The sequence below is a fragment of the Variovorax sp. Root473 genome (genome assembly GCF_001426505.1).
Classification (GTDB): Bacteria; Pseudomonadota; Gammaproteobacteria; order Burkholderiales; family Burkholderiaceae_C; genus Variovorax.
This window is the reverse complement of sequence record NZ_LMEV01000016.1, coordinates 290,714-345,950: the sequence shown is the minus strand read 5'-3', so window position 1 is coordinate 345,950 and position 55,237 is coordinate 290,714. Positions and strand designations below refer to the sequence as shown.

Below are 55,237 nucleotides of genomic sequence, written 5' to 3'. Positions count from 1 at the left end.
TATTCGGCGGCCACGGCTACGTGCGCGAGTGGGGCGTGGAGCAGGTGGTGCGCGATGCGCGCGTGACCATGATCTACGAGGGCACCAACGAGATCCAGGCCATCGACCTGCTGGTGCGCAAGGTGCTGCCCGACGGCGGCGCGGCGCTGTCGGCCGTGCTGCTCGAATTGCGCGACACGCTCGACGCCTCCCGCGAGGTCGATGCCGACGTGCAGCGGCGGCTGGCGCAGCTGCGCTACCTCGGCACCACGGTGGCAATGGCGGCACACGCCAACCCCGTGCTGCCGTACGAGGTGGCCGACGACTTCCTGCGCGTGGTGATGCTCACGCTGATGGCGTGGGCCTGGGCCCGCATCGAGGTCGCCGCACCTGCCAATGCGGACCGCGTTCGCGCCGCGGCGGCCTTCCGGCGCTGGGTGCTGCCTGAATTCGAGATGCGGCTGGGCATCGTCAAGCGGGCTTGCGAGGGTGTCGCACTGGCGCATTCCGCACAAGAGGCGTCACGCTAGTTGTTCGGGAAAGCAACGCGCGGTTACGCTCGCCGCATGCCTCCTTCTCCCGCGAAAAAAACGTCCGCCAGGACCGACACCGCCGTCGCGCCGTCCACCCGGTCGGAGCGGCTCGACGCCCGCGTGCTCGAAGGGCTGGTCGGCTACAACGCCCGCCGCGCCTGGCTCATCGTGAGCACCGTGTTCGCCGACCGCATGGCGCCCTACGGCCTCAAGCAGATCGACTTCTCGGTGCTCTCCTTGCTGGCGCACAACCCGGGTGCCACGTCGCGGCAGCTGTGCAACACGCTGGACATCCTGCCGCCCAACCTCGTGAGCCTGGTGGCCGCGCTGGACAGCCGCGGCCTCATCGAGCGCCGGCCGCATCCGCACGACGGCCGTGCCGTCGGCCTGCACCTCACGCCGACCGGCGAGACACTCATTCGCGAGGCCGAGCTGGCCGTGGTGCAACTCGAGACCGAAGCCAGCAGTCGCCTCAGCGCGCGCGAGCGCGAGACGCTCATCAAGCTGCTGCAGAAGATCTATCTCTGAGAACTGAGCGCGGCCCTCACAGGCCGCGTTCCACCATGTCGATCAGCCGCTGCCCGAGCGCGTGCGTGGCCGGCGCGTCGACCCCGCGCAGCGGGCCATCGATGATGAGCAGCGCCAGCCCGTGCACCGCCGACCAGGCGAGGTATTCGGCGCCGGGACGCCGCGCGGGATCGAGCAGGCCCGCGTCCACCAGCCGGTCGACGGCCGCACCCAGCAGCTCGAACGGGTTCATGCCGCTGGCGCCCGCCCCGTCCGGGCCGACGTCGCCCTGCGCGTCTTCCGACACCACGAAGGCTGTGCGAAAGAGCCCCGGCTGCGCCTGCGCAAAGCGCAGGTAGGCGGTGCCGATGGCGCGCAACTGGGCGCGCGCGAAGTCGGCGGGCGGCTGGTCGCAGGGCAGCACGGCGAGCTCGCCTTCCATCGCCTGAGCCGCCTCCGACAGCGCCGCGGCGCGCACCGCCAGCAGCAGGTCGTGCCGGCTGGCGAAGTGGCGGTAGGCCGCATTCGGCACCACGCCCACGCGCCGCGTGGCCTCGCGCAGCACCACGGCACTGGGGCCGCCGTCCCGCGCCAGTTCGATGCCGGCATCCAGCAGCGCACGGCGCAGGTCGCCGTGGCGGTAGGTGCTGCGCGCGGGCGGCAGGCTTTCGGGAACGTTGTTGAGCTTCATCGCGACTCCATGTGGACACTGTCCATTATCTCTGCTATTCTTTGTGGACGGTGTACACAAAGTAATTCCATTGTTTTCGCCCAGACCCGTTGTGCCCGTAACCCACCCAAAAGGAAACGCCATGAAAGTCCAGTCTTACCTGTCCTTCGAAGGTCGTTGCGACGAAGCCATTGCCTTCTACAAAAAGGCGCTCGGCGCCGAAGTCGTGCAGCTGATGCGTTACAGCGAAGCGCCTGCAGACGGCACTGGAGGCAATGCGGACGCCGGGTGCGCCGGCGGCATGCCCAGCCCTGACAAAGTGATGCATTCGGTCTTGCGCATCGGCCAGACCGAACTCATGCTGTCCGATGGCCGCTGCTCGGGCCACGCGGAGTTCAAGGGAATCATGCTGTCGCTGTCGGCCGGCAACGACGCCGACGTCCGCAAGTGGTTCGACGCCCTGGCCGACGGCGGCCAGGTGATGCAGCCGCTGACGCCGACCTTCTTCACGACCAGCTTCGGCATGCTCAGCGACCGCTTCGGCGTGGGCTGGCTGCTGGTGGCAGATCCGGCCGTCGCGTGACGCGCGAGCCTGCTTTTTTGTTGACTCACCCTCTCAGATCCAAGGAACTCTCATGTCCCCCATCAACGCTTACCTCACGTTCGACGGCAATGCCGCCGAGGCCATGCGCTTCTACGAGAAGACGCTGCGCGGCACGATGCAGATGATGATGACCGTCGGCGAAGCGCCCGGCACCGAGCAGATGCCGGCCGATGCCAAGAATCGGATCATGCATGCGTCGCTCGCCTATGGCGACGGCCTGCTCATGGCTTCCGACAGCATGCCCGGCCAGCCCTACGAAGGCATGAAGGGCTTCGGCGTGGCGCTCACGCTCGACACCGTGGCCGAGGCGCGGCGCATCTTCGACGCCTTCGCCGACGGCGGCTCGATCGGCATGCCCTTCGAGAAGACCTTCTGGGTCGAAGGCTTCGGCATGGTGACCGACCGCTTCGGCACACCCTGGCTCATCAACGGCGGCAAGGCGCTGGTCTGAGCGGAGCCGCCCTTTTCTCACTTTCCTTTCTTCGCAGGAAGCACCTTCCATGACCGAAACCCTCGACAACCGAAAGCGCTGGCTCGCCCTGATGGTGCTGTGCCTGGGCGTGCTGATGATCGTGCTGGACACCACGATCGTGAACGTGGCGTTGCCTTCGATCCGCACCGACCTCGGCTTTTCCGAGACGTCATTGGTCTGGGTGGTGAACGCCTACATGCTGACCTTCGGCGGCTTCCTGCTGCTGGGCGGTCGGCTGGGTGACCTGTATGGCCACCGCCGCGTGTTCCTCGCGGGCCTGGTGCTGTTCACGCTGGCCTCGCTGGCCTGCGGGATCTCGACCTCGCAGGGCCTGCTGGTGGCGGCGCGCGCGGTGCAGGGCCTGGGCGGCGCGGTGGTGTCGGCCGTGTCGCTCTCGCTCATCATGAACCTGTTCACCGAGCCGGCCGACCGCGCCAAGGCGATGGGCGTGTACGGCTTCGTGTGCGCGGGCGGCGGCAGCATCGGCGTGCTGCTGGGCGGCCTGCTCACGAGCACGCTGAGCTGGCACTGGATCTTCCTGGTCAACCTGCCGATCGGCGTGGCGGTGTATGCGCTGTGCGTGGCGCTGCTGCCCAACGCACGCGGCCATGCGCACGGCGAGAAGCTCGACGTGGCCGGTGCCATCACCGTCACCGCGTCGCTGATGCTCGCCGTGTACGGCGTGGTCAACGGCAACGAAGCGGGCTGGGGCTCCACGCAGACCATCGCCCTGCTCGGCGCGGCCGTGGTGCTGCTGGCCACCTTCATCGCCATCGAGGCGCGCGTGAAGCATCCGCTGATGCCGCTGGGCCTGTTCAGGCTGCGCAGCGTGTCGGTGGCCAACGTGGTGGGCGTGCTGTGGGCCGCGGCCATGTTCGCGTGGTTCTTCATCTCGGCGCTGTACATGCAGCTGGTGCTGCAGTACACGCCGATGCAGATCGGGCTGGCCTTCCTGCCAGCCAACGTGATCATGGCGGTGTTCTCGCTGGGCNAAGCCGCTGGCGGCGGGCTTGTGGCTCGCGGCCATCGGGCTGGCGCTGTTCGCGCGCGCGCCGGTCAATAGCGGCTTCGTGCTCGACGTGCTGCCCGGCATGGTGCTGCTGGGCCTGGGCGCGGGCATGGCCTTCAACCCGGTGCTGCTGGCGGCCATGAGCGAGGTCGACCCGTCCGACTCGGGCCTGGCCTCGGGCGTGGTCAACACCGCCTTCATGATGGGCGGCGCCCTGGGCCTGGCCGTGCTGGCCAGCGCCGCGGCGGCACGCACCACTGCCATGGCCACCGCAGGCGCGCAGATGCCGCTGGCGCTCAACGGTGGCTACAACCTGGCATTCCTTGTCGGCGCCGTGTTCGCGGCGGCGGCGGGTCTGATCGGGGTCCTGCTGCTTCGCCCGGCCGCGCCGGGACACACCCAGAACAACAACAGCGAAGCAGCGTCGGCCCCGGGCGCGGCGGGCGAGACGGCGTCGTCGTGACGACGGCGCCATGCAGCCCCCGCTTTTCTTTCTGCAACGGTTCTACACACTCTTCAGGAGAACAGACATGGCTCGTTATGTGGACGGATTCATCGTCGCCATTCCCACCAAGAACGTCGAGGCCTATCGCAAGCTGGCGCGCAAGGCCGGCAAGGTCTGGATGGAGTACGGCGCGCTCGAGTACGTGGAGTGCATCGCCGACGACGTGAAGCCCGGCAAGCTCACCTCGTTCCCGCAAAGCGTGAAGCTCAAGGCCGACGAGACCGTGGCCTTCTCGTGGATCGTCTACAAATCGCGCAAGCACCGCGACACGATCAATGCCAAGGTGATGGCCGACCCGCGCATCGCCGCAATGGACCCGAAGACCATGCCGTTCGACGGCAAGCGGATGATCTTCGGCGGGTTCAAGAGCATCGTCGAACTCTGAACGTGCTCAGGCCAGGAAGCCGTCGTAGACGAGTTTCAGGCCTGTCAGCAGCATGCCCAGGTACACGAAGCGATAGAACCACGTCGCATCGATGCGGCGTGCAATGCGGATGCCGATCCACACGCCCAGCGGTGCGATCGGCATCAGCACGAGCGAGGTGGCCAGTGTGCGAAAGTCCAGCAGGCCGAGCCACGCGTAGGGAATCCACTTGCTGAGATTCACCACGAAGAAGAAGTAGGCCATCGTCGCCGTGAACACCACGGGCTTGAGCTTCAACGGAATCACGTAGGCATTGATCGGCGGGCCGCCCGCATGCGCGATGAAGCTGGTGAAGCCCGACACCGCCGTCAACACGGCGCCCACCGCGCGCGACGGCAGCGGGTCGTTGGGCTTGGGCGGAAACACCAGGCGCTGCGCCAAAAACACCAGCGTGAACACGCCCACGATGCCCGCCACCGTGTGGGCCGAGAGCACGCGAAACAGCAGCGTGCCGATCACCGTGCCGACCAGCCCGAACGGAATCAGGAACTTCAGCAGCGAACGGTCGAAGTCGCGCCGGAACGCGGCCAGGCCGAGCAGGTCCATGAGCAGCAGCAGCGGCATCAGGATCGCCGCCGCCTGCGGCACGGTGACGGCCAGCGCCATCATTGGCACGGCCAGCGACCCGAAACCGGCGCCGAAGCCGCTCTTGCTGATGCCGAGCAGCAGCACGGCGGGAACGGCGACCGCGTAGAACGACGGGTCGGTGATGAGGGGAAAAACCATGGGGAGCCAGCAGCGCAGAAAAAAGCCCGCCAGAGGCAGACGGGCCGGGGCGGAGCGTAGCAGGAAGCCGCAGTGCATGCCCGCTGCAGGCCGGGCTTCGCTTTCCAAGGGCGACCCGCATCAACCTGGAAAAAGTGTGCGTAAACGCACCGACACCCGCCGGACGGCTCGCCACACTGGCCCGGCACCGCCGCAGTCCGTGGCGGCTGTCCTCTCTTTTTCCCCTCAAGGATCCGCCATGAACACCCGGGCTGCCCCTCTCGCCTCTGCCGCTTCGGCGTCTTCCTCTTCGTCGTTCCTTGCCACGCCCGCCGCTCGCGACGACGCCGGCAAGCTGGTGCTGCGCGTGTCGGTCGGCGTGCTGATGCTGCTGCACGGCATCTTCAAGCTCTCGGCCGGCGTCGGCTTCATCGGCGGCATGCTGGCCAAGGCCGGGCTGCCAGGCGGGCTGGCCTACCTCGTGTTCGTGGGCGAGATCGTTGCGCCGCTGCTGATGATCGCGGGCGTCTGGACGCGCGCCGCCGCCGCGGTGGTCGTCATCAACATGCTCGTGGCCCTCGGCCTCGTGCACATGGCCGACCTGTTCGCGCTGACCAAGCAGGGCGGTTGGGCGCTGGAGCTGCAGGGCCTGTACCTGTTCGGCGCGCTGAGCGTGGCGCTGATGGGTGCCGGTCGCCTCAGCGTCGCCGGCCCGAACGGCCGCTGGAACTGATCGGACCGGAGCGGGTCAGTCCCCGCGCACCTGCGACACCATCTGCGCCAACCGCTCGGCGTCGGCCACGACCAGCGCCTTGCCGTCCTTGCGCAGCACGCCGCCGCGCACCAGCGTGTTGAGTTCGCGGGTCACCTGCTCGCGGTTGGTGCTGATCTGGCTGGCCAGCGCCGCGTGCTTGGGTGCGGGCTCCAGCCGGGCCTCGTTGCCGTCGATGCCCGCCTCGCGCGCCAAGCGCAGCAGCTCGGCGTGCAGGCGGTTCTGCACGCCCAGCGTGCTCAGGTCGATCACCCGTTCCGACAGCTGCCGCACCAGCGCGGCCAGGCGCTGCATCACGCGCTCGGCCACCAGCGGCTCTTCGCGCAGCAGCGCGAGGAAGGCGGCGCGGTCCAGGCTGGCGACCACGCAGGGTTCAAGCGTGATCACGTCGGCCGAGCGCGGCCCGCCATCGAGCGCCGCGATGTCGCCGAAATGCGCGCCGGCGTCCGAATCGCGGAAGGTCACCTGCCGGCCGTTGGCCGCGTAGGTCGTCACCCGCACGCGGCCTGACACCAGCAGGAACACCTCGCCCTGCAGGTCGGCGCGCAGCATCAGCGGCTTGCCGGCCGCCACGCTGTGCCACAGGCACTGGCGCGCCAGCTGGTCGAAGCGGTCGTCGGACAGGCCTTCGAGCAGCGCGATGCGGCGCAGCGCAAGGCTGGAGCGGGGGGTGGGTTCGGGGAGGGCCATGCCGGTGGTCATTGAGGCGCGCGCATTATGCTCGGGTGCCGCTTCGAACCCGTTCATGGACAGACGTTCCCCACCGCCCACTTTTTCACTGAGAACGCCGACACGGCGCAACCTCCGCTGGGCAAGCGGGCTGGTGCTGATGGCCTACATCACGGCGCACCTGCTGAACCATTCACTGGGCATCGTCTCCTTCGCCGCGGCCGAGACCGTGCTGCGCGGCGTGCAGAAGTTCTGGCACAGCCTGCCCGGCACGCTGCTGCTGTACGGCGCCGCCGCCACCCACCTCGTGCTCGCTGTGGCCGCGCTGTGGGAGCGCCGCACGCTGCGCATGCCGCCGCTCGAAGCCCTGCGCGTGCTGCTGGGCTTTGCGCTGCCGCTGCTGCTGGCCACCCACCTCACCGCGATGCGCGGCGCCTGGCTGGCCTACGGCATCGAGGGCTCGTACGTGCGCGTGGTCTGGGGCCTGTGGGACATGGCCGGCGCGGGCGCGCAGCTGGGCATGATGCTCGCCGCCTGGGTCCACGGCTGCCTCGGCCTGCACTTCGCGCTGCGCGTGCGCCCGCTCTACCGACGCCTGTTCGCGCCCCTGCTCGCCATCGCCGTGCTTTTGCCGGTGACCGCCGCGATGGGCTTCGTCTCGATGGGGCGCGAGTTCCAGTGGACCGGCGTGCCGCCCGTCACGCTGCCGACGCCCGACCAGGGCCGCGCGCTCAACACCGCCGAGACCAACCTCAAGCGCTACTACGCCTTGGCGCTGCTGGCCCTGCTCGCGGCCTACGCAGCGCGCAGCCGTTTGTCCCGACGCCCCAACGGCGCCACCGTCGCGCTGCGCTACCCCGACCGCACCGTGCACGTGCCGCCCGGCTGGAGCGTGCTCGAAGCCAGCCGCTCGCACGGCATCGCGCACGTGTCGATCTGCGGCGGGCGCGCGCGCTGCTCCACGTGCCGCGTGCGCGTGAGCGGTGCGCCCGAACACATCGGCACGCCGGGCCGCGACGAGCAGCGCACGCTCGAACGCGTGCGCGCCCCGCACGACGTGCGGCTGGCCTGCCAGCTGCGCCCGCGCGGCAGCATCGAGGTGACGCCGCTGTTCGCACCGCTGCCGCGCGAGGGCCGGCCCGCGCCGGTCGGCCGCTTTGGGCACGAACGCGACGTGGCGATTTTGTTTGTCGACCTGCGGCGCTGGTCGGGCCTGTCGGAGCGGCAGTGGCCCTTCGACCTCGCCTACGTGCTCGACCGCTACTTCGCCATCTTGGGCGCCGCCGTGCGCGAGAGTGGCGGCGTGCCCAACCAGTTCATCGGCGACAGCGTGATGGCCATCTTCGGCCTCGAATGCGACCTGCCCACCGCCTGCCGGCAGGCCCTGCGCGCCACCCGACTCATCGGCGAGCGCATGGACGCGTGGAACGTCGACTTCCTGGCCCAGTTCGGCCAGCACCTGGACTTCGGCATGGGCCTGCACGCCGGGCGCGCGGCCGTGGGCGAGGTCGGCTACCTCGAAACCACCACCTTCACCGCCATCGGCGAGGTGGTCAACACCGCGAGCCGCCTGCAGGACCATTCGAAGACCGCTTCGGCGCGGCTCGTGGTCTCGCAGTTCGCAGCGCAGCAGGCCGACGCCGAAGACACGCTCGGGCCGGTCGACACGCTGGACGTGCGCGGGCGCTCCGAGCCGCTGGCCGTGATGTATTCGCGCGCTGCAAAAACACCCTGAGCGTCAGCTGCCGGATTCGGTGCGCAAACGCACAGCGCCTTCCGCGATGCGGTTTCACACTGCAGCTTGTGGCAACGACGACTGTCCGCCGCCCACAGACTCAAAGGGAAAACGCATCATGAACAGCAAGCAACTCCTCGCCATTTCCGCCGCCGCTTTCGCCCTGCTGGGCACCGCCGGTGCAGCCCACGCCGAAACCTACGAAGGCGTGCACGCCATCACCTCGGCCGCCAGCCGCGCCGACGTGCGCACCGAAGCCGTCGCCGCCGCGCGCAATGGCAACGAATACTCCGACGCCGCCGCCGAAGGCACCGTGGCCGTGACCTCCACCGTCGACCGTCAGGCGGTTCACAGCCAAGCCGTGGCAACTGCCCACGCTCCGGGCCAGAACCTGAAGCGCGAAGCCTTCGTCGGCAGCGTGATTCCCGCGCAAGCCCGCGAACTCACGCGCCAGGCCGGCCTGTAATCCATCACGACGCCACCTGCACCCGCGCCGCGCGCGGGCCCGCAGCGTCGGTGATCGTGAAGCGCACCGGCAGGAAGCGCTCGATCACCTCGCAGTTCGTGCGCGTGTGGGGCGTCACTTCGCTGCAGGTGAACGCGGCTGACCGCCCCGGTTGCCGGAACACCGCCAGCGCCAGCAGCAGCGCGAGCTGGTCGGCCAGGTGCGGGCCCACGGCCGCGTCCTCGTGCTTCTGGAACGCGCGCACCTCCTTCACGAGGCCGTGCGCCACCTGTTCCGCGCTCAACGTCTTTTCGCCGAAGGCCGTGAACACCTCGGTGAGGTGCGCGTAGGCCAGCGTCACCAGCAGCGCATTGCCCGGACCCTCGTTCTGGCGCGTCGGCACCGTGCGCAGCTGCTCGGCTTGCGCCGACCAGCCCATCGCCGCGCCCACCGTTTCGAGTTCGCGCGTCGCCACATGGCGCGGCAGGCCGGGCGCCAGACACTCCGCATGGCCTTCGCGCAGCTCGCCACGCGACAGCAGGTCGAAGGCCTGCAGCCGCGCACATTCCGCCGCCGGCACGATCGTCGCGTCGACCTCGCCACCGCCGGCCGGATAGAAACCGCAGCGACGCAGCACGAGCTGCAGATCGCCGCCAAGGCGACGCACCAGCGGCGCGAACGCACGCTCCAGGAAATGGAACGGCGGCGCCATCGGGTTGTGCGTGCCCCCGCTCAGCCGCAGCCGGCTCACCTGGCCCGCAGGTTGCAGCAGCAGCGGGGGCAGCACGGTCTGCAGCACCAGCATGCAGCTGCCCGCGCCGGCGATCGCGAAACGGTAGTCGCCCGCGCGCACCGGCCCCGGCGCGAAGCGCAGCGACTGCGAGCCCAGCTCCGCACCCTCGACCTGCGCGCCGCTGATCTGCGCCGCCGCGTGCACGCACGCCAGGTGCTGGCGCATCAGGCCCGGCTTGGCGCGGCCCGCGCGGATCTTCGCGATGGCCAGCGGCCGGCCCGTGACCATCGACAGCGCGAGGCCGGTGCGCAGAATCTGTCCGCCGCCTTCGCCTTGGGAGCCGTCGAGTTCGACGACACTTGGTTCTCGTTGTTCTTGTTGTGCTTCCGTCATCGGGACACGTCTTTCTTTACTGTTCAGTCGTTTGTCGTTGTTCTCGTTCGCGACGTTCCAAGCCGGCACGCGCGACACCGCACCGCCGTGCTGTGGATGCTGCCAAGCGCCACCTCGTACCACCACTTCTGCTGCTTGGCCGTCCACACCTCTTGCGCACCGCAATCGCGGCAGGTGAAGGCCTTGTCAACGTAGAAGGTGGGCAGCGGGCCGTAGGTGTTGTTGTGCGCGGCGAGCAAGGCCGTGTCAGCGGCGACCATGCCTTCGGCGCGCGGCAGGCGTGCATCGACTTGCTGCCGCTGCAAGGCCACGGCGCGCGCGGCGCGTTCGAGGCGATGCGCCTTGATCTCGGCGCGGCGTTGCTTGTTGCTTTTCATGGCCTTTCCTTCCTCTCTGACGGTCGGCCGAAGCACACCGCAACGGCCGATGCCTAACCTTTCACACACACCACCTGCTTGAGCGTGTAAACCACCTCCACCAGGTCCTTCTGCGCCGCCATCACCGCGTCGATGTCCTTGTAGGCCATCGGAATTTCGTCGATCACGTCGGCGTCCTTGCGGCATTCGACGCCTTCGGTCGCGGCGATCTGGTCGGCGATGGTGAAGAGCTTCTTGGCCTTGGTACGGCTCATCTTTCGACCGGCGCCGTGGCTGCAGCTCATGAAGCTCTCGGGGTTGCCCTTGCCGCGCACGATGTAGCTCTTGGCGCCCATGCTGCCGGGGATGATCCCCAGCTCGCCGGCCTTCGCACTCACCGCGCCCTTGCGGGTCACGAGCACGTCTTCGCCGAAGTGCGTCTCGCGGCTCACGTAGTTGTGGTGGCAGTTCACCGCTTCCACGTGCGCCTCGAACGGCTTGGCGATGACCTTGCGCGCCGCCGCGACCACGCGCTGCATCATCACCTCGCGGTTCGCACGCGCGAACTTCTGGGCCCAGCCCACCGCGCGCACGTAGTCACCGAAGTACTGGGCGCCTTCTTCGAAGTACGCCAGGTCTTGATCAGGCAGGTTGCGCTGGTGCAGCTGCGCGTCCTTCTTCGCGAGTTCGATGAAGTGCGTGCCGATGGCATTGCCCACGCCACGCGAACCCGAGTGCAGCATGAACCACACGGCGCCCGCTTCGTCCAGGCACACCTCGATGAAGTGGTTGCCCGTACCGAGCGTTCCCAGGTGCTTGTGGTTGTTCGTGTTCTTGATGCGCGGGTAGTCCTCGCAGATCAGGTCGAACTCATCCACCAGCTGGGCCCAGGCGGCGTCGGTTTCGTCGGGCGGCGTTTCCCACGAACCCTTGTCGCGGCCCATGCGCTTGGGGTTGCTTCCGTGCGGCACGGCCTTCTCGATCGCCGAGCGCAGCGGGCCCAGGTTGTCGGGCAGGTCGCGCGCGTTGAGCGTGGTCTTGCAGGCCATCATTCCGCAGCCGATGTCCACGCCGACGGCGGCGGGGATGATGGCCTTGAAGGTCGGGATCACCGAACCCACGGTCGCGCCGATGCCGTAGTGCACGTCGGGCATGGCCGCGATGTGCTTGAACACGATGGGCAGGCGCGCGGCGTTCTCGAGCTGCTTCTGCGCTTCGTCTTCCACGGGCACGCCGTTCGTCCACATCTTCACGGGGACGCCGTTGGGGACTTCATGCAGTTTGTAGTTGGTCTTTTGTTCCATTTTTCTTTCCTTCTGTTTTCCTCTCTGCGAGTTTCTTGCTTTCAGCGCTCAGGAACCGTTCGGCCGCAGCGTCACGAGTCCGTTGAGCACCTGGTCCAGGCCGCCGACCACCGAGATCTTGTCGATGCGCTCGGCCACGCGCTCCAGCGTCTCGAGTTCCTTCATGCGCAAGGCGACGGGGTTGCCCTCCATCACCTTCGCGGTGTTCAGCAGCGAGCGCGTGGCCGCGGTTTCCTCGCGACGGCGGATCACGTTGGCCTGGGCCGACTTCTCGGCCTCCACCACCTGCGCGAGGATGGTCTTCATCTCGCCCGGCAGGATGATGTCCTTCACGCCCACGCTCTCCAGCGCCACGCCCGAACCCTCGAGCCGCTCTCGCACCTGCGCCAGCACCGTCTGGTCGATGGCCGACTTGTTCTCCAGCAGTGCGTCGAGCGTCTGCTCGCCCACCGCCGCGCGCAGGCCGAACTGCAGCTCGCGGTACACATGCTCGGCCGGCTTGGGCATCTGCGCCAGGGCCTGGCGCACATCGGCGAAACGCCACACCGCCGACAGGTTCAGCCGCAGCCCCACCTTGTCGCGGGTCAGTATTTCCTGGCCGCTCACTTCGGCAATCTGCGAGCGCAGGTCCACGCTCGTCACGGCCACCTGCCGGTTGAAGCGCCAGAAGCCGTGGTTGCCCGGCGGCAGCAGCGCCTGCATCTGGCCTTCAAGCGTGAGCACGCCGGCATGGAACTCGGGTACCTGCACCAGCAGCACGCCTTCGAGCCCCTGCACCGCACGCGGACGCAGCGCCACGCTCTGCAGCTTGGCCAGCAACTCGGCCGGCAGGCGTGCATCGGCGGCCACATCGATCACGTCGATGCGCTGCTCGCGCAGGCCGCGCCAGTAGAGCTTGCGGGTGGCGGGAGGCAGGATCTGCACCAGCACGCCGTCTTCATGCCGCAGGCCGACCTCGGTCTCGCCCAGCGACACCTGCACGAACTCGCGCTGCACCAGTTCCGGCTCGCGCGCCAGGAAGTAGTCGGCCAGCTCGTGGTCGAAGGCCGGCTCGGCCAGCGAGAAGCGCTCGAGCTGCACGGTGTCGAAGCCGGTGAACACGCGGTGCTTGCCAGCGGCGTACAGCCCGTCGAAATCGCCATTGCGCAGCAGCAGCACGCGTTCGTTCTTCTTCACGGTGAATTGGGTGAATCCCAGCATTTTTTCTTCCTCTCTTTTCTTCTTCGTTGCGGTTGTCGTTCGTCTACGTTTCGTGTCGGGCCCCACGAAGGGCAGGCGGCGGGCACCGTGGTTTGCGAGGTCAGCAACACAGCGCTCGACGGGTCGGTGCGGTGGCTGCGCCATCGCCTCCTTCTGCGTCGATGGCTGCATGCGGTTCCTTGCAGAACGCGCGATGCGCAAGCCGCCTGCACTGACACGGTGTCGCTCGGCCGGGCCCTGCCCTGCGCCTTGCTCCGGTGTGCCGGGGCGGTGGGGCTTTCGCCCCCATCAAAGCGGCGGTGCGAACACCGCCGAAGGTTGTTTGCGGGAATCGAACCCGCCACGCCGCGTGGTTAGCACGGTGCTCCACCATGAGCAGACTGGAACAAGTCCAGTGACCAACGCAGCTCACCAGCGGCATACCGCGGACCCAAGAGCAGGTCTGGCCTGCGGTACCGGGCCGCTGTGATGCGGCACCTGGGAGCGGATGAACTGCATCCGGACCCTTTCTCTATTGCAGCGAGCGTGCCAACTTCGAATCTGTCGGGCACAAAACTTGGCATCGGCGACGCAAGTTATTGAATAAAAAGGGAAATTTCTTCTTCTCTGCGTGTGACACGGTCCCCACACCTTGCTAGCATTCGGATAATTTCTAGAAATTCAGCTAGTCTTTTATCCATGAAACCCATCGTCGTCATCGGTTTCCTCGGCACCCAGCTCGACGCCGGGCAGGGCGCGGGCCGCTGGAACAAGTGGCGGCCCACGGTCTCGCTCGCGCAGCACGACGACATGGTCGTGGCACGCATCGAGCTGCTGCACACGCGCAAGCACACGGCGCTGGCCGAGGTGGTGAAGGCCGACATCGCCGCCGTGTCGCCCGAGACCACCGTCAACCTCGTGCCCTTCGACCTCGAAGACCCGTGGGACTTCGGCGAGGTCTACACGCGCCTGTACGACTGGGCGCGCGCCTACCCCTTCCAGCCCGAGCGCGAGCAGTACTGGACGCACATCACCACCGGCACGCACGTGGCGCAGATCTGCATGTTCCTGCTGTCGGAATCGCGCGTGGTGCCGGGCGTGCTGGCCCAGACCTCGCCGCCGCGCAAGCAGCGCCAGGGCGACGCCGGCAAGGTCGCGCTGATCGACCTCGACCTGTCGCGCTACGACCCGATCGCGCGCCGCTTCGATGCCGACCAGCGCGACGCGGTCGCGTTCTTGAAGAGCGGCATCGCCACGCGCAACGCGCGCTTCAACGCGCTCATCGACGAGATCGAGCGCGTGGCCGTGCGCTCGCGCGCGCCGATCCTGCTGGTGGGGCCGACGGGCGCGGGCAAGTCGTTCCTGGCGCGCCGCATGTTCGAGCTGAAGCAGGCGCGCCACCAGGTGACGGGGTCGTTCGTCGAAGTGAACTGCGCCACGCTGCGCGGCGACGGTGCAGCTTCCACGCTGTTCGGGCACAGGAAGGGCGCATTCACCGGCGCGGCGAGCGACCGCGCGGGGCTGCTGCGCACCGCGCACCAGGGCGCGCTGTTCCTCGACGAGATCGGCGAGCTGGGCCTGGACGAACAGGCCATGCTGCTCAAGGCCATCGAGGAAAAGCGCTTCTTCCCCGTGGGCGCCGACAAGGAAGTGGAAAGCGACTTCCAGCTGATCGCCGGCACCCACCGCGACCTGCGCCGCGACGTGGCGCAGGGGCGCTTTCGCGAAGACCTGTTCGCGCGCATCAACCTCTGGACCTACGACCTGCCCGGCCTCGCGCAGCGGCCCGAGGACATCGAGCCCAACCTCGACCACCTGCTGGCCCTGCACGCGGCCGAGAACCACCGCGTGGTGCGCTTCAACGCCGAGGCGCGCACGGCCTACCTGCGCTTTGCGCAGAGCCCCGAGGCGATCTGGCGCGGCAACTTCCGCGATCTGTCGGCGAGCGTGACGCGGCTCGCGACGCTGGCCGACGGCGGGCGCATCGCGGTCGCGCTGGTCGAGGCGGAGATCGCGCGGCTGCGCTGGCTGTGGAAGCACGAGGGCACGGGCGCTTCAGTGGCGGCGGACGATGAGGTCGACCTGGAAGCCCTGCTCGGCGAAGAAAAATTCGCCGCGCTCGACCTGTTCGACCGCCTGCAGCTCGAAGCGGTGGTGCGTGTGTGCCGGCCGGCGCGCAGCTTGTCGGAGGCGGGGCGCCAGCTGTTCCAGGCCTCGCGGACGCAGCGCAGCGTGGTGAACGATGCGGACCGGCTGCGCAAGTACCTGGCCAAGATGGGGCTGGACTGGGCACGCGTTTCAGCCGATGCGCGCCCCTGAGGGTGTGGGCTATCCTCCGCCCGATGCCCCTCTCCGCCTTCGTTGTAAAGGTCCCGGCGGCCGAGTCGATCGCCGCAGACCTTCGCCGCCGTTTCGATCCCAGCGTAGCGCTCGGCGTGCCCGCCCACATCACGCTGCTCGTGCCTTTCATGGACCCCGCGCTGATCACCAGCGAGGTGCTCGCCCGCGCGCGGCGGGTATTGCAACGCACGGCGCCGTTCTCGTTCGTGCTCGGCAAGGTCGGACGCTTTCCCGAGACTGCGTACCTGGCGCCGGAACCCGCCGCGCCGTTCATCGCGATGACGCGTGCGCTGGCGAAGGAGTTTCCCGAGTTCCCGCCCTATGACGGCGCGCATGACGACATCGTTGCGCATCTGTCGGTGGCGCATGGCAACGCGCTGCATGCGCAGGAGGCGGCCATCGAACTGCAGGCGCGGCTGCTTGCGTCGGGGCCGGTGCAGGCGCGCTGCACGGAGATCGCGCTCATCGAGAACACATCGGGGCAATGGATGGACATGCATGTCTTCCCCCTCACCGACCCCGCGACGAGTCTTCGCTCATGACCGAGATCTACATCAGCACCGACGTCGAAACCGACGGCCCCATCCCCGGTCCGCATTCGATGCTCAGCTTCGGCTCGGCCGCCTACACGGCCGACAAGCAGCTGGTGGCCACCTTCAGCGCCAACCTGCACACGCTGCCCGGCGCCAAGGCCGACCCCAAGACGGCCGCCTGGTGGCAGACCCAGCCCGAGGCCTGGGCCGCGTGCCGCACCGACCTGCAGGACCCGGCGCATGCGATGAAGCACTACGTCGCGTGGCTCAAGGGCCTGAAGGCGCGGCCGGTGTTCGTGGCGTACCCGGCGGGCTTCGACTTCCTGTTCGTCTACTGGTACCTGATGCGCTTCGCGGGCGAGAGCCCGTTCAGCCATTCGGCGCTCGACATGAAGAGCTTCGCGATGGCCCTGCTGAAGATCGGCTACCGCGACAGCACCAAGCGCGCGATGCCGCGCCGCTGGTTCGACGCCGGGCTGCCGCACACCCATGTGGCGCTGGACGACGCCATCGAGCAAGGCGCGCTCTTCTGCAACATGCTCGCCGAAAGCCGGCAGGCCCTCACCACCTTCTTCGACAGCGCGCCGTCGCTGCCCTCCCGCCCATGAAACATTTCGACGAAGCCGCCACCGGCGCACCCCTGGGTTTCGAGCGGCTCGTGCCCGCGCTGCGCGCGGCCTTCGCGTCCGAGGCGCAGGTGCCGCCGCGTCACGTGCACAGCATCGAGACGGGCGGCGACGCGGCCACGCGCGGCACGGTGTTGATCATGCCGGCGTGGAGCGACGCGGGCTTCCTGGGCATCAAGACGATCAACATCTTTCCGGGCAACGGCGCGCGCGGCCTGCCCGGCCTGCACGCGACCTACGTGCTGTACGACGCGCGCACCGGCGTGCCGCTGGCGATGATGGACGGCAACGAGATCACCGCGCGGCGCACGGCGGCCGCGTCGGCGCTCGGCGCCTCGTTCCTGGCGCGCACCAACGCGCGCAAGCTGCTGGTGCTGGGCACCGGCCGCATCGCGCGCATGCTGCCCGCCGCGCACGCGAGCGTGCGCCCCATCGACGAGGTGCAGGTGTGGAACCACAGGCCCGAAGGCGCGCAGGCGCTGGCCGAGCAATGGCGCAGTGAAGGATGGAATGCGCAAGCAGTCGGCACCGACCTCGAAGCGGCCGTGCGCAGTGCCGACATCGTGAGCTGCGCGACGCTGGCGACCACGCCGCTGGTGCGCGGGGAATGGCTCGCACCGGGCGCGCATCTCGACCTGATCGGCAGCTTCACGCCCGCGATGCGCGAGGCCGATGTGCAATGCTTCGACGGCACGCGCACCTTCATCGACACGCCCGAGGCGCTGCAGAAGGCCGGCGATCTGCTCGACGCGATCGCCGCCGGCACGTTGCGCGCCGACGCGGTGCAGGGCACGCTCGCCGAGCTGTGCCGCGGCGCGCGGCCCGGGCGCACCAACGACACCGAGCGCACCGTGTTCAAGGCCGTGGGCAGCGCGCTCGAAGACCTGAGCGCAGCGACGCTCGTGTGGCAGGCAGACGCGAACCGCTGAGGCCCGCGCTGTCCGCCCTCAACGTTAGAACGTCACGTTCGCCGACAGCCAGATCGTGCGACCGGCCGGCGTGGTGCCCGCCACCGACGCGCCGCCCTGGAAGTACGCGTTGACCCAGGCCGAGGTGCCGCTCAGGTTGACCTGCTGGAACTTGCGGAAGTCCTTGTTGAACAGGTTGTTGACGTTGGCGTTCAGGCGCACGTTCTTCGACACCTGGTAGGAGCCGCCGAGGTGGAACAGGTGGTACGCCTTGATGTCACCCACCGCTTGGTAGATCGCCAGGTTGTTTCCCGTCAGGCGCGCCGGATCGCCGGTGAAGCGCGGGCTCTTGCCGCGGTATTCGCCGCGCAGCCAGAAGCGCCACTTGGCGTCAGGGTTCCAGTCGACCTGCGCATGCAGCAGGTGGCGCGCGGTGTCGGCCAGCTTGCCGTTCTTCACGCCGCCTTCGATCACTTCGCTGTCGGTCCAGGTGTAGCCCGCCTTCAGGCCCCAGGCCCTGGTGAGCTGCACGCGGCTGCTCAGTTCCATGCCCCAGGTCTTGGCCTGGTCGACGTTGACGGAGTAGTTGGCGGTCGGGTCGACCACGCAGCTGGAGATGCGCGCCACGCTGCAGTCGCCGCCGCTGGCGATCTTGTCCTTCACCTTGTTGTGGAACAGGGTCGCCGAGGCGGTCAGGCCCTTCTGGTTGTTGAACAGCGCCGACAGCTCGGTGCTGGTGCTGGTCTCGGGCTTGAGGTTCGGGTTGCCGATGTTGAGCGTGGCCCCCTGCCCGCTCACGCCGCTGATGCCGTCGATCAGCTGGTTCAGGCGCGGCGCGCGAAAGCCCTTGCTGACGCCGCCCTTGAAGGTCCACTGCGGCGTGGCGTCCCAGACCAGGTAGCCGCGCGGGCTCACGTGGCCGCCGAAGGCACTGTGGTGGTCGTAGCGCCCGCCCAGCGTGGCGGTGAGGCCTGGGGCGAGGCGCCACTCGTCTTCGGCGAACAGCGCCCACATCGTCTGGCTCTGCGAGTGGGGCAACAGGCCGTCGACCAGCTTGGCGTCCCACCACTGGCCGCCAACGGTCAGCACGTGGGCATCGCCCACCGGCGCGACGAGCTTGCTGTCGAGCACGAGGTTGGTGGTCTTGAGTTCGCGTTCGCGGCCGCGGTCGGCTTCGCTCAGCCAGTACACGGTGCGGCGGGCCGCAGCATTGCGCGGAATGGCGCCGCCGGGAATCGTGCGGCCGACGGTCTCGGTGGTGGTATGCATCAGGCTGCTTTCGACCGTGCCGAAACCCAGCCGCCCGGTGTGGCCGATGGCGACCTGGTCGCGGTTGAAGCGCAGCGCGTCCTGGTAGCCCGGCGGGTTGTTGCCGGTGCGGTTGGGTGCGGCGGCGTCGCGCGTGCCCAGCCGGCCGTCTTCGTTGTCGTACCAGCTGCGGCCCGATTCGACGTCGAGCCAGATGTCGTGATGGCGGTTGGGCGTCAGCATCAACCGGCCGCCCACGCTGTGCTGGCGGCTCTCGGCGGGCGCGGGGTTGCGCGCGGCCGCGGGCTGCACGTGGCCGGGTGCCAGCACCCAGTCGGCGGCTTCGCGGCGGTAGAGGTTGCCGCGCAGCGTCAGGCCCAGCAGGTCGGTGGCGACGGGGCCGCTCAGGTACACGCTGGAGCGCGTCTGCGAGCCCCACTCGCTGTCCTGCGGAATGCCGGTTTCCATCGTGACCTGGCCGCCCCACTCACGCGCCACCTTGCGCGTGATGATGTTGACCACGCCGCCCATGGCGTCGGAGCCGTACAGCGTCGACATCGGGCCGCGGATGACCTCGATGCGCTCGATGGCCGCCAGCGGCGGCATGAAGCTGGTGTGCGCGGCGCCGAAGCCGTTGGGCGTCACGTCGCCGGCCACGTTCTGGCGCCGGCCGTCGATGAGGATCAGCGTGTAGTCGCTGGGCATGCCGCGGATCGAGATGTCCAGGCCCCCGGTCTTGCCGGTGGAGCCGCCCACGTCGATGCCTTCGACGTTCTGCAGCGCCTCGGCCAGGTCGCGGAACTGGCGCGTTTCGAGTTCCTCGCGCGTGATCACCGAAATGGACGCAGGCGCGTCCTTCAGTGCCTGCTCGAAGCCGGTCGCGCTGACGACGACCTCGCGCAGTTGCTGTTCAGCGGGCGCCTGGGCGAACAGGGCGGGAGAAAAAACAGAGGCGGCGGCCAGCGCCAGCACCGACGGACGCGGCCGACGGCCGCAACGCGAGAACAACATGCAAAAACTCCACGGAAAACGGCAGGAAAAAACAGGGCCGCTCTCGGATGCGTTGTTGTTGCGTACCAACTGATCGGCATCAATTCTATTGAGAATGAAAACAAATATTATTTGCATCCAGAACCAGCGAAGGGACATTGCAAGTGGCCGGGCGCGCTTCATGTAGACCGTCTGCATCCGGCCGTCCATGCAAACCCCATGTAGCCGAAAGTTCACCTTGAATTCGGATGCGGATACGTCATCTGGCGAATGGCGACCCGCGACGGGCGCCGTTACTCTGGAACAAGAAAAAAGAGAGGTCCGTTCATGCTCACCATCCTTCAGAAAGCCGTGATCCTCGGAAAGGCCGGCGTCGATGTGCCGGCCCACCCGGTCGACGACCTGTCGACGCCGATGGCGACGGGCTCGCCGGTCAAGGCGGAAGGCGTGTCGCAGAAGGCGCACGAATGGGCGCGGGCGGTGGAAACGCTGTACGTCAGCTACGTTGCGGCGCGCGCCGCGAAAAGCCTGCGCGACGCCGAAGAGGCGCGGCAGTCGACGATGCTGCGGCAGCTGTCGGCGGCGGTGCAGGCCTGATCACACGCACGCCCCGTCATCGCCGCGTGCGCGTTCTGCGCTAGCCTGCGGCCTCCTCCATCCGCAAGAGAAAGGCGCAGGCGCACCATGGGACTGTTCGATTTCCTGAAGAAGAAAAAGGAACCGGCCGTAGAAATGCCGTCGACGCTCGAGGCCGGCATGGCCTCGCAGGCCGAAGACTTCATCGGCGCGTTCTCGCAACCCGGCGCGCCCATCGACGGCGCAGCGCTCGACTACTCCGAAGCCTCGCTGGCGCTGGTCGACCAGGTGCTCGAAGACTTCTTCCAGCAGCAGGCGCCCTTGCCCGACGACCTTCACTTTCTCGCGTCGGCCTACGTCTTCGAAACGGCGCGCCGCGAGTTCGGCGGACGCTATCTGCGCGGCGACGACGACAACCCCTTTGTCCTCGTGATCGGCCCCGACAGCGCGCAGGTCGGCGTCTGCGCCATGGCCAAGGTGCGCGGGCGCGCCGTCAACGGCCCGGAAGACAGCCTGGCGTTCTTCTACGCCGGCATTGCGCCCGTCGTGCAGCGCGGCGTGAGCGCCACCCTGGTCTGACCCCTGCGACGCCGCGGCAGCGGCATCACAGCCCGCTGCTACCCGCTGCGGCTTCCCCCTTCGAATAATGCGGCGACGGCCGGCGCACCCCGCGCCGGCCGGCTTCGCCACACCTCATCCGAAGGAGACAAACCCGATGGCTCGCAAGATCCTGATGCTCTGCGGCGACTACGCCGAAGACTACGAAACCATGGTGCCGTTCCAGACCCTGCTGGCCGTCGGCCACACCGTGCATGCGGTGGCGCCCGACAAGAAGGCCGGCGACTGGGTGCACACCGCCATCCACGATTTCGAGGGCGCGCAGACCTACAGCGAGAAGCCGGGCCACCGCTTCACGCTGAACGCCACCTTCGACGACGTGCGCCCCGAGGCCTACGACGCGCTCGTGATCCCTGGCGGCCGTGCGCCCGAGTACCTGCGCATGCACAGCCGCGTGGTCGAGATCGCTCGCCACTTCCTCGCCACCGACAAGCCGGTGGCCGCTGTCTGCCATGGTGCGCAACTGCTCGCGGCCACCGGCCTCATCAAGGGCCGCAAGGTGTCGGCCTACCCGGCCTGCCAGGTCGAGGTGGAACTGGCCGGCGCCGAGTACATGGGCATCCCCGTCGACCAGGCCGTGACCGACCGCAACCTCGTCACCGCACCGGCCTGGCCGGCGCATCCGGCGTGGCTGTCGCAGTTCCTGGTGGTGCTCGGCACGCGCATCGAACACTGACCTCATGAAAATGCGCGGGCGGCGCTACAGTGCCGCGTCGCCCCGACATCACCCCCTCTTCCAAAGGAGATGGCCCATGTGCGAAGTCTTCATCAGCGCCGATCCACAAAGCTACGACGCGCGCACGCGCTCTGTACGGCTGCATGGCGTGGTCACCAGCATCCGCCTCGAGAATCTGTTCTGGCAGGTGCTCGAAGAGATCGCGCAGCGCGACGGCATGGCCGTGGTGCAGCTCATCGAGCGGCTGTACGACGAACTGGTGGCGGCGCGCGGCGAGGTCGGCAACTTCGCGTCGTTCCTGCGCGTGTGCGCACTGCGCTATGAAGCACTGGTGGCGCATGGGCGCATCCCGGCCGACATCTCGGTGGCGATCCGCTCGCTCGATGCAAAGGCCGTGCTGCACGAGTTGCCGCAGGGCTGGGGCGGTGCGCAGCCCCGCGACGCCCGCGTGCACAGGCTGCACGTGGCAACGCGGCGGCACGCCTGATCGCATCGTGCGCGCCAAAGAGAAAAGGCACCCTCGCGGGTGCCTTGTTCGTTCCTGAGGCGGGCTGGACTTGATCAGTCCAGCGATACGTTCGCCTTGCGGATCACGTCGGTGAAGCGCTTCGTTTCCGTCGCCACGAACTGGTCGAACTGCGGGCGCGTGGTCGGGAACGGCTCGTAGCCGAAGCTCTTGAACTTCTCCAGCACGTCGGGTTCGGCCAGGCCCTTCTCGATGTCGCGCTTGATCTTGTCGGTCACCGAGGCGGGCAGGCCCTTCGGCACAGCGATGGCGTTCCAGCCGATCACCTCGAAGCCCTTCGGGCCGCCCGATTCGCCCACGGTCGGCACGTCGGGGAAGGCGGCGTTGCGCTGGGGCGCGGCCACGGCCAGGAAGCGCAGCTTGTTGGCGCGCTGCAGCGGGCCGGCGGTGGCGCTGCTGCCCAGCGCAAAGGCCAGCTCGCCCGTGGCCACCGACGTGTACAGCTGCGTGGTTTCCTTGTAGATGATGTGCTCCATCTGCGTGCCGGTGGCCGACTCGAACAGTTCCGAGCCCAGGTGCACCGGGTTGCCGACCGACCACGAACCGTAGTCGAGCTTGCCGGGGTTGGCCTTGGCGTCGGCGATGAGGTCGCCCACGGTCTTGTACTTGCTGTTCGTGCCCACGGTGAAGAAGAAATAGGTCTTGAAAAGCGGCAGCAGCGCGTCGAAGTCCTTCGAGGCGTCGTAGGGCAGCTTCTTGAACAGCGCCGGGTAGGCAGCCAGGTGCACGTTGTCGAGCACGATGATGTCGTGGCCGTCTTTCGCGCCGCGCTTGAAGGCGTCGATGGCGATGAAGCCGTTGCCGCCCGGGCGGTTCTCGACCACCACCGGCTGGCCCCAGGCGCGCGAGAGCTTGTCGGCCACGAGACGGGCCACGCCGTCGGGCCCACCGCCGACCGGGAACGGCGTGATGATGCGCACGGGCTTGGTCGGGAAGGCCGCAGCTTGTGGCTGCTGCGCCGAAGCGGTCAGCGGCAGCAGGCCGCCGGCGGTCAGGGCCAGCGCGGCCGCGGCGATGGCGCGTCGCGAGAGCGACGAACGGAAGAAGGACATGAAGAAAGTCTCCGGTTTGAAAATCGTTGGTGGAGTTGTCGCAGCGCCGAGTCGCCCGGTCAGTCGACCGACGCGCCCGAGGCCTTGACGATGCCGGCCCACAGCGCGCTTTCCTTCGCGATGAGGGCGGCGTAGTCGGCCGGCCCGCCGAGCAGCGGCACCGCGCCTTCCACGTCGAGCCGCGACTGGAACTCGGCACTGCCCGCCACCTGCAGCATCTGCGCCGACAGCGTCTTCACGAACGCATCGGGCGTGCCGCGCGGCGCGAGGATGCCGTAGGTGAGCGTGCTCTCGAAGCCCGCGAGTTCGCGCAGGCCCGACTCGGCCACGGTGGGCACGTCGGGCAGCGACGGCAAGCGCTTCGCGCCCGTGACGGCAATGGCGCGCAGACGCCCACCCTTGACCAGCGCAAGCGCGGGCGGGATGACGCTGAACATCATCTGCACCTGGGCGCCCGCCAGGTCGGTGAGCGCGGGGTTGGAGCCCTTGTAGGGGATGTGATTGACCTTCGTGCCGGTGCGCTGCGCGAAGAGTTCGCCCGTGAGGTGGCCGCCGGTACCGCTGCCGCTCGATGCGTAGTCGAGCAGGCCGGGGCGCGACTTCGCCTCGTTGACCAGATCGGCCACGGTGCGCACCTTCGATGCCGCGGGCACCACGAGCACGAGCGCGGACGACGCGAACATGGCCACGGGCAGCAGGTCTTTGCGCGCGTCGAACTTCAGGCCCTTGTACAGCGCCGGGTTGATCGACACGGTGCCCGTGTGGCCCAGCAGCAGCGTGCTGCCGTCGGACGTGCTGCGCACCACCTGTTCGGTGCCGAGGTTGCCGCCCGCGCCGGGCTTGTTGTCGACGATGACGCCCGACTTGCGCACCTCGCCCAGGCCCTTGGCCATCTGGCGCGCGAACACGTCGTTGCCGCCGCCGGCCGCGAACGGCACGACGATGCGGATCGGCTTGGCATCGCTCTGCTGCGCATGCGCCGGCAGGCCCGCCGCCGCCAGCAGACCCAACAACAGCTCGCGTCGGGCGAGTGCCATCAGACGCGTTCCAGGATCACGGCAATGCCCTGCCCCACGCCGATGCACATCGTGCACAGCGCGTAGCGGCCGCCGCCCTTGTGCAATTGGTTCACCGCGGTGGTGGCCAGGCGTGCGCCGCTGGCGCCCAGCGGGTGGCCCAGCGCGATGGCGCCGCCGTTGATGTTGACGCGCGCGTCGTCGTCCTTCAGGCCCAGCAGGCGCAGCACGGCGAGGCCTTGCGCGGCGAAGGCTTCGTTGAGTTCGATGACGTCGATCTGGTCGAGCGTGAGGCCGGTGAGCGCCAGCACCTTCTGCGTGGCGGGCGCGGGGCCGATGCCCATGATGCGCGGCGCGACGCCGGCCGTGGCCATGCCGACGACGCGGGCTCGCGGCGTGAGGCCGTGCTTGGCGGCACTGGCTTCGTCGGCCAGCAGCAGCGCGCAGGCGCCGTCGTTCACGCCGCTGGCATTGCCGGCGGTGACGGTGCCGTCGGGACGCACGATGGGCTTGAGCTTGGCCAGCGCCTCCAGCGTGGTGTCACGCGGATGCTCGTCCTTGTTGACGATGATCGCGTCGCCCTTCTTCTGGGGCACGCTCACGGGCACGATCTCGGCGTCGAAGAAGCCGGACTTCTGCGAAGCCACGGCACGCAGCTGCGAGTTGAGCGCCATCAGGTCTTGCGCCTCGCGCTCGATCTTGTAATCGGTGGCGACGTTCTCGGCCGTCTCGGGCATGGAGTCGACGCCGTACTGCGCCTTCATGAGCTTGTTGACGAAGCGCCAGCCGATGGTGGTGTCGTACACCGCGTTGCTGCGGCTGAAGGCGCTCTCGGCCTTGGGCATGACGAAGGGCGCGCGGCTCATGCTTTCGACGCCGCCGGCGATCATGAGGCCGGCTTCACCGGCGCGGATGGCGCGCGCGGCGGTGCCCACGGCATCGAGGCCCGAACCGCACAGGCGGTTGATGGTGCCGCCGCCCACTTCGATCGGCAGGCCCGCGAGCAGCGCCGACATGCGCGCGACGTTGCGGTTGTCTTCGCCGGCCTGGTTGGCGCAGCCGTAGAGCACGTCGCTCACGGCCTGCCAGTCGACGTTCCTGTTGCGCTCGATGAGTGCGCGCAGGGGCACGGCGCCCAGGTCGTCGGTTCGCACGCTGCTGAGCGAACCGCCGTAGCGGCCGAAGGGGGTGCGCACGGCGTCGCAGATGAAGGCTTGGTTGGTCATGTGATGTCTCTCTCTCTGATTACTTGAATGGGATCAGGCAGCGATCGGCAGGCCGACCAGCGTCTCGAGTTCTTCGCGGCTCAGGCCCTCGACCGTGTCGACGAGCTTCAGGCCCTGCGGTGTGCATTCGAGCGTGGCGAGGTCGGAATACACGCGCTTGACGCAGCCGATGCCGGTGAGCGGATAGGTGCACTCTTTCACCAGCTTGCTTGCGCCTTGCTTGGTGAGCAAATCCATCATGACCCACGTCTGTTTCGCGCCGATGGCCAGGTCCATCGCGCCGCCGACGGCGGGAATGGCGTCCTTCTCGCCCGTGTGCCAGTTGGCGAGGTCGCCGGTGGCCGACACCTGGAACGCGCCGAGCACGCAGATGTCGAGGTGGCCGCCGCGCATCATCGCGAAGCTGTCGGCGTGGTGGAAGAACGAGCCGCCCGGCAGCAGCGTGACGGGCTGCTTGCCGGCGTTGATGAGGTCGTAGTCTTCTTCGCCGGCCTCGGGCGCGGGGCCCATGCCGAGGATGCCGTTCTCGCTTTGCAGGATGACCTCGCGGCCCTGCGGCAGGTGGTTGGCCACCAGCGTGGGCTGGCCGATGCCGAGGTTGACGACGGCGCCGTCGAAGATGTCTTGTGCGACGCGCGCTGCCAACTGGTCCTTGGTGCGACGTGTGTAGGTGGTGCTCATGGTCATGCTGCCTTCTTGAAGCCGCCGGCTTGGGTCGCCACGCGTTCGATGCGCACCACCTGGTGCACGAAGATGCCCGGGGTCACGATGGTCTCGGGGTCGAGGGTGCCGAGCTCGGCGATGTCGTGCACGGTGGCGATGGTCTTCTTCGACGCCATGGCCATCACCGGGCCGAAGTTGCGCGCGGCCTTGCGGTAGACCAGGTTGCCCCAGCGGTCGCCGCGCTCGGCCTTGATGAGCGCCACGTCGCCGTGGATGGGGTACTCGAGCACGTACTGCTTGCCGTCGATCTCGCGCGTTTCGCGGTTGCCTGCGAGCTGCGTGCCGTAGCCGGTCGGGCAGAAGAAGGCGCCGATGCCGGCGCCCGCGGCGCGGATGCGCTCGGCGAGGTTGCCCTGGGGCACGAGTTCGAGTTCGAGCTTGCCGCTGCGGTACAGGCCGTCGAACACCTGGCTGTCGGCCTGGCGCGGGAAGCTGCAGATGATCTTGCGCACGCGGCCGGCCTTGAGCAGCGCTGCCAGGCCGGTCTCGCCATTGCCTGCGTTGTTGTTGACGACCGTGAGGTCCTTGGCGCCCTGCTCGACGAGGCCGTCGATGAGTTCACCTGGAATGCCGGCGGTGCCGAAACCGCCGATGAGCACCGTGGCGCCGTCTGGGATGCCTGCGAGGGCATCGGCGACCGAGCGCGCGATCTTGTTGATCATGAAGCCTGTCTCCGGGAGTGAAGAAAGAAACCGAACGGTCCGAACACCTGCCGAGTTCACGAATCCTCGCGAACTGCAATTTGTTCGCCTAAAGAACTTTTGTTCGTATAATGAATTTTAGAGAGGATCGCTCGCCATGGCAACCCGCCCCGTTTCCGCTGCTTCCACCGCCGACACGCCCGCGCCCGGCGACAGCTACGTGCAGTCTTTTGCGCGCGGCCTGCAGGTGATCCGCTCGTTCAGCGCAAGCGCGCCGCACCAGACCCTGAGCGAGGTGGCGGCGGGCAGTGGCCTCACGCGGGCGGGGGCACGGCGCATTCTTCTCACGTTGCAGACGCTGGGCTATGTGGTGACCGACGGCAAGCTCTTCACGCTCACGCCGCGCATCCTCGACCTGGGCTTTGCCTACCTCTCGTCGATGCCGATCTGGAACCGCGCCGAGCCGGTGATGGAAGCGCTGGTGCAGCAGGTGCAGGAATCGTGCTCGGCCGCCGTGCTCGACGCGACCGACATCGTCTATGTGCTGCGCGTGCCGACGCAGAAGATCATGCGCATCAGCCTGGGCGTGGGCTCTCGGCTGCCGGCGTACTGCACGTCGCTGGGGCGCCTGCTGCTGGCCGACTTGAGCGACGACGAGGTGCGCGCAAGGCTCGAGACGTCGAACCTCGAACTGCTGACCAAGCACACCGTGACCGACATCGACGCGCTCATGGCCAAGGTGGCCCAGGCGCGCAAGCAGCAGTGGTGCCTGGTGAACCAGGAGCTGGAAGAAGGCCTGATCTCCGTGGCCGCGCCCATCGTGAATCGGCAAGGCCGCATGGTGGCCGCGCTGAACATCAGCGGGCAGGCGAACCGCACGAGCGCGAAGGTGATGCAGGAGACGATGCTGCCGGCGCTGATCGATGCGGCACGGCAGGTGTCTGCACTGCTGTAGCCGCAGCGCGATCGCTCCGGCGCTGGCTCAGGCTTCCGAACGGATGCCCTTCATGATGATCACGCCGCCCAGGCGCGTGGTGTCGGCGCGCATGCGCCTGGCCAGCGTGTCGGGCGAACCGGGCTGCGCCTGCCAGCCGGTCTTCAGCAGGGCCTCGCTGACCTCGGGCGAACTGATCACCTCGACCAGCGCGGCATTGAGCCTGGCCACCGCCGCCGGCTTCATGCTCGCAGGCGCGGCGAGCGCGGTCCAGATCTCGAGGTCGGCGCCGCGCACGTCGGCGTCGCGGATCGTCGGCAGATCGTTGACCAGCGGGCTGCGCTCGGGCGACGTCACGCCGATCGCCTTGAGCTTGCCCGACTTCACATGCGGCATCGCCAGGCCCGGCGGCAGCAGCGCCAACTGGATCTCGCCCGCGAGGATGCCGGCGATCACCTGCGGGTTGCCGGTGTAGGGCTTGTGCTGTGCGGTGATGGCGGCGCGGCTCTTGAGCAGTTCCATGCCCAGGTGGCCCACGGTGCCCACGCCCGGCGTGCCGTACTTGCCGGCGCTGCCCAGGTTGCGCACCCACAGCAGCAGGTCGGCCGCAGACTTGCCCGAAGCGTTGCCCGACACCACCAGCACCAGCGGCGCGGTGCCGATCAGGCCGATGGGTGCGAAGTCTTTCTCGGGGTCGAAACCCAGCGACGGGTTCAGCAGCCTGGCGATCGTGAGGTTGCCGTTGATCAGCGCGCCGATCGTGTGGTCGTCGCTGGCCTTGGCCACTTCGGCGGCCACGAGGTTGCCGCTGGCGCCGGGCTTGTTCTCCACCGTCACCGGCTGGCGCAGGATCTTCGAGAGCGGCTCCGCGATGGCGCGTGCCGCCAGGTCGGGCGAGGCGCCTGCCGGAAAGCCCACGAGGATGCGCACGGGCTTCGTCGGCCAGGCGGCGGCATCGCCGCCCGCTGCGCGCTGGGCCCACGTGCCCGGGGTGAACAACGACGTGGCAATGGCTGCAGCGCCGCCTTCGAGCAGGCGGCGTTTGGTGATCTTCAAGACGGACTCCGAAGGGTTGGAAAAACAGGGTCAGACGCAAATTTTGCTTACGTGAAGTTACATGATGATGCTGCATTGCACAAGTTCGGCATAACTGTGAATAGGGCCGCTCCGCAGCCTTGTCAGCTTGGTATCCAGAGGTGACGGGCGCATTTAGAATGCCTGCCGCATTCCCCATCCCCTACCACGAGGTCTTGTCCGCAATGCCCAAGAGCCCCCGGCCTCGCGCCCGCTTCAGCTTCTCCCCCACCGTACGCGCCCTGTTTCTGGCCGTTGCGGCCTGCGGCACCACACTCCCGGCGCTGGCCGCACCCGAGCACGAGGACGTCGATCGCCTGATGCAGGCCGGCAAGCTCGACGAAGCCATGACCAAGGCCGAGGCCTTCCTCAAGGACAAGCCGCGCGATCCGCAGATGCGCTTCCTGAAGGGCGTGATCCAGCTCGACACCGGCAAGCGCGCCGAGGCCATCGCCGCCTTCACGCAGCTCACGCAAGACGCGCCCGAGCTGCCCGAGCCGTTCAACAACCTCGCCGTCATCTACGCGAGCCAGAACCAGTTCGACAAGGCCCGCAACGCGCTCGAAAGCGCGATTCGCACCAACCCCAGCTACGCCACCGCCCAGGAAAACCTCGGCGACGTGTATGCACGGCTGGCCAGCCAGGCCTACAGCAAGGCGCTGCAGCTCGACCAGAACAACACCGCCGTGCAGCCCAAGCTGGCCGTGATCCGCACGCTCTTCACGGCGCCGCCCGCGGCCGGCACGAAAGGCTCGACCCTCGTGGCCTCGGCCACGGCGACGCCTGCACCGGCTCCGGCTGCGAAGCCCGCCCCGGTGCCTGCGCCTGCGCCGGTCACCAAGGCACCCGCTCCGGCACCCGCACCCGCCCCCGTTGCCAAGGGCCCTCCTGCGCCTGCGCCGGCACCCGCCGCCGCCCCTGTCGCGCCGCCCGTCAAGGTCGCCGCAGCGCCCGCACCAGTGGCCAAGACGCCTGAACCCGCCCCCGCACCGGCACCCGCCGCTGCCCCGGCGGCGTCCACCGCAGAGATCGAATCCGTCGTGCGCGGCTGGGCCGCGGCCTGGGCCGGCCAGGACATGGACCGCTACCTCGCCGCCTACGGCAGCGACTTCGTGCCCGCCGGCGGACAAAGCCGCAAGGCCTGGGAAGAAGACCGCCGCGCGCGCATCGTCGGCAAGTCCAGCATCAGCGTGAACCTCGAGAACCTCGCGATCAAGGTCGACGGACAGACGGCCACCGCCAAGTTCCGCCAGATCTACCGCGCCGACAACCTCAACATCGCGAGCCGTAAGACGCTCGAGCTGCAACGCTCCGGCAACCAGTGGCACATTCGCAAGGAAAGCGTCGGCGGCTAGTGGCAGACATCGTCCGGCAAGGCCGGCTTCAGACCCTCCCGTTCCCGCTGCGGAGCGGGAAACTGCTGGCGGCCTTGGTGGCCGCCTCTGCGCTTCTGCTGGCTACGCCCGGTGCCGCGCTCGCAGCCAATAACCACAGCAGCGGCAGCAGCAAGACAGCCAAGGCCGGCAGCGCGAAGAGCGCCAAGGCGGGCGGCAACCGCGCGTCCGCCAAGGAAGCCCGAAGCGCCAAGGCCACCAGCAGCGCCAGCAAGACGCAGCTGCAAGCCAAGAGCAAACGGGCGGCCGCGGCGGACAACCAAAGCGCTGCTCGCCCGACCCGCAAGTCCGCCAGAACAGCCGCCCCGCTCCAGGAAGCCAGCGGCGCCGAGGCCCGCCTGATCGGCGTCTACGAACTGTTCGGCCGCGGCAAGAGCCGCGAGGCGCTGGCCAAGGCCCAAACCCTCGTGCGCGACCATCCGAACTTCCAGCTGGCGCAGCTCGTGTACGGCGACTTGTTGGCAGCGCAGGTGCCGCCGTCGAACGCCATGCCCGACTCTGCCGGCATCGCACGCCTGCGCGGCAACCCGGCCATGGTCGAGCTGCACGAGGAATCGCGCCGCCGCCTGCAGGCCCTGCGCGAACGCCCACCCGCCGGCACCGTGCCCTCGCAGTTCCTCGCGCTCTCGACCCGCAGCCGCTTCGCCATTGCCGTGGACGCCTCGCGCTCGCGGCTGTACCTGTTCGAGAACTCCGACAAGGGCATGAAGCTCGTCGCCGACTACTACATCTCGGTCGGCAAGTCGGGCACCGACAAGGCCGTCGAGGGCGACGCGCGCACCCCGCTGGGCGTGTACTACATCACCAGCAGCCTCGACCCGCGCTCGCTCAAAGACTTCTACGGCGCCGGCGCCCTGCCCATCAACTACCCCAACCCCTACGACGTGCGGCGCGGCAAGACCGGCAGCGGCATCTGGCTGCACGGCACCCCGCCCCAGCAGTTTGCGCGCGCGCCGCTGGCCAGCGACGGCTGCGTCGTCATGGCCAACCCCGACCTGAAGCAGCTGCTGCGCAAGGTGCAGATCGGCGCCACGCCCGTCGTCACCGCGCGCAGCCTGCAATGGATTTCGCAGCCGCAGGCCGAAAAAGAAGAAAAGAAATTCGCCGATTCAATTGCCGCCTGGAAAGATGCCAGAGCCAGCGGCAATGAAGCGCAATTGAAGAAATTCTATTTGCCGGATTTTCAGCGCGCCAGCCGGAAGCCCGTCGATGCCAATTCAGTCCTCCGGGACGAATTGGCCTACGCACAAGGTAAACGAGTGCAAATCAAGGACGTATCGTACCTGCACTGGCGCGACACCGAGGACACCATGGTCGCCACCTTCGGCGAGGTGTTCGAGGGCGAGAAGAACGGCCGTACCCGCCGCCAGTACTGGCTGCGCCAGGCGGGCGAGTGGAAGCTCTTCCACGAAGAAATCCTCGGCTGAGGCCCCATCACCGATGGGGTCTACACCCCGAAAGTGTGATTTTTTGCCCAAACGGGCCCGCCTCGTGGATTGTTACAAATTACATCTGCGACACGACGCTACGTAACGTGTAACGGCCATGTTCCCGTAACGCTCCACGTTCGGACGTTCCCTCGTCCGTAACGCGTTCCCCTCGTCCATGCCAGTGTGCATGCGGTTTACAGAGGGAAACGAACATCTCCAGACTGTGAATAAGTGACCTTTTCTGCCCCGATGCGGGGTCCGAACGAGGCTGGCCGCCTTCCTGCTTTACCCCTCGGGTTAGCACATCCGGGACTTGATCTCGCGTGTTTCCGCCCTTGATACACGGAGTTACGCTGTATAACATCCACCGTGCCAGCCTTTGTTAACACTTCCTTTCAGGAGATCACCATGCTTAGTTCTATTACTCGTTTTCTGCGCGATGAAGAGGGTGCTACTGCAATTGAATATGGGCTTATTGCAGGATTGATCTCTATCGCAATCGTCACAATCTTGACAACTCTGGGTACAGATCTGGGAGCTATTTTTTCGAAGATTTCGGTAGAACTCAAAGCGGCTCTGTAATAGGCCGCCACGAGCCCACAAGCGGACGCCAGCAATGACAACGATGTCGATCTGCTTGCTCTGGCTTATCGTGGTTATCGTCTATGACTTTCGAGAGCGCCGTATTCCTAATTGGCTGGTGCTCGCTGGAGCCACTGCGGCTCTCGCAGCGCTCGCCTATGGGATACAGCCCTTTGGAATCAACTGGGCCTCTGCACTTCTTGGGGCAGGCGTCGGATTCGGTTTCTTGCTGCTTTTCTATGCATTCGGTCTCATGGGCGCAGGCGACGTGAAATTCGCCGGAGCCCTTGGATTGTGGATGGGCGTGTCAGATCTGATACCGATTTGGATCAGCGCCAGCCTGATGGCCTGTGCTCATAGCGTCCTCTGGCTAACGCTCAAGGGTCGACCTTTTTTTCCGCGACTTGCCTTTTTGGCCTTTTTGCTTACCGGCCCCTTCCGAACTTCCGAAGCTGGCACACCTACTCGCAGGCCTCGCGTCATACCTTATGCGGCCTATCTCGCGCTGGCCGCCGCGGCGTGGATGGTTTGGGGGCGACAGAGTTAACAGTCAACTCTGCTCCGTCTCGCAGGCCCTTCATTTCTTTGCCCTGATCGCTTGCTCCCTTCCTTCAGTCCGCCGCCCATGATCAACCTCCCCAAAATCATCGCCGCCATCCTCGTGCTTCTGGCCCTCGCGCTTGGAGGCTATGCATGGGTTCTCAGCCGCAAGGCGCCGCCTCCGCCGCCTGCAACCGCGACCTCCGGTGCAGCGCCTGCCAAGGCTTCGCAGACCCAGACCTTCCCCGTGGTCGTCGCGGCCAAGCCGCTGCCGGCCGGTCAGGCGATCCCGGCCGATGCGCTGCGTGTGGAACAACTGACGATCAATCCAACGGGCGCTTTCAAGGACACCGCGCCACTCGCCGGCCGCGTCCCGGTGATCGACCTGGGCGAAGGCTCGCCCTTGCTCGAAGGCCAGCTGGTTTCCGGCCTGGCCTTGCGCGTGGCCGAAGGCGAGCGCGCCGTGGCAGTCAAGGCCGACGAAGTCATGGGCGTGGGCAACAAGGTCCAGCCCGGCGACTTCGTCGACGTTTTTGTGATGCTGAAGTCCGACAGCAAGGACATCGACCGCAGCCAGGCGCGCCTGCTGCTGTCGCGCAAGCGCGTGTTGGCCTTCGGCAGTGCATCGGTCGACGGCCTGCCTTCCAAAACCGACAAGAACGGCAACCCCCAGGCGCAGCAACAACAACGCGCCGAAGCCGCGCGCACGGCCGTGCTCGCCGTGCCCGTAGACGACATCAACCGCCTGACGCTCGCGGAGAACAGCGGCCGCCTGCTGCTGGCGCTGCGCAACCCCACCGACCTGTCCGAGCCCGATCCCAGGCTGTTCGCCGAATTGCCGACTGCCCTGCAACCCGCAGCACCCAAGCGCGGCGAACCGCAACGCGCGCCGCTCGAAGGCCTGGACCGCGCCCAGGCCGGCCTGACGGCTGCCGATTTCGTGACGGGCGGCAAGCCCGGCGCCCTGCGCACGCCCACCGTCGCGGCGCGGCCCGCGGCTGCCACCGGCCCCGGTGGCAGCCGCGGTGGGCTTCAGGTCGAAGTCATCCGCGGCGATCGCAGCGAAACCATCCGTTATTGATCGGCGCCACGCCATGCATGCCCCGCACGAAAAAAACACCATGACGCACCCTCCTCGCGCGAAGCCCAACGCTCCGGCCTTTGTCCTGCGCCCGACGCTCGTCGCGCTGTGCCTGCTGGCGCCGGGCATCTGGCCCGTGGCGTCCTCGGTCGCCCATGCGCAAGCCGTTGTTCCGGGTGCGCCGATCGCATTCCGCGTCGATGCCGGCACGCAAAAGGAGCTGCTGATCCCGAAGGGCATCGAGCGCATGGCCATTGCCGACGAAGCGGTGGCGGGCGTGGCGCTCACGCGCCAGTCCCCGAGCTCGCCCGCCGCGCGCCTGATCGTGACCGGCAAGGCCGCAGGCCGGACCACGCTGATGCTCTGGGAAAAAGGTCAATCGACCGCCACGGTGTACGCACTCGAAGTGCGCCGCCGTGCCTCCACACTCACCGGCACGCTCGACAGCATGACCGCGCACCATGAAGCGCGAGACACGGCACTGGCTGCCGGCGGAGAGAAGTCCCTGCTGGTCGACCGCTCCGTCATCAACGTGCGCAGCAACACGGTGCAGGTCGAGGTCAAGGTCGTCGAGTTCAACCGCAGCGTGCTCAAGCAGGCGGGCCTCAACATCTTCAGCACGCGCGCCAATTCCAATGGATTCAGCTTCGGCTCTTTCACGCCCGCGTCACTGAGGTCCGCGTCTTTCGCATCGGACGGAAGCATCAGCGGCGAATACGGCAACCCGCTCGCCCAAGCCTTCAGCCTGCTGTTCAACTTCGGCAAGGCCGGCATCGGGCTGAACGTCGGCTTCCTCGAAGGCAACGGCATGGCGCGCGTGCTCGCCGAGCCCACGCTGGTGGCGCTGTCGGGCCAGAGCGCGAGCTTCCTGGCCGGCGGCGAACTGCCGGTGCCCGCGCCGCAGGGCCTGGGCACCACGAGCATCGAATACAAGCCTTTCGGCATCGGCCTCACGGTCACGCCCACGGTGCTGTCGAACGATCGCATCGTGCTCAAGGTGGCACCGGAAGCCAGCGATCTCGACTACACCAACTCGCTGAGCATTGGCGGCGTTGCGGTGCCGGCCATCAGCACGCGCCGCGCAGACACCACGGTCGAACTCGGCGACGGCGAGAGCTTCATCATCGGCGGCCTCGTGAGCCGCACCACCACATCGAACGCAGACAAGGTGCCGCTGCTTGGCGACATTCCGGTGCTCGGTACGTTCTTCAAGCAGAACAGGTACCAGATGAACGAGAAAGAACTGGTCATTCTCGTCACGCCCCACCTGGTGAAGCCCATCGCACGCAACACCGACCTCGCTCCGTACCTGCCCGGCGGCGCCGAGCAGCGCGATGGCCCCGTGTGGCGCGCGCATCTCCTGGGGCCGGCCTCTGGCACGACGGTGCCCGGCTTCTCCCGTTGATGGACACCAGCCGCTCAAGACCTGTGGCCGACGCCATGAACGCCCCACGCGATCCGCTCCCTGAGACTGGCACAGAGACCTACCTCTTCGCCTCGCCCCACGACGGCCACATCACCTGGCTGACCGATGCGCTCGGGAGGCAGGGCGCCGTGGTGGTCCTGCCGCCGGACACCAGGTTGGTCGGCGAGCGCATCGCCCTGCTCACCCCCGCAGCCGTCTTTCTCGACTTCTCCGGCGACCATGCGCAGGCAGCGAGCGAGCTGCATCAACACCTCAAGCGCGACTGGCCCGAGCTGCCGGTATTGGCAACGGGCGTCTCGGCCGAGCCGGCCTCGATGCTGGCTGCGCTGCGTGCCGGCGTGGACGACTTCATCGACATGGCCGCACCGCAGACCGATGCGGCCAACACGCTGCGCAAGCTGCTCGACCGCCGCGGTGCCCTGTCCAGCGGCACACGCGGAAGCACCATCGCGCTGCTCGGCGCCCGGCCGGGCATCGGCGTGACCACGCTCGCGGCCAGCTTGTCGCTCGTGCTCCACGACCAGCTGGCACAGCCGGCACAAGTGGCAGGCAAGGCCCCGGGCCGCAGCGCGCGACACGGCGTCGCCCTGCTCGACCTGGGCCTGCCTGCACGCGACGGCTTGCTCTACCTCGACACGCAGAGCAGCTTCAGCTTCGTCGATGGCGTGCGCAACCTGCGCCGCCTTGACCAGACGCTGCTGCACACCGCCCTCGCGCATCACGCCAGCGGCATCGCCGTGTTGCCGCTGCCGGCCAGCCTCGCCCAGGTGCGCGAGATCTCGCACGCGGATTCGGTCGCCTTGATCAAGCGGTTGGGCGAATTCTTCGATTACCAGATTGCCGACCTCGGCGGCTTCTCGACGGTCGACTTCGTGGCGCAGACCGTGAAGGAAGCGCAACGCGCCTGGGTCGTGTGCGACCAGAGCATCGGCGCGATCGTGTCCACCGCAACCATGCTCAAAGAGCTGCGCGCGCGCGGCATCGAGACCGATCAGCTGTCGCTCGTGGTCAACAAGTTCGACCCTCACGTGGGGCTGTCGGCCAAGGACATCGCCGAGCGGCTCGAGCTGCCGCTTCGCCACGTGTTGCCGGCGCGCAGCGCCCCATTGCTCGGCGCCGCGAGCCGCGGCGAGATGCTGGTTCGCATCGCACGCAACGATCCCTATTCGCAAGCCGTGGCCGGCCTCGCGCGCAGCCTGCACGAGGAGTGCACGACAGGCTCGGTCCCGGCGCCCGCCGGCACCACGCACTGGACTTCGACACTGATGTCGAAGATCACCGGCCTCCGGAAGCGCTCTACCCAAGGTTGAACAGCCCATGTCCACCGATATCGAATTTGCCGACGACGACCAGGCGTTCATCAACTCCCAGCAGTTCCAGGACATCAAGAGCTGGACGCACGATCACCTGCTGAGCCGCATCGAAGAGCTGGGCGCGGAGTTCGGCCGCTGGTCGCGCGCCTCGATCCAGCAGTTCGTCGAACTGGAGGTCGACAGCTTCGTGCGCCTGCGCCGCGTGCCGATCAACGACCGCGAGATGCAGCTCATCGCCGATGCGCTGACGAAGGAACTGGCCGGCTTCGGGCCGCTGGAAGACCTGTTGAACGACCCCGCGGTCGAAGACATCCTGATCAACGGCTACCAGAACGTGTATGTGTCGCGCCACGGCATGCTGGAACGCGAGACGCTGCGCTTTGCCGATTCCGAGCACGTCATGCGCATCGTGCGCCGCATCCTGGCGCCGCTTGGGCGCCGGCTAGACGAAGCCAACCCGATGGTCGATGCACGCCTGCCCGATGGCGGCCGCATCAACGTGATCATCGAACCGCTGGCAATTGACGGACTCTCCGTTTCGATCCGCAAGTTCCGCAAGGAGCCACTCACGCCAGCCGACCTGGTGAAGCTCGGCACTTTCGATGCCAGCATGGCGCAGCTGCTCGAGATTGCCGTGCGCGCGCGCTGCAACGTGCTCGTGAGCGGCGGCACCAGCTCGGGCAAGACCTCGCTGCTCAACGCGCTGGCCAGTTTCATTCCCTCGCGCGAGCGCGTGATCACCATCGAAGACACGGCCGAGCTTTCGCTCAGCACCAGCCACGTCGTGCGGCTCGAAAGCCGCCCCGGTGGCTTCGACGGCACGGGCGTGGTGTCGATCCGCGACCTGCTGCGCAACAGCCTGCGCATGCGGCCGGACCGGATCATCGTCGGCGAAGTGCGCGGCGCCGAAGTCATCGAGATGCTGCAGGCCATGAACACAGGCCACGAAGGCTCGATGGGAACCATCCACGCGAGCTCGCCGCGTGAGTGCCTCTATCGCCTCGAAATGCTGGCGGGCTTCGCCGGCTATCAAGGCAGCGAAGTGAGCCTGCGGCGCCAGATCGCCAGCGCCATCGATTTCATCGTGCAGATCGGGCGCATGTCGAACGGCCAGCGCCGCATCATCTCGCTGAGCGAAGTGACGGGCGTGAACGACAACGTGGTGGCGATGCAGGAGCTGTACCGCTACGAGCCGGTCGTGTCGCCCGACGGCGAGGAACGCGACCGCTGGGTGTCGCTGGGCATCGCGCCGCACTCGCCGAAGATCACACGGTTCCGCCAGTCGCTGGCGCGCTCGCAGCAGGGAGAGCCCCGTGCGTGAGGTCGTGCTGCTCGGCATTGCAGTCGTCGCGCTGCTGCTGGCGGCGTGCGGACTGTTCCTGTGGCAATGGGCAAAGAAGCGCCAGACGCAACACGCCGTGGGGCGGCATCTCGATCAACAGATCCGGGCAGGCACGAGCGCATCAGCACCAGCGCCCTATGCCGCGATGCCCCCCGCGCGGGCGGCCGAGCCGATGGGCAGCGGCGTCTCCGGCCTGACCACCGACCCGTGGCTCGAAACCGAGGCCACGGCTGCAGCGGCCGCTCGGCCCAAGCGATGGCTCGACCGGGTTTTGCCTGGATGGCTGGTGGGCGTGGTCGAAGCCCGGGTGCTCGTTCTCGGCCTGGTCGCCGTGGTGGCGCTGTCGCTGCTCGCTGGCGTGTTCGGCGGCTGGCTCGCCGCGTTCGCCGCGCTGGTACTGCTTGCGCTGGCCGGCACCTTCGCCGTCTGGCTTCGGCTGCAAAAGATGCGCCGCAAGCTGGTGAGCCAGTTGCCTGGATACATCGATGCCATGGTTCGCCTGATCACCATCGGCAATTCGACGCAGGCGGCCTTCCAGCTGGCCATCGGCAGCACGCAGGAGCCGCTGCGCGGCCATCTGGAACGTTCGGCCGCCCTGGTGCGCGCAGGCGTGGACCTGGACAAGGCACTGCACCAGACCGCCACCAACGTGCGCGTCGAGGAGATGTTTCTTCTGGCCTCGATCCTCGGGCTCGGCGTGCGCTACGGCGGACGCGCCGACCTGCTGCTCGAACGCGTGAGCAACTTCATGCGCGATCGTGAACAGGCCGAGCACGAGCTGGTGGCGATGTCGTCGGAAACGCGGCTGTCGGCGTGGATTCTGGGCCTGCTGCCTGTGGGCGTGGGCGCCTTCATGATCATGAACAACCCAAGCTACTTTCTTGGGATGTGGAACGACGGCTCCGGCCGGATGCTCGTTCTCACGGGCGCTGGGCTTCAAGTGCTGGGCGGCCTGCTGCTGTACCGGCTGGCGAGGATCGCATGATGCTCACACCCAGCGTGTTGACAGCCATCAGCCTGGGGTTGCTGGCGCTCGGGCTGCTGATTGCAGCCGGTACATTGATTGCGTCGGAGCTGCGCCGTGCACGCAGCGGCCAGGCGATTGGCAAGGCGATTCACCAAGGCACGGTGCCGTTGGCCACGGGCACCGCCGAAGCCGACACCGAGTTCGGGGGACCGTACAAGCCCGACGTCGAGTTGCCATTTCACTGGCTGGATTCGCGCCTCGGACGGGCCTTCGTTGCCGACGAAGACCGCAACCTCATCGATCAATGCGGGCTGCCTTCCCAGCGTGCCCAGTTGATTTTTCTCGTCACGCGCGTGCTGCTGGCGATCTTGCTGCCCTTGCTGGCGTTTGCTTTCTGGAGCGGAGGGCACAAGCAAAGCACCGTCATTTTTGTGCTGGCCGTCTTCTTCGTGGTCGGGTTCATGGGACCGAAATGGGTGCTCGGCCGAATCGCCGCGGGTCGACGAACGCAAGTCGCCAGAGAGCTGCCGCTGTTCGTGGATCTCTTGAAATTGCTGCAAGGCGTCGGCATGAGTCTGGACCAGAGCCTGCAGGTCATGGCCACCGACTTCTCGCATGTGCTGCGCGTTCTCGGGTATGAGTTGACGCTGGCCAATCGGCAATACGCCCAAGGCCGCACCCGCGAACATTCGCTGCACCGCCTTGCCACGCTGCACAAGAACGAAAACCTGGGCAGCCTGGTTGCACTGCTGGTGCAGGTCGACCGCCACGGCGGCGCGGTCCAGGAGCCGCTGCGCGCTTTCAGCGATCGCCTTCGCGAACATCGCCGCTCGGAAATGAAAGAGCGCATCGGCAAGATCACCGTGAAGATGACCGGCGTCATGGTCATCACACTGCTGCCTGCGTTGCTGATCGTGACTGCAGGCCCCGGCTTCATCGCCATCTTCCGTGCCCTGGGGAGCGTCGGCAAATGAACGCATTCTTCAACCCATCCGTGCGCATCGTCTGGGCATCCATGGCCATGGGGGTGGCTCTGGCAGTTTCCGGCTGTGCCGCCACCAAAGACCACTACGCAGCGGGCGAAGACGCCCAGCAGCGGCAAGCCTTCGAGGCCGCCAGCGAAACGAAAAGCGGCGCCAACATCGACACCCAGGCAACCTATCTGAAGGTCGTGAGCCAGATGCAGGAGCAAGGCCTGTGGTTCGCGTCGCTGGCACACATCGACGCCCTGGAACAACGCTGGGGCATTACACCCGACTCCACCCGCGTGCGCGCCGACGCGCTGCGCCAGACCGGCCAGGCGGAGCCCGCCGAAGCCGCCTACAAGCGCTTGCTGAACACACCGCAGGAAAGCGCCGGCTACCGTGGCCTGGGCTTGCTGGCGGGCGCACGCGGCCAGTATGCGGAGGCGGTACAACTGTTCAGGCAGGCGCAGCGCCGCACACCCACCGATGCATTGCTGCTCAGCGATCTGGGTTATGCGAGCCTGCGCGCCGGCCAGCTCGAAGAAGCGCGCCTGCCGCTGATGCAAGCCCTGCAACTTCAGCCCGACAGCAAGCAGGCTCAGGCCAACGTGGCGCTGTACCTCGAAGCCACGCATCAGCAAGAACAAGCCACGGCCCTGATGGATGCGAACCGCATGCCCGAAGCCACGCGCGCCGCCGTGCGTGCCGCGGCGCAGCAGATGCGGACTGGCCCAGGGAGCGCTGCAACGCAATCTGCGGCCTCTGCGACCAAACCCCCGGCATCCGCCATCGCATCAACCGGAGCGGGCGAAAACATGCTGCCCGCCCCCCTCGCGCTCAAGCCGACCCGCTGGGCCGGAATGGGTGGCACACGCACCGCCAGCCAGCTGAACCCGTCGATCTCGACCGCGGAGACGCCTCTTTCACCGAACCCGACTTCACGAGGTACCCCATGAACCACAACCACGCGCCTGCCCACCGGATGTCCGCGCTGTCCGCCTGCGCGCTGGCCGCAGCCTGCTGCTTCATGACGGCGGCGGCCTCCGCGCAGACCGCCAGCACCAGCGCGGCGCCGGCCGCCGCCGTGTCCGCTCAAGCCTCCGCACCGGCGGCCGGAACCCCTGTCGCTGCCGCGGGACCCACGTCCCCGTCGCAGCCGGTGCAAGACGCCCCGGCGGCCGCAGAAGAACAGGAGGCCTTCGATCTTCTCCCGCCCCAGGTCGGCGACGCCACGCTGAGCCTGTTCGCCTGGCAGCGCAGCGGCGAAATCGCCTCGCGCACGGCGCGGCCCATCGCGGGCGCCGTTGCCGGCCGCAGCTATGAGCGGTACCTGAAGAGCTTCGAGTTTCCGATTCCTGAGCGGATGAGCTCGACGGTCAAGACGTCCAGCGGCAGCAGCAGCGGCGGCAAGTAAGACGCCGCTTCTCTTCCTCTTTCCACATCTCGCAGAAGGCCATGCACGCGATCCGCGCTCCAGGCTCGCCACGCTCGCAGCGCGGCGTGTACGCGATCGAGTTCGCCATGGTGTTCCTGATCTTCTTTACCGTCCTGTATGCCGTCATCTGCTACGGAATGTTGTTCGCGTTTCGGCTGGGTTTGCAAAACGCGGCAGAAGATGGGGCGCGAGCGGCGCTTCAATACCAAAGCAACCTCGGTGCTCGCGTGACCCGTGCGGAGGACGTCGCTAAGAACCGAAGCGATTGGATGCCTCAGGTGATGCCGCCAGACGTTTCTATCTGCCATGTGGTCCCTGTGGCGGGAGTCGTTGACCAGTGCGCCCCGGTCTACTGTGGCCCAACCTGGAGCCACCGGTGCCAAGTCCACGTTGTCGTGGAAGCCAAAAACATTGGTTCGCTGTTGCCCCCGTTGCCGGGCTTTGTCGTTCCCGACCAGATCGCCGGCAAGGCCAGCATGCTACTGGAACTGAGGTAAGAACCATGTCTATCCTCAACACCCGACCTCGGCTCAGCCCCAATACAGGCAGGCGCCAACGCGGCATTGCGGCCATTGAGTTCGCGCTTGTCTTTTTGCTGCTGTTTATTGCGATGTACGGCGTGGCGACCTTCGGTGCAATTTTCTATACACAGCAGGCCATCTCGCGCGCCGCAGAAGACGGCGCTCGCGCGGCAATGCTGATGCCGCAACCGCTGGCTTCTGGCAGCGTATGCCAGGCCGTTTCAGATTCGCTGGCAAGCTCGCTCATTCCACCCTTCACCTGCCCAAGCAGCACCTCAAGCCTTACCTCCGTCTCGCTTACGGGATGCTCGCCGGGCGGCACAAGTTGTGCCGTGACCGTCATCTATCAGTACAAGGACAACCCCATCCTGCCGCCGGTGTCGCTATTCGACATCAGTTGGGTGCCAGACGTATTGCAAAGCAGCGCCACTGTGGCGCTCAAGGCCTCATGACATGGCTCTCGGCATGAACACACCATCGACACGTCCAGCTCTCCGATCGACCGCACAACGACGCGCTTGTGGATCGATCGTCATCAACACGGCTATTGCACTGGGCTTGATCGTGATCACCTTGCTCGGCGCCGAGCTTGGCTACGCCTTCTTTCTCAAGCGTGAATTTCAGAAAACCGCCGATCTGGCCGCTTTGGCCGGTGCCAAGGCGCTCAAACCAGACACGACTTCCTGCTCGGACGCAAGCAGTGCAGCGTCGAACAATGCGACGCTCAATCTTTCCGGCATGGTTGCGGTGGTGACTCCCGTCTGCGGGTGGTGGGACCCAGGAACGGGGACTCCGCCAAAGCACTTCACCAAGCAAACTGGAGCAGAAGCGCGCAATGCCGTGCAAGTCTCCGTCAGCGGGTCAGGCAGCTTGCTCCCCCTGCTCTCAGATGGTGCCGGGCGCGAAATCAAAGTCGAGGCCATCGCTGTCAAAGACATTCCATTGGCAGTCTTCTCGGTGGGCTCCAAGCTGATCGACATTCGATCCGAAGCCCCATTGATATCGATTCTGAAGTTCGTCGGTGCGGACCCGTCCAAGACTTGCCTGGCCTGCTACAACACTGGACTGGCAGGTATCAAGATCACCCCAGCGGGACTTTTGAGTGCTCTCCAGATTCCTTTTTCTGCGGACCTGACTGTTGGTGGCTTCAATGCGTTACTGGCAGCCAATCAAGTGAGCCTGGGGAAAATTCTTGATGCTGTCGTTACGCTCGCCGGCAAAGATGATCTGTTGGCAGCCAACGTTTCTCTCTTGAACTCTCTTCTTGACGCCGGCCTTCAAGCGAAGGACCTATTGGTTCAATTAGGAACTGACCCCGCGCAAAATCAGGGTGCGCGAGGGTTATTTGCCTCGATCGAGGCACCGACAACAAGTTCAGCATTGGATGTTGAGATTGATGCCTTCGATCTGCTGAGTGCTGCACTCGGCGTGGGAACCAAGGGGCATGCGGTGACAAGCAATGTCACCCTCAACGCCTTGGGCGTCAAACTAGAAACTCGCATCATTGAACCTGCTTCGATTGGAATTGGTGGGGTAAACACGAAAGCCTACAACTCGCAGGTTCGTGCTTTTGTAGAGATCAATAGTGATGGCTCGATCCTTGGTGGTCTGCTGCAAGCTTTAGGGACAACCATCAAGCTTCCCATTGCGATCGACGTCGTCAACGCTTTAGGACGGCTGGACGTATTGAACTGCGATACGACACCACCGCAGGCGACGATCAACGTAGATGCTCCGATCCTGACTGCCTGCATCGGCAAGCTCGATCCAACGGCGCTCTGGTCAAAAGCAGATATCTGTGCAACGGGGCTGACCGATATGCCATTGGTCCGGATCCTCGGCGCCGATTTGCTCTACGGCAAGGCATACCTCCCCGCTCTTCCGAGCAACAGCAACGTAACGCTCAAGGTCGGCGAGACCAAAACGACAGGTAGTAATCCGCTGTCCATCGGAGACACTTTGTCTTCGCTGCTCAAGCTACTTCTAGGGGGAGGTCTCACAGGAAGCCCCGCAGTTCCAGCAGACCGTGCGACAAATGCGGCCATCGCGGCCAAGATGGCGGACTACTACTTAGCCAAGACCAACAAGGTTTCCACGCTTAGAGATTTATTGGAGGCTGATCACCTGACGTGGAGCCGGCCAGTCTTGCTCGTGCTTTCGACAACGATGCCTCAAGAATTTGAAGCAAGAGTGAACACTCTGTGCGGGGGCAGTCTCAGCGGGGCTTGCGCTCGAAACGAGTTGATCAAATCGCTGCAAACACCCAACCAAGACGGCCTCCTCAGTGGACTGATCAAGGGTTTAGTCGAACTAGTGACTGGCGTACTGGGTTTGGATCCAGACGCATCTGGTACGCCGCTGCTGGCTGCAGTACTGGGACCGCTGATTGAATTGCTGAAACCGGTTCTAAATTCTGTAGGTGGGCTGATTTCCAGTTTGCTGAGCAACGTATTGGGGCTCGAACTCGGCCGCACTGATGTCGCCCTGCAATCCATGAGTTGCCAGAATGCCAAGCTGGTTTACTAACGCAACCTCGTACCAGCCCCGCTCAAGCCTCTTGCCTCTTTGATGAATTCCCCCGCCTCCAACTTCGACGAACTCGACCTCTTTGTCTGGGAAGGCAAAGCAGACATCCTCGACCGCATTGCGCGGTGCATGGCGAGCTTCGACGTGGAAGTCATCCGGGCCGATGGCCTGCCGCCGCCTTCGCAGGACCGCGGTGTCGCACTGCGTCCTTCCGTCGCGATCATCAGCGTTACCGTGATCGACGGCGGCGGGTTGCCGCATGCGACCGAGCTGCTGCAAGGCATGCCCGTGATCTGGGTCGCTGCCGCCTCGCGCGAGCGCGATTCGCGCACGTATCCGCCCGAGTACCTGCACGTTCTTCCCTACGACTTCACCTGCGCCGAACTGCGCACGATGGTGGCCAAGCTGGTGCGCCAGCTGCGTGCGCGCGATGTCGCGCCGCAGGCGCCCGATGTGCTGGTGGCGCATTCCGATGCGATGAAGGGGCTGCTCGCTGAAGTGGGCGCCTTTGCTGATTGCAACCATCCGGTGCTGGTGCGCGGCGAGACCGGCGTGGGCAAGGAGCGCATTGCGCAGCAGCTTCACATCGGGCATCAGCAGTACGGCAAGGGCGCGTTCGTGGCGGTGAACTGCGGCGCGATTCCCGATGGGCTGTTCGAGTCGCTGTTCTTCGGTCATACGAAGGGCTCGTTCACGGGTGCCGTGCATGCGCACCGCGGGTACTTCGAGCAGGCCACCGGCGGCACGCTGTTCCTCGATGAAATCGGCGACTTGCCGCGCTATCAGCAGGTGAAGTTGCTGCGCGTGCTCGAAGACAACGCGGTCACGCGGCTGGGGGCGACGTCGCCGATTCGTGTGGACTTCCGGCTCGTGGCGGCGACGAACCGCAACCTGCGCGAGATGGTGGCGAGCGGCGAGTTCCGGGCCGATCTGTTCTACCGGCTCGCGGTCATCGAGCTGCATGTGCCGAGCCTCGAAGAGCGCGGCGAGATCGACAAGATCGCGATCTTCAAGGCGCTGCTGGCGAACGTGCTGGGCGACGAGCTCGAAGCACTGGGCGAAACGCCGCACTGGCTCAGCGATGCGGTAGCCGAAACTTACTTTCCGGGCAACGTGCGGCAACTGCGCAACCTCGCGGAGCGTGTGGGCGTGATCGCACGGCAGTTGCACGGCTGGGACCAGAACCTGATCCAGCGCGCCATCGCGCTCACGCGCGGCACGCCAGCGCCGGCTGCATTGGCCACCGACCGCAACGGCACGGGTGTGGCGCTCGACGCGAACGGCGACCGCAAGGGCTGGAACAGCGGCGAGCGCAACCGCATCATCGCGGCGCTGGAGATCAACGACTGGAAGCGCCAGGACACGGCGCAGCATCTGGGCATCAGCCGCAAGGTGCTGTGGGAAAAGATGCGCAAGTACCAGATCCTCGACGGCGAGCCCGGCATCCCCGAAGAGACGTAACTAGCTCGCCCCCAGGCTGCGCGGCACTTCGTGTCCGCTTCTCCTTCCCCCTACCGGGGGCAACACCTGAGGCCCGGCAAAGCCGGTTCCTCGGTGTTTCACCAACGGGCTTCGCTTCGCTTGCCTCGAAGGGCTACTGGATTCCGAGGCGCGTTGACCGACGCAGCGGCGGGTTCGCAATCGATGCGCCCGGTGCGCGGTCGACCAACGGTTCGCTGGCGCAGGTGGTGTTGCTCGAGATGCACAGCGCGCCCAGCAGGCCGTCTTCGGTCAGGACGTTCCGGCTCGGGGGGCCAAAGATGCGGTCGATCCAGTTGTTGGCGCCGATGGGATCGACGCGCAGTTCGCCGGTGGTGCGCGCCAGGCGCAGTTCCGAAATGCGCAGATCGAACACGCCGTCGATGTAGTCGAACAGCAGCGTGTAGTAGTCCAACTGCGCGTCGAGCACCTGGGGCAGGGTCTCGCGGCCGAACTCCATGAGGCGGCGGCGACCGCGGAAGGCCTGGCCCGAGGTGCTGACGGCTTCCATCAGCTGGCGCTCGCGTTCGCGGCCGGCCATGGTGCGCGACCACGACGACGCGGTGAGCTCCATCAGGTTGAGCCTCACGCCTTCCATCTTGGCTTCCTGGTTCGCGACTTCGGCCAGGGCGCCCTTGAGCTTGAGCTGGCGGTCGAAGCCGTTGCCGAAGTTCCAGTTGAGTTCGAAGGCGGCGCGCGTCGGGTCTTGCGGCGACACGCCGCGCGGGTCCTTGCTCTTCACGACGACGGCGTCGAGCGTGGGGAACATGCTGGCTTCGGTCTGGTCGACCAGCGCACGCGCACGCGCGACGCGGCCCTGCGCTTCGGCGAGTTCGGTGCTGCGCGCTTCGGCGCGGCGCAGTGCTTCTTCCTGCGAGCCGATGCGCCAGTGCGGCGGTGCGGCGAGCACGGGCAGCGATTCGGGAACGGGCGAGAACTTGAAGTAGTTGCGGAACTTGGCCAGGGCTTCGTCGCGCTGGGCTTCGAAGTCGGACTCGCGCGCGGCCACGAGGGCACGGCGCGAGGCAGCCATGTTGAGGTCGTTGTCGCCGCTCACGCCAAGCGCGACACGGCGTGCCTCGGCCTTCGACAGCTCGGCCACGACCTCGGTGGCGCGGTGCGCGATCTGCTTTTTCAGGTCGAAGCGCTGCACCTGCAGGTAGGCGGTGAGCGCATCGAGCACGACTTTCTGCGAGGTGGTGGTGACGGCTTCGTCGTCGGCCTGGTTGCCGAATTCGGCGGCGCGCTGCGCGGCGCTCATGGCGCCGCCGTCGATCAGGCTCACGCGCGCTTCGGCGGTGAGCACGGTGTAGCCCTCGCTCTTGGCATCCCTGGCACCGCTGCTGTAGGTGCCCGAGGACGTGCCGACCTTGAAGCGCGGGTAGCGCGCCATGCGGGCCGCGTCGACACCGAAGCTGCTGGTGTTGGCGGCGGCCTGCGCGGTCAGTACCTCGGGGTATTCCTGCGACAGCACAATGAGCGCCTGCTTCACACGCTGCGCATAGCTCGCAGCGCCAAGCGACGGCGGCGACAGTCGGCGCGACAGCGCGAGCGATGCGGGCGGCCCTTCGGGCTCGAAGACTTGGGCGTAGGCGGTGGGCGGCAGCGCCATGCTGACGCACAGGGTCGCGCAGAGCACGCCCGGTGCGATGCGCGCGCGCCGGCCCGGCAACACGGGCTTGCTCATGGTTCGCGGAAGGCTTCGCGCCGCAGTTTGAGCACAGGCCGCAGGATGTACCAGATGAACGGATCGGTCCCCACGCGCAGATCGACTTCGGCTTCCATGCCGGCGGTGATGCGGTTCTCTTTGCGTCCCACGTGCGACTGCGACATGCCGATGAGCAGCCGGTAGTACGGCGCGCCGTTCGAGATGGCGGCGTCGCGGTCGGCATCGGCCGCCACCAGCTTGACCTTGCCGTCGACGGCGCCGTAGCGCAGGTAGTCGTAGGCGGTGATCTTCACGCGCGCGAGCTGGTCCACTTCGACGAAGCCGCGGTCGTTCGGATTCAGGCGCGCCTCCACCATGATCTCGTCTTCATCGGGCACCACCTCCAGGATGGCTTCGCCGGGCTTCACGACCCAGCCGGCGCTGGAGCTGCGCAGGCCCTTCACGATGCCGTCGGCCGGCGCCTTCACCACCGTGCGCGAGCGCTGGGTTTGCGCGCGCGCAAGGTCTTCGCTCAGGCTCGCGAACTGGCGCTCGACGGTGGCGAGTTCGTCCGAGGCGCGACGGCGAAAACGCCCTTCGGCCTCGGCCATCTTGGCCTGTGCTTCGGTGATGGCGGCCTGCGCCGAGATGATGCCCTGGCGCGCGACGGCAAGTTCGCTGCGCACGCCTTCGGCCTGCCGGCGCTTCTCGAGCACTTCGACCTGGCCGACGAGTTTTTCGCTGAGCAGCTGCTCGGAAATTTCCTGCTCTTTCTGCATCAGCTCGAGCCGGTCGGCCAGGCCCTTGGCCTTGGCCTGCTGCTCGAGCTGCTTGCTGCGCGCCTGCTCCAGGCCCGACACGGCGCCGGCCATGACGCCGCGCTGCTCGAGCGCGCGCGCCTGGTAGGCACCGACCTCGCCTTCGAGCACGGCCTCGTCGATGTCGGCATCGAACGAATCCCGCTTGAGCGGCTGGCCGCGGCTCTCGGCAATGAGGCGCACGCGCGTGGCCTGCGTGGCGGCATAGCGCGCAGTGAGCTCTTCGAAGTTCAGGCCGCTGCCACCCAGGTCGATCTCGACCAGCGACTGGCCCTGCTTGACCTTGTCGCCTTCTTTGACGAGCACGTTGCTGACGATGCCGCCTTCCAAGTGCTGGATCGACTTCACGCGGTCGGAGGGGATCACGCGGCCCGGCGCGACGACGACGGTTTCCATCGGAAAGCCGAGGCCGACCACCGCCAGCACCGCAACCGCGCCGCCGATGATCCATTGGCGGCGCCGGCCTTGCGGCGTGGTCTGCGCCGCCTGTTTCTCGCTCTCGCCCTGAAGCACCTGCGGCAAGTCTGGTTTCAAAATCCCGTACCCCTGTCTCTGTCTGTCAGTCGGTCAAACCATCAAGCAAGCGATCGCGCCGCTCACGCCATCGAGCGCGAAGCGGTGGAGACGCCGGCATTGCTGCTGCCGTCGTCGCTGTCGCCCAGCGCCACCAGCGGCTTCTTCACGCCGAAGAGCTTGGGCACCATGACGGCGGCCGAGCCGATCTCCACGTTGCCCTGGCCGGTGACGTGGTACACGGCCGTGGCCGCCGACACGATGCGCAGCGAATGCGTGACCACGACCACGGTGCGCACCTTGGCCACCGCGAGCATGGTCGCGAGCAGGTTGCGCTCGCTTTGAAAGTCGAGGTCGTTGCTGGGCTCGTCGAGCACCAGCACCGAGGGCTTGCGCAGGAAGCTCATGGCCAGCGCAAGCTTGCGGCGCTCGCCCACCGAGAAGCCGGTGCCGCCCTCGCCCACCACCGTGCGGTAGCCGTCGGGCAGGCGCGAGATGAAGTCATGCGCGCCCGAAAGCTTGCAGGCCGCAACGATCTGCTCGTCGCTCTGGCCCGGCGCGCCGCGGCGCATGGTGTCGACCAGCGGGCCGCCGAACCAGTAGACCTCTTGCGAGAGGTAGCTGATCCAGCGCGACAGCTCTTCGCGGCCGAACTGCGACAGGTCGTACTCGCCGATGCTCACCACGCCGTGCGTGGGCGTGTACAGGCCCGACAGCAGCTTCACGAGCGTCGACTTGCCTGCGCCGTTGCGCCCGACGATCACATGCAGACCGCCAGGGCCGATGTCGAGGTCGACGTTTTCGAGCACGGGCTGCGGCGCGTCTTCGGTGAAGCTGAAGCTCACGTCCTTGAGCGTGACGCGGCCCAGCGGCTGCGGCAGCGCCATGCCGGTGGGCGCCTTCTCGACCGGCTCGCCAAGCACGGTTTCCAGGCGCTTGGCGGCTTCCTTGGCAGTGGCCAGTGCGCGCCAGTTCGACACCAGCCCGGCCACCGGCTGCAGCGCCTTCAGCGCGAGCATGTTGGAGGCGACGAGGCCGCCCACCGTCATCCACTGCTGCATGACGGCGATGGCACCGACGGTGACGACGATCACCGAGAACACGGTGAGCAGCACGGTGGTGCCGTCGCGCGCGGTTTCGATCTGGCCGTTCTTGCCGAAGCTTTCGCTGAGCCAGGCGTTGTAGGTCTGCTGCCAGACCTCGATGGTCGGGCCGTCGTTCGACTGCGCCTTGAGCGTCTCGCGCGCATGGCAGATCTCGGAGGTGATGCGGTCCAGGCCGCGCCCGCGCAGCACTTCCTCGACGCGGCCGGCGCGTACCTCGTCGGCCCACCACCAGGCCAGGAACGCCATGATGGCCAGGAAGGCCGCCACCACGGGCAGCACCGGCAGCGCGACGATGCCGATCACCACGAGCGCGAAGATCGCCATCGGCAGGTCGAAGATCGATTGCGCCAGCCCGCCCGTGACGGTGCCGCGCACGGCGCCCACGTCGCGAAAGAACAGCTGCCAGGACGACGCCGGCCGCGCCTCGAGCGCGCGCAGCGGACGACCGAGCATCGAGTGCAGCAACGCGCCCGACACGCCGTGGTCGACGGTGGCGCCGGCGTTGCGCAGCAGGCGCGAACGCCGCGTGCGCAGCCAGAACTCGATGCACAGGAAGAACAGGATGCCGCTCACCAGCGCGGCGAGCGTGGACACGCCGCTGCGCGAGAGCACGCGGTCATACACCTGCAGCAGGAAGATCGAGGGCAGCAGCCCGAACAGGCTGATGGGCAGCGAGAGCCACGCCGCGCTCTTGACGAGCGGGTAGGCCGAGCGGAACGCATCGTTCAACGCACCGGCATACGGGCTGGCGCCGGGAGCGTCCGGCCTGTCGGCAACCAGCTGGCTGGGCAAGAGGAACTTGATCATGGAAAAACACCGATCCGTCGGGCAACGACGCCGGCACCATTATCAACTGTTACCCGATCGTTACAAGGCAGAAATTCGCCTCTGACGCCTCTCAGCATCGGTGCGCGCGAACCTGCGCCGGACCGGTCGCTTGCGCAGCGTGCGTTCCTTGCAGCGTGGCGCTTTCGCTGGGCGTGCAATTCATCGTTTGATGAGCGTACGTGCGCGCCGCGCCGCGCCCGGACGGGGATGGCAGGTTGTCGGCAAATGCGAGCGCGATGTTGGCGCACAGCAGCATCAGCAGCACCCAGGCGCACAGCAGCTGGAGCCAGCCCAGCCACCAGCGCCGCGGCGGCACCTCGCGTTCGGCTTCATAGGGAATGTGGACCAGTGCGTTCCATCTCATGGCAGTGCTTTCAGGACCCGGGCAAGCCGGGAAAGACCGACACCGGCGGAGCTTTTGGCCAGCACCCAGTCGCCTGGTTGCAGCAGCCCGCCGAGGGCGGTGGAGAGGTCGGACACATCGACGAACCAGTGGGAGCGGACCTTGCTGCGAATACGCGTGTGAAGCGCCCGCATCAACGGTCCGCACAGGAGCACGCGGTCCGGTTGCGACGCCAGCAACTCGGCCTCCAGATCGAGGTGATGGCGTTGCGCCGCGGGCCCCAGTTCCTGCATGTCGCCCAGAATGGCCACCCGGCGCGCAGGCTCGCAGGGGGCTTGTGACAGCAACTCCAGCGCCGCCCGCATCGAACTCGGGTTGGCGTCGTAGGTTTCGTCGATCAGCTTGAAGCTTCCGCCGCCGATATGAATGGTGTGCAGCGCACCGCGTCCGCCCGGCGGCTCGAAGTGCGCAAAGGGTTCGACGGCGGCGGCCAGCGGCAGGCGCAGCGCCTGCAGTGCGGCCAGCGCGGCCACGGCGCTCGCGCCCATGTGGCGGCCCGGCGCGTTCAGGCGCAGCTGGAAGGGCTCGCCCGCCACCTCGGCCTGCACCTCGCCGTGGTCGAAGGCGAGCAGGCGCACGTCGGCGTCCTTGTGCTCGCCGTAGGTCACGATCTGCAGCTGGTGCGACATCGCGGCTTCGGCGAAGGTGCCGAACTCCGCCATGTCGCGGTTGAGCACCACGCGGTCGCCCGCGGCCATGGCCTGGAACATGCGGCAGTCCAGCCGCGCGGCGGCCTCCGACGGGCCGCGGTGTTTCTGCGACGCGGCCGAGATGCCGGTCACCACGATGAGCGACGGCCGCATGAGCTGCGCCGATGCGGGCATGTGCGAGGTGCCCATCTCGAGCACCCAGTACGCGGCATGGCGCGGCATGCAGGTGAGGTTCCACGCAATGCCCGACGGCAGGCTGATGCTGCCTTCGGGCTGCGCCACCTCGCCCCACACGGTGAGCGCACCGGCCAGCATGGCGGCCACGGTGCTGCTGCCCGCGCCGCTGCCGAGCACGCCGCACACGCGGCCGGTGAACTCGGTGCGCGCGTGGTCGCCGAGCTCGAGCACGGCCTGCAGCACGTTGGGTACCTTCAGCACGGGCACACGCTTGTCCAGGTGAGGCTTGGGGTCGGTGCACAGCACGGCCGCGGCCGGCTGCAGCACGCCCTTGAGCGTGACGGCGGCCAGCGGCGTCTTCGAAGGCCGGGCCTGGTGCTCGAACACGACACGGCCCTTGCGCATGAAGGTGCGCTGGGTCACACCGGTGGCGCGCCAACCGTCTTCGGGCTTGACGACCCATTCGCCGCCGGTGACGCGCGCCATCTCGCTGGCGGTCCAGACGGCGCCGTCGTCGCGCACGCCGCCGCCTCCGGGGCCGCCGCCGGGCGGGCTGCGCCGCTCCAGCAGGTAGCGGTGGTAGGCCGCGAAGCCCGTCACGTACTGCTCGACATCGTCGATGCGCACGCGGAACGAGTGGTGCCGCACGAAGAACGCGCCGACGACCGTGGACGGCCGGCGGAAGTACATCGCCATCTCGGGCCAGAAGAAACCGTTGAGCAGGTAGTGCGCGCGGTAGTCGAGCGCGCGGTAGAACTTCTCGGTGTCCAGCTCGTCGAGCAGGTGCCGCATGGCGGGCATGCTTTCGAGCCGCTGCAGCATCTGCTGCGCCGCCAGCATGAGGCTGAGCAGCGTGGGAAAGGTGGTCTTGCGGTCGAGCACGAAGTCCAGGTAGCCGGCCACGTTCTGCAACCCGAAGCGGAAGTAGCGCTCCTGCGGGCTCCACTGCGTGAGCTCGTTCACGCAGCTGCTCAGCCAGTGGTCGTGCGACTGCCAGTGCTGGCTCGCAATGAAGTGGTCGAAGGCTTTCTCGACCGATGCCAGCCAGCGCGGATCGCGCGTGAGGCCGTACAGCCGCATGAGCCCGAAGGCCGCTTCGCCGTCGTAGAAGATGACGCGCGAGGCCTGCTTGAGCGTCAGGTCGGCGGCGTGCACCACGTGGTCGAAGCGCCCGCTGGCGGGGTCTTGCAGCGCCACCATGCCCAGCGCGAGCTTCTCGAGCAGCGGCAGCCAGTGGCGCGTTTCCATCAGTTCGCAGTAGCGCACGAACATGCGCACGCACGCGGCGTTGCCACCCAGGCGGATCTCGCCGCCGGTGTCGACGAGGTATGCCACTTCACGGCCATCGGGCAGCGTGTAGTCGCGGATCAGCGCGTCGGTCAGGTGATCAATGGCGCGGTCGATGGCCGCGCGCAGCGTGTCGTCGCGCGTGAGCTCCCAGGCCTCGAGCATGGCGTGTACGGTGCCCGCATGGCGCATCGCGTCGTAGGTCGGAATGCGGCGATCGAAGCACGGAAAGTAGCCGTACACGAACAGGCCGTCGCTCTGCATCTGGCGCGCCAGGTACGACGAGCCGCTGCGCACCAGCTCGAGCACCGACTGCGGGTTGAGCGCCGGCAGCTGGCGGCGGCCCGCGTCGAGCCCCGTGCCCACGAGCTTGTGCACCACGCCATCGGGCTGGCAAAACACGCCGACCGTGGCCAGCAGGTAGACCGTGCGCTCCGACGATTCTTCCAGCGACAGCGTGCGCTCGAAGCGGGCCTGCGCATAGACGTCGAAGTTGCGCACGTTGACCACCGAGTGCGCGATGGTCGAATCGCCGCACAACATGGCGTTGGCATTGAGTTCCTGCTCGGTGAAGGCAATGCCGAAGTCCTGGCCGAAGGCCAGGCCGAGCCGGAAGTAGTTGCGCTTGACGGCCGTGAGCTGGGTCTTGAATTGCGTCCAGTCCATGGGGCTGGCGCCCTCGACCCAGTCGATGCGCAGCCAGGGCGAGACGATGCCGCGCTCGCGCACCCATCGCTCGACGAGCTCGGCGCCTTCGCGCCAGGCGGTTTCGAAATCGTCGGCCCGCGCATGCACGACGTGTGCACGCTGGGAACCGTCGCTCACCGAGAAGAAGAGCGTGAAGGCCGGGTACGGGGCAGGCAACGCCGCGCACACGGACACCAGGCGCTCGTGGCAGGCGTGGAGCTGGTCTGAGAAGGACATCATTCGGCCCCGGTCGAATGCGGGCGAAGACCGGTCGCGTCCGTCATCGGCTCTCGCCTGGATGACGTGATCGCGGACCGGAAGCCGCCCGTGGAATCACCGCGTGCTCCCGATTCAGCGGTAGCTGAATTCGGCGCGACGATTGAGCTGATGGCCCTCCTCGGTGGTGGCAAGCGATGCGGGCTTTTCAATGCCCCAGCTGATGGCTTCGACGCGTTCGCCCGGCACGCCCATTTGCGTGAGCATGCGTTGCACGGCCTCGGCGCGGCGCTGGCCGAGCGCGAGGTTGTACTCGCGGCCGCCGCGCAGGTCGGTATGGCCTTCGATCACGACCCGGCTCGCCGGCCGGTTGCGCAGGAAGCCCGCGTGCGCTTCCACGATCTTGCGGTCGCCGGGCCTGACGTCGTACCGGTCGAAGTCGAAATAGACGATCTTGGCCACGCCCACCGGCCCGTTGGTCGGCGGTGCGGGCGGCGCCGGTTCCACCTTGGGCACCGCGCGCTGGCTCTTGTTGGAGTAGTAGTAGGTCGCGTCGTCGCGACCGCCTGTGGGAGGCACGCCGCAGGCGACGAGGCTTGCGCTCATCGCCACGAGGGCCAGTATCCGGAAATTCTTGTTCATGACGGTCCTTTCGCGGGACAGGCCGGTGGCGGCCTGTCCCTGTCTGCTTGGTATCGAGGTTCCCCTCCTCCTTCGTGTCCCTGGATCAGCCCAGCAGGCCGTGCAGGATGTTGGTCACAGGAGCCAGGGCACCACCGGCGGGGCTCTGGTCGACCAGGCTGGTGATCGGGGTGAGCACGTTGTCGAGCACCGGGGCCACCGTGTGTTCGACGGTGTCCAGCACACTGGCCACCACGTCGCCGACCGGCGCCGTCACCGGCGTGCCAGCGAGGATGTCGGCCACCGGCTCGACCGCGGTCGTCACCGTTTCGACCACCGTCGAGACCACCGAGCCGGCCGAGCCGTCGAGCAGGCTCGTCACCGGTTCCAGGATGCCGGCGACCGGTTCCGCGCCACCCGTGAGGCCGCCGAGCAGGCCGCCCACGAGACCGTCCGCACCGAGCAGGCTGCCAACCAGGCCGTCGTCACCGAGGACGCCGCCGAGCAAGCCACCTTCGTCGCCGCCGAGGACGCCGCCCAGGAGGCCACCGTCACCACCGAGGACACCACCGAGCAGGCCG

General features: G+C 67.2%; 53 protein-coding genes and 3 pseudogenes (1 of these 56 only partly in view). 35 read left to right on the top strand and 21 right to left on the bottom strand.

Going from position 1 to position 55,237, the window contains the following annotated elements; translation table 11 throughout:
• Both ASD34_RS12920 and ASD34_RS12915 read left to right on the top strand, forming a co-directional pair.
• A protein-coding gene (locus ASD34_RS12920; RefSeq protein ID WP_056577925.1) for an acyl-CoA dehydrogenase family protein crosses the window boundary here: on the top strand, positions 1–509 show its 3' end. It extends 1,231 nt beyond the left edge of the window; the window shows 509 of its 1,740 coding nt (coding positions 1,232–1,740); its start codon lies off the left edge, out of view; its stop codon occupies positions 507–509.
• Between the two features lie 36 nt (positions 510–545).
• Positions 546–1,040, top strand: a complete 495-nt coding sequence (locus ASD34_RS12915) for a MarR family winged helix-turn-helix transcriptional regulator (RefSeq protein WP_056577923.1) — start codon at positions 546–548, stop codon at positions 1,038–1,040.
• A gap of 16 nt (positions 1,041–1,056) precedes the next feature.
• Here the strand turns inward: ASD34_RS12915 and ASD34_RS12910 are convergent, their stop codons facing one another.
• Entirely contained in the window at positions 1,057–1,710 is a 654-nt protein-coding gene (locus tag ASD34_RS12910) for a TetR/AcrR family transcriptional regulator (protein ID WP_056577921.1), read from the bottom strand.
• A 121-nt stretch (positions 1,711–1,831) separates the two neighbouring features.
• On the opposite strand from ASD34_RS12910, the gene ASD34_RS12905 reads away from it, so the two are divergent.
• The 5 genes and pseudogenes from ASD34_RS12905 to ASD34_RS12890 all read left to right on the top strand — a co-directional run bounded on the left by ASD34_RS12905 (position 1,832) and on the right by ASD34_RS12890 (position 4,664).
• The gene (locus ASD34_RS12905) at positions 1,832–2,272 is read left to right on the top strand and encodes a VOC family protein (RefSeq protein WP_056577919.1); all 441 of its coding nucleotides are present in this window, start codon (positions 1,832–1,834) and stop codon (positions 2,270–2,272) included.
• Between the two features lie 52 nt (positions 2,273–2,324).
• A complete protein-coding gene (locus ASD34_RS12900) occupies positions 2,325–2,744 on the top strand; it encodes a VOC family protein (protein ID WP_056577917.1) in 420 nt (139 codons plus the stop codon).
• A 49-nt stretch (positions 2,745–2,793) separates the two neighbouring features.
• Positions 2,794–3,756, top strand: a pseudogene (locus tag ASD34_RS12895) (MFS transporter); the annotation flags it as partial.
• A gap of 1 nt (position 3,757) precedes the next feature.
• A pseudogene (locus ASD34_RS28175) lies at positions 3,758–4,237 on the top strand (MFS transporter); the annotation flags it as partial.
• Positions 4,238–4,304: 67 nt separating this feature from the next.
• Positions 4,305–4,664 carry a DUF1428 domain-containing protein gene (locus tag ASD34_RS12890; RefSeq protein WP_056577915.1) on the top strand — a complete coding sequence of 120 codons (360 nt, stop codon included), beginning with the start codon at positions 4,305–4,307 and terminating at the stop codon, positions 4,662–4,664.
• Positions 4,665–4,670: 6 nt separating this feature from the next.
• On the opposite strand, the gene ASD34_RS12885 is transcribed toward ASD34_RS12890, so the two are convergent.
• A complete protein-coding gene (locus ASD34_RS12885; RefSeq protein ID WP_056577914.1) occupies positions 4,671–5,429 on the bottom strand; it encodes a sulfite exporter TauE/SafE family protein in 759 nt (252 codons plus the stop codon).
• Positions 5,430–5,667: 238 nt separating this feature from the next.
• On the opposite strand from ASD34_RS12885, the gene ASD34_RS12880 reads away from it, so the two are divergent.
• On the top strand, positions 5,668–6,141 hold the full coding sequence (locus ASD34_RS12880) for a DoxX family protein (protein WP_056577912.1): 474 nt from the start codon (positions 5,668–5,670) through the stop codon (positions 6,139–6,141).
• 15 nt (positions 6,142–6,156) lie between these two features.
• On the opposite strand, the gene ASD34_RS12875 is transcribed toward ASD34_RS12880, so the two are convergent.
• Positions 6,157–6,870, bottom strand: coding sequence for a Crp/Fnr family transcriptional regulator (locus ASD34_RS12875; protein ID WP_056578076.1), 714 nt, complete (start codon positions 6,868–6,870; stop codon positions 6,157–6,159).
• A gap of 55 nt (positions 6,871–6,925) precedes the next feature.
• On the opposite strand from ASD34_RS12875, the gene ASD34_RS12870 reads away from it, so the two are divergent.
• Positions 6,926–8,584 (top strand): adenylate/guanylate cyclase domain-containing protein, encoded by a 1,659-nt coding sequence (locus tag ASD34_RS12870; RefSeq protein ID WP_056577909.1) that lies wholly within the window; start codon positions 6,926–6,928, stop codon positions 8,582–8,584.
• A gap of 118 nt (positions 8,585–8,702) precedes the next feature.
• Positions 8,703–9,050, top strand: a complete 348-nt coding sequence (locus ASD34_RS12865) for a hypothetical protein (protein WP_056577907.1) — start codon at positions 8,703–8,705, stop codon at positions 9,048–9,050.
• A gap of 4 nt (positions 9,051–9,054) precedes the next feature.
• Here ASD34_RS12865 and rtcA read toward each other — a convergent pair whose 3' ends face one another.
• Genes rtcA through ASD34_RS12845 form a run of 4 tightly spaced genes read right to left on the bottom strand, consistent with a single transcriptional unit; the run spans position 9,055 to position 13,015 of the window.
• Positions 9,055–10,155, bottom strand: a complete 1,101-nt coding sequence (gene rtcA / locus ASD34_RS12860; protein ID WP_056577905.1) for an RNA 3'-terminal phosphate cyclase — start codon at positions 10,153–10,155, stop codon at positions 9,055–9,057.
• Positions 10,156–10,178: 23 nt separating this feature from the next.
• Positions 10,179–10,532 carry a zinc-ribbon domain-containing protein gene (locus ASD34_RS12855; RefSeq protein WP_056577903.1) on the bottom strand — a complete coding sequence of 118 codons (354 nt, stop codon included), beginning with the start codon at positions 10,530–10,532 and terminating at the stop codon, positions 10,179–10,181.
• Positions 10,533–10,585: 53 nt separating this feature from the next.
• Positions 10,586–11,815 carry an RtcB family protein gene (locus ASD34_RS12850; RefSeq protein ID WP_056577901.1) on the bottom strand — a complete coding sequence of 410 codons (1,230 nt, stop codon included), beginning with the start codon at positions 11,813–11,815 and terminating at the stop codon, positions 10,586–10,588.
• Positions 11,816–11,863: 48 nt separating this feature from the next.
• The gene (locus ASD34_RS12845) at positions 11,864–13,015 is read right to left on the bottom strand and encodes a slipin family protein (RefSeq protein WP_056577899.1); all 1,152 of its coding nucleotides are present in this window, start codon (positions 13,013–13,015) and stop codon (positions 11,864–11,866) included.
• A 678-nt stretch (positions 13,016–13,693) separates the two neighbouring features.
• Here ASD34_RS12845 and rtcR point away from each other — a divergent pair.
• Genes rtcR through ASD34_RS12825 form a run of 4 tightly spaced genes read left to right on the top strand, consistent with a single transcriptional unit; the run spans position 13,694 to position 17,422 of the window.
• Complete coding sequence (rtcR, locus tag ASD34_RS12840; RefSeq protein ID WP_056577897.1) at positions 13,694–15,313, top strand: RNA repair transcriptional activator RtcR; 1,620 nt, start codon at positions 13,694–13,696, stop codon at positions 15,311–15,313.
• A gap of 23 nt (positions 15,314–15,336) precedes the next feature.
• On the top strand, positions 15,337–15,876 hold the full coding sequence (locus ASD34_RS12835) for a 2'-5' RNA ligase family protein (protein WP_056577895.1): 540 nt from the start codon (positions 15,337–15,339) through the stop codon (positions 15,874–15,876).
• On the top strand, positions 15,873–16,475 hold the full coding sequence (locus ASD34_RS12830) for a hypothetical protein (protein WP_056577893.1): 603 nt from the start codon (positions 15,873–15,875) through the stop codon (positions 16,473–16,475). The genes ASD34_RS12835 and ASD34_RS12830 overlap by 4 nt, the downstream gene beginning before the upstream one ends.
• Positions 16,472–17,422, top strand: coding sequence for an ornithine cyclodeaminase family protein (locus ASD34_RS12825; RefSeq protein ID WP_056577891.1), 951 nt, complete (start codon positions 16,472–16,474; stop codon positions 17,420–17,422). The genes ASD34_RS12830 and ASD34_RS12825 overlap by 4 nt, the downstream gene beginning before the upstream one ends.
• A gap of 24 nt (positions 17,423–17,446) precedes the next feature.
• Here ASD34_RS12825 and ASD34_RS12820 read toward each other — a convergent pair whose 3' ends face one another.
• Complete coding sequence (locus ASD34_RS12820; protein WP_056577889.1) at positions 17,447–19,660, bottom strand: TonB-dependent receptor domain-containing protein; 2,214 nt, start codon at positions 19,658–19,660, stop codon at positions 17,447–17,449.
• Positions 19,661–19,966: 306 nt separating this feature from the next.
• On the opposite strand from ASD34_RS12820, the gene ASD34_RS12815 reads away from it, so the two are divergent.
• From ASD34_RS12815 to ASD34_RS12800, 4 genes are all read left to right on the top strand, one after another.
• Positions 19,967–20,236, top strand: a complete 270-nt coding sequence (locus ASD34_RS12815; RefSeq protein ID WP_056577887.1) for a hypothetical protein — start codon at positions 19,967–19,969, stop codon at positions 20,234–20,236.
• Positions 20,237–20,323: 87 nt separating this feature from the next.
• Positions 20,324–20,794 carry a hypothetical protein gene (locus ASD34_RS12810; RefSeq protein ID WP_056577884.1) on the top strand — a complete coding sequence of 157 codons (471 nt, stop codon included), beginning with the start codon at positions 20,324–20,326 and terminating at the stop codon, positions 20,792–20,794.
• 136 nt (positions 20,795–20,930) lie between these two features.
• Positions 20,931–21,509, top strand: coding sequence for a DJ-1/PfpI family protein (locus ASD34_RS12805; RefSeq protein ID WP_056577882.1), 579 nt, complete (start codon positions 20,931–20,933; stop codon positions 21,507–21,509).
• Positions 21,510–21,585: 76 nt separating this feature from the next.
• Entirely contained in the window at positions 21,586–21,996 is a 411-nt protein-coding gene (locus ASD34_RS12800) for a ribbon-helix-helix domain-containing protein (RefSeq protein ID WP_056577880.1), read from the top strand.
• 74 nt (positions 21,997–22,070) lie between these two features.
• Here ASD34_RS12800 and ASD34_RS12795 read toward each other — a convergent pair whose 3' ends face one another.
• From ASD34_RS12795 to ASD34_RS12775, 5 genes are read right to left on the bottom strand one after another with little or no spacing between them, the layout of a single operon-like run.
• Complete coding sequence (locus ASD34_RS12795) at positions 22,071–23,087, bottom strand: Bug family tripartite tricarboxylate transporter substrate binding protein (RefSeq protein ID WP_056577879.1); 1,017 nt, start codon at positions 23,085–23,087, stop codon at positions 22,071–22,073.
• Between the two features lie 59 nt (positions 23,088–23,146).
• On the bottom strand, positions 23,147–24,124 hold the full coding sequence (locus ASD34_RS12790) for a Bug family tripartite tricarboxylate transporter substrate binding protein (RefSeq protein WP_056577877.1): 978 nt from the start codon (positions 24,122–24,124) through the stop codon (positions 23,147–23,149).
• Positions 24,124–25,329, bottom strand: a complete 1,206-nt coding sequence (gene pcaF, locus ASD34_RS12785) for a 3-oxoadipyl-CoA thiolase (protein ID WP_056577875.1) — start codon at positions 25,327–25,329, stop codon at positions 24,124–24,126. The genes ASD34_RS12790 and pcaF overlap by 1 nt, the downstream gene beginning before the upstream one ends.
• A 33-nt stretch (positions 25,330–25,362) precedes the next feature.
• Positions 25,363–26,016: a 3-oxoacid CoA-transferase subunit B gene (locus ASD34_RS12780; protein ID WP_056577873.1), complete on the bottom strand. Its 654-nt coding sequence runs from the start codon at positions 26,014–26,016 to the stop codon at positions 25,363–25,365.
• Entirely contained in the window at positions 26,013–26,714 is a 702-nt protein-coding gene (locus ASD34_RS12775) for a 3-oxoacid CoA-transferase subunit A (protein ID WP_056577871.1), read from the bottom strand. Before ASD34_RS12775 ends, ASD34_RS12780 begins: the two co-directional genes overlap by 4 nt.
• Before the next feature lie 136 nt (positions 26,715–26,850).
• Between ASD34_RS12775 and ASD34_RS12770 the strand changes: the two genes are divergently transcribed.
• A complete protein-coding gene (locus ASD34_RS12770; protein WP_056577869.1) occupies positions 26,851–27,648 on the top strand; it encodes an IclR family transcriptional regulator domain-containing protein in 798 nt (265 codons plus the stop codon).
• 27 nt (positions 27,649–27,675) lie between these two features.
• Here the strand turns inward: ASD34_RS12770 and ASD34_RS12765 are convergent, their stop codons facing one another.
• Entirely contained in the window at positions 27,676–28,683 is a 1,008-nt protein-coding gene (locus tag ASD34_RS12765; protein ID WP_056577867.1) for a Bug family tripartite tricarboxylate transporter substrate binding protein, read from the bottom strand.
• Between the two features lie 203 nt (positions 28,684–28,886).
• Here ASD34_RS12765 and ASD34_RS12760 point away from each other — a divergent pair, with 203 nt between their 5' ends.
• The 16 genes from ASD34_RS12760 to ASD34_RS12700 all read left to right on the top strand — a co-directional run bounded on the left by ASD34_RS12760 (position 28,887) and on the right by ASD34_RS12700 (position 45,684).
• On the top strand, positions 28,887–30,056 hold the full coding sequence (locus tag ASD34_RS12760; protein WP_056577865.1) for a nuclear transport factor 2 family protein: 1,170 nt from the start codon (positions 28,887–28,889) through the stop codon (positions 30,054–30,056).
• Positions 30,023–31,522, top strand: a complete 1,500-nt coding sequence (locus tag ASD34_RS12755; RefSeq protein ID WP_056577863.1) for a L,D-transpeptidase family protein — start codon at positions 30,023–30,025, stop codon at positions 31,520–31,522. The genes ASD34_RS12760 and ASD34_RS12755 overlap by 34 nt, the downstream gene beginning before the upstream one ends.
• Positions 31,523–31,933: 411 nt before the next feature.
• Positions 31,934–32,107, top strand: a complete 174-nt coding sequence (locus ASD34_RS27125) for a Flp family type IVb pilin (RefSeq protein WP_082548639.1) — start codon at positions 31,934–31,936, stop codon at positions 32,105–32,107.
• A 34-nt stretch (positions 32,108–32,141) separates the two neighbouring features.
• Positions 32,142–32,654, top strand: coding sequence for a prepilin peptidase (locus tag ASD34_RS27120; protein ID WP_235510051.1), 513 nt, complete (start codon positions 32,142–32,144; stop codon positions 32,652–32,654).
• A 78-nt stretch (positions 32,655–32,732) separates the two neighbouring features.
• Positions 32,733–33,728, top strand: a complete 996-nt coding sequence (gene cpaB / locus ASD34_RS12750; protein ID WP_056577861.1) for a Flp pilus assembly protein CpaB — start codon at positions 32,733–32,735, stop codon at positions 33,726–33,728.
• A gap of 40 nt (positions 33,729–33,768) precedes the next feature.
• Positions 33,769–35,133, top strand: a complete 1,365-nt coding sequence (locus ASD34_RS12745) for a type II and III secretion system protein family protein (protein ID WP_235510050.1) — start codon at positions 33,769–33,771, stop codon at positions 35,131–35,133.
• Between the two features lie 35 nt (positions 35,134–35,168).
• Positions 35,169–36,464 carry an AAA family ATPase gene (locus ASD34_RS12740; protein ID WP_056578071.1) on the top strand — a complete coding sequence of 432 codons (1,296 nt, stop codon included), beginning with the start codon at positions 35,169–35,171 and terminating at the stop codon, positions 36,462–36,464.
• 7 nt (positions 36,465–36,471) lie between these two features.
• Entirely contained in the window at positions 36,472–37,788 is a 1,317-nt protein-coding gene (locus ASD34_RS12735; RefSeq protein ID WP_056577859.1) for a CpaF family protein, read from the top strand.
• Positions 37,781–38,794 (top strand): type II secretion system F family protein, encoded by a 1,014-nt coding sequence (locus ASD34_RS12730; RefSeq protein ID WP_056577858.1) that lies wholly within the window; start codon positions 37,781–37,783, stop codon positions 38,792–38,794. The genes ASD34_RS12735 and ASD34_RS12730 overlap by 8 nt, the downstream gene beginning before the upstream one ends.
• Positions 38,791–39,750: a type II secretion system F family protein gene (locus tag ASD34_RS12725; RefSeq protein ID WP_082548630.1), complete on the top strand. Its 960-nt coding sequence runs from the start codon at positions 38,791–38,793 to the stop codon at positions 39,748–39,750. The genes ASD34_RS12730 and ASD34_RS12725 overlap by 4 nt, the downstream gene beginning before the upstream one ends.
• A gap of 41 nt (positions 39,751–39,791) precedes the next feature.
• A complete protein-coding gene (locus ASD34_RS12720) occupies positions 39,792–40,697 on the top strand; it encodes a tetratricopeptide repeat protein (protein ID WP_414929874.1) in 906 nt (301 codons plus the stop codon).
• Positions 40,694–41,155: a DUF3613 domain-containing protein gene (locus tag ASD34_RS12715; RefSeq protein ID WP_235510049.1), complete on the top strand. Its 462-nt coding sequence runs from the start codon at positions 40,694–40,696 to the stop codon at positions 41,153–41,155. The genes ASD34_RS12720 and ASD34_RS12715 overlap by 4 nt, the downstream gene beginning before the upstream one ends.
• Before the next feature lie 41 nt (positions 41,156–41,196).
• Positions 41,197–41,673, top strand: a complete 477-nt coding sequence (locus ASD34_RS12710; RefSeq protein ID WP_056577851.1) for a TadE/TadG family type IV pilus assembly protein — start codon at positions 41,197–41,199, stop codon at positions 41,671–41,673.
• A 5-nt stretch (positions 41,674–41,678) separates the two neighbouring features.
• Positions 41,679–42,149 (top strand): TadE/TadG family type IV pilus assembly protein, encoded by a 471-nt coding sequence (locus tag ASD34_RS12705; RefSeq protein ID WP_056577849.1) that lies wholly within the window; start codon positions 41,679–41,681, stop codon positions 42,147–42,149.
• 1 nt (position 42,150) lies between these two features.
• A complete protein-coding gene (locus tag ASD34_RS27115) occupies positions 42,151–44,223 on the top strand; it encodes a TadG family pilus assembly protein (RefSeq protein WP_082548627.1) in 2,073 nt (690 codons plus the stop codon).
• 42 nt (positions 44,224–44,265) lie between these two features.
• A complete protein-coding gene (locus ASD34_RS12700; protein ID WP_056577847.1) occupies positions 44,266–45,684 on the top strand; it encodes a sigma 54-interacting transcriptional regulator in 1,419 nt (472 codons plus the stop codon).
• Between the two features lie 133 nt (positions 45,685–45,817).
• Here the strand turns inward: ASD34_RS12700 and ASD34_RS12695 are convergent, their stop codons facing one another.
• The 7 genes and pseudogenes from ASD34_RS12695 to ASD34_RS12665 form a co-directional block, all read right to left on the bottom strand.
• Positions 45,818–47,389 (bottom strand): TolC family protein, encoded by a 1,572-nt coding sequence (locus tag ASD34_RS12695; RefSeq protein WP_056577845.1) that lies wholly within the window; start codon positions 47,387–47,389, stop codon positions 45,818–45,820.
• Positions 47,386–48,681: an HlyD family type I secretion periplasmic adaptor subunit gene (locus ASD34_RS12690; protein ID WP_235510058.1), complete on the bottom strand. Its 1,296-nt coding sequence runs from the start codon at positions 48,679–48,681 to the stop codon at positions 47,386–47,388. The genes ASD34_RS12695 and ASD34_RS12690 overlap by 4 nt, the downstream gene beginning before the upstream one ends.
• 83 nt (positions 48,682–48,764) lie before the next feature.
• Entirely contained in the window at positions 48,765–50,594 is a 1,830-nt protein-coding gene (locus ASD34_RS12685; protein WP_056577841.1) for a peptidase domain-containing ABC transporter, read from the bottom strand.
• A gap of 91 nt (positions 50,595–50,685) precedes the next feature.
• The gene (locus tag ASD34_RS12680; RefSeq protein ID WP_056577839.1) at positions 50,686–50,979 is read right to left on the bottom strand and encodes a hypothetical protein; all 294 of its coding nucleotides are present in this window, start codon (positions 50,977–50,979) and stop codon (positions 50,686–50,688) included.
• Entirely contained in the window at positions 50,976–54,059 is a 3,084-nt protein-coding gene (locus tag ASD34_RS12675) for a glutamate ligase domain-containing protein (protein WP_056577837.1), read from the bottom strand. Before ASD34_RS12675 ends, ASD34_RS12680 begins: the two co-directional genes overlap by 4 nt.
• 111 nt (positions 54,060–54,170) lie before the next feature.
• Positions 54,171–54,677 (bottom strand): OmpA family protein, encoded by a 507-nt coding sequence (locus tag ASD34_RS12670; protein WP_056577835.1) that lies wholly within the window; start codon positions 54,675–54,677, stop codon positions 54,171–54,173.
• Positions 54,678–54,762: 85 nt separating this feature from the next.
• Positions 54,763–55,237 (bottom strand): annotated as a pseudogene (locus ASD34_RS12665) (hypothetical protein); the annotation flags it as partial.

Excerpts from the sequence above, each read along its gene's own strand:
- ASD34_RS12915 (WP_056577923.1), top strand. The coding sequence starts at position 546 with ATGCCTCCTTCTCCCGCGAAAAAAACGTCCGCCAGGACCGACACCGCC.
- ASD34_RS12910 (WP_056577921.1), bottom strand. The coding sequence starts at position 1,710 with ATGAAGCTCAACAACGTTCCCGAAAGCCTGCCGCCCGCGCGCAGCACC.
- ASD34_RS12905 (WP_056577919.1), top strand. The coding sequence starts at position 1,832 with ATGAAAGTCCAGTCTTACCTGTCCTTCGAAGGTCGTTGCGACGAAGCC.
- ASD34_RS12900 (WP_056577917.1), top strand. The coding sequence starts at position 2,325 with ATGTCCCCCATCAACGCTTACCTCACGTTCGACGGCAATGCCGCCGAG.
- ASD34_RS12890 (WP_056577915.1), top strand. The coding sequence starts at position 4,305 with ATGGCTCGTTATGTGGACGGATTCATCGTCGCCATTCCCACCAAGAAC.
- ASD34_RS12885 (WP_056577914.1), bottom strand. The coding sequence starts at position 5,429 with ATGGTTTTTCCCCTCATCACCGACCCGTCGTTCTACGCGGTCGCCGTT.
- ASD34_RS12880 (WP_056577912.1), top strand. The coding sequence starts at position 5,668 with ATGAACACCCGGGCTGCCCCTCTCGCCTCTGCCGCTTCGGCGTCTTCC.
- ASD34_RS12875 (WP_056578076.1), bottom strand. The coding sequence starts at position 6,870 with ATGGCCCTCCCCGAACCCACCCCCCGCTCCAGCCTTGCGCTGCGCCGC.
- ASD34_RS12870 (WP_056577909.1), top strand. The coding sequence starts at position 6,926 with ATGGACAGACGTTCCCCACCGCCCACTTTTTCACTGAGAACGCCGACA.
- ASD34_RS12865 (WP_056577907.1), top strand. The coding sequence starts at position 8,703 with ATGAACAGCAAGCAACTCCTCGCCATTTCCGCCGCCGCTTTCGCCCTG.
- rtcA (WP_056577905.1), bottom strand. The coding sequence starts at position 10,155 with ATGACGGAAGCACAACAAGAACAACGAGAACCAAGTGTCGTCGAACTC.
- ASD34_RS12855 (WP_056577903.1), bottom strand. The coding sequence starts at position 10,532 with ATGAAAAGCAACAAGCAACGCCGCGCCGAGATCAAGGCGCATCGCCTC.
- ASD34_RS12850 (WP_056577901.1), bottom strand. The coding sequence starts at position 11,815 with ATGGAACAAAAGACCAACTACAAACTGCATGAAGTCCCCAACGGCGTC.
- ASD34_RS12845 (WP_056577899.1), bottom strand. The coding sequence starts at position 13,015 with ATGCTGGGATTCACCCAATTCACCGTGAAGAAGAACGAACGCGTGCTG.
- rtcR (WP_056577897.1), top strand. The coding sequence starts at position 13,694 with ATGAAACCCATCGTCGTCATCGGTTTCCTCGGCACCCAGCTCGACGCC.
- ASD34_RS12835 (WP_056577895.1), top strand. The coding sequence starts at position 15,337 with ATGCCCCTCTCCGCCTTCGTTGTAAAGGTCCCGGCGGCCGAGTCGATC.
- ASD34_RS12830 (WP_056577893.1), top strand. The coding sequence starts at position 15,873 with ATGACCGAGATCTACATCAGCACCGACGTCGAAACCGACGGCCCCATC.
- ASD34_RS12825 (WP_056577891.1), top strand. The coding sequence starts at position 16,472 with ATGAAACATTTCGACGAAGCCGCCACCGGCGCACCCCTGGGTTTCGAG.
- ASD34_RS12820 (WP_056577889.1), bottom strand. The coding sequence starts at position 19,660 with ATGTTGTTCTCGCGTTGCGGCCGTCGGCCGCGTCCGTCGGTGCTGGCG.
- ASD34_RS12815 (WP_056577887.1), top strand. The coding sequence starts at position 19,967 with ATGCTCACCATCCTTCAGAAAGCCGTGATCCTCGGAAAGGCCGGCGTC.
- ASD34_RS12810 (WP_056577884.1), top strand. The coding sequence starts at position 20,324 with ATGGGACTGTTCGATTTCCTGAAGAAGAAAAAGGAACCGGCCGTAGAA.
- ASD34_RS12805 (WP_056577882.1), top strand. The coding sequence starts at position 20,931 with ATGGCTCGCAAGATCCTGATGCTCTGCGGCGACTACGCCGAAGACTAC.
- ASD34_RS12800 (WP_056577880.1), top strand. The coding sequence starts at position 21,586 with ATGTGCGAAGTCTTCATCAGCGCCGATCCACAAAGCTACGACGCGCGC.
- ASD34_RS12795 (WP_056577879.1), bottom strand. The coding sequence starts at position 23,087 with ATGTCCTTCTTCCGTTCGTCGCTCTCGCGACGCGCCATCGCCGCGGCC.
- ASD34_RS12790 (WP_056577877.1), bottom strand. The coding sequence starts at position 24,124 with ATGGCACTCGCCCGACGCGAGCTGTTGTTGGGTCTGCTGGCGGCGGCG.
- pcaF (WP_056577875.1), bottom strand. The coding sequence starts at position 25,329 with ATGACCAACCAAGCCTTCATCTGCGACGCCGTGCGCACCCCCTTCGGC.
- ASD34_RS12780 (WP_056577873.1), bottom strand. The coding sequence starts at position 26,016 with ATGACCATGAGCACCACCTACACACGTCGCACCAAGGACCAGTTGGCA.
- ASD34_RS12775 (WP_056577871.1), bottom strand. The coding sequence starts at position 26,714 with ATGATCAACAAGATCGCGCGCTCGGTCGCCGATGCCCTCGCAGGCATC.
- ASD34_RS12770 (WP_056577869.1), top strand. The coding sequence starts at position 26,851 with ATGGCAACCCGCCCCGTTTCCGCTGCTTCCACCGCCGACACGCCCGCG.
- ASD34_RS12760 (WP_056577865.1), top strand. The coding sequence starts at position 28,887 with ATGCCCAAGAGCCCCCGGCCTCGCGCCCGCTTCAGCTTCTCCCCCACC.
- ASD34_RS27125 (WP_082548639.1), top strand. The coding sequence starts at position 31,934 with ATGCTTAGTTCTATTACTCGTTTTCTGCGCGATGAAGAGGGTGCTACT.
- ASD34_RS27120 (WP_235510051.1), top strand. The coding sequence starts at position 32,142 with ATGACAACGATGTCGATCTGCTTGCTCTGGCTTATCGTGGTTATCGTC.
- cpaB (WP_056577861.1), top strand. The coding sequence starts at position 32,733 with ATGATCAACCTCCCCAAAATCATCGCCGCCATCCTCGTGCTTCTGGCC.
- ASD34_RS12745 (WP_235510050.1), top strand. The coding sequence starts at position 33,769 with ATGACGCACCCTCCTCGCGCGAAGCCCAACGCTCCGGCCTTTGTCCTG.
- ASD34_RS12740 (WP_056578071.1), top strand. The coding sequence starts at position 35,169 with ATGAACGCCCCACGCGATCCGCTCCCTGAGACTGGCACAGAGACCTAC.
- ASD34_RS12735 (WP_056577859.1), top strand. The coding sequence starts at position 36,472 with ATGTCCACCGATATCGAATTTGCCGACGACGACCAGGCGTTCATCAAC.
- ASD34_RS12725 (WP_082548630.1), top strand. The coding sequence starts at position 38,791 with ATGATGCTCACACCCAGCGTGTTGACAGCCATCAGCCTGGGGTTGCTG.
- ASD34_RS12720 (WP_414929874.1), top strand. The coding sequence starts at position 39,792 with ATGGCCATGGGGGTGGCTCTGGCAGTTTCCGGCTGTGCCGCCACCAAA.
- ASD34_RS12715 (WP_235510049.1), top strand. The coding sequence starts at position 40,694 with ATGAACCACAACCACGCGCCTGCCCACCGGATGTCCGCGCTGTCCGCC.
- ASD34_RS12710 (WP_056577851.1), top strand. The coding sequence starts at position 41,197 with ATGCACGCGATCCGCGCTCCAGGCTCGCCACGCTCGCAGCGCGGCGTG.
- ASD34_RS12705 (WP_056577849.1), top strand. The coding sequence starts at position 41,679 with ATGTCTATCCTCAACACCCGACCTCGGCTCAGCCCCAATACAGGCAGG.
- ASD34_RS27115 (WP_082548627.1), top strand. The coding sequence starts at position 42,151 with ATGGCTCTCGGCATGAACACACCATCGACACGTCCAGCTCTCCGATCG.
- ASD34_RS12700 (WP_056577847.1), top strand. The coding sequence starts at position 44,266 with ATGAATTCCCCCGCCTCCAACTTCGACGAACTCGACCTCTTTGTCTGG.
- ASD34_RS12695 (WP_056577845.1), bottom strand. The coding sequence starts at position 47,389 with ATGAGCAAGCCCGTGTTGCCGGGCCGGCGCGCGCGCATCGCACCGGGC.
- ASD34_RS12685 (WP_056577841.1), bottom strand. The coding sequence starts at position 50,594 with ATGATCAAGTTCCTCTTGCCCAGCCAGCTGGTTGCCGACAGGCCGGAC.
- ASD34_RS12680 (WP_056577839.1), bottom strand. The coding sequence starts at position 50,979 with ATGAGATGGAACGCACTGGTCCACATTCCCTATGAAGCCGAACGCGAG.
- ASD34_RS12675 (WP_056577837.1), bottom strand. The coding sequence starts at position 54,059 with ATGATGTCCTTCTCAGACCAGCTCCACGCCTGCCACGAGCGCCTGGTG.
- ASD34_RS12670 (WP_056577835.1), bottom strand. The coding sequence starts at position 54,677 with ATGAACAAGAATTTCCGGATACTGGCCCTCGTGGCGATGAGCGCAAGC.